The 56,753-nt window shown below is 68.2% G+C and carries 53 protein-coding genes, 2 tRNA genes and 2 pseudogenes (1 of these 57 cut by a window edge); 34 read left to right on the forward strand and 23 right to left on the reverse strand.

The window, feature by feature from the left end; genetic code table 11:
• Positions 1-40 precede the first annotated feature (40 nt).
• Both FKR81_RS30255 and FKR81_RS30260 read left to right on the forward strand, forming a co-directional pair.
• Positions 41-1,333 (forward strand): MFS transporter, encoded by a 1,293-nt coding sequence (locus tag FKR81_RS30255; protein ID WP_146357023.1) that lies wholly within the window; start codon positions 41-43, stop codon positions 1,331-1,333.
• Positions 1,334-1,380: 47 nt separating this feature from the next.
• The gene (locus FKR81_RS30260; protein WP_146357025.1) at positions 1,381-2,139 is read left to right on the forward strand and encodes a DsbA family protein; all 759 of its coding nucleotides are present in this window, start codon (positions 1,381-1,383) and stop codon (positions 2,137-2,139) included.
• Here FKR81_RS30260 and FKR81_RS30265 read toward each other — a convergent pair.
• Positions 2,129-3,430, reverse strand: a complete 1,302-nt coding sequence (locus FKR81_RS30265) for a phenylacetate--CoA ligase family protein (RefSeq protein WP_235921851.1) — start codon at positions 3,428-3,430, stop codon at positions 2,129-2,131. The two genes, FKR81_RS30260 and FKR81_RS30265, sit on opposite strands and share 11 nt — an antisense overlap.
• Positions 3,431-3,553: 123 nt before the next feature.
• Here FKR81_RS30265 and FKR81_RS30270 point away from each other — a divergent pair.
• A tRNA-Ala gene (locus tag FKR81_RS30270) sits at positions 3,554-3,626 on the forward strand.
• A 205-nt stretch (positions 3,627-3,831) separates the two neighbouring features.
• Here the strand turns inward: FKR81_RS30270 and FKR81_RS30275 are convergent.
• Positions 3,832-5,130 carry a tyrosine-type recombinase/integrase gene (locus FKR81_RS30275; protein ID WP_328593171.1) on the reverse strand — a complete coding sequence of 433 codons (1,299 nt, stop codon included), beginning with the start codon at positions 5,128-5,130 and terminating at the stop codon, positions 3,832-3,834.
• 568 nt (positions 5,131-5,698) lie between these two features.
• On the reverse strand, positions 5,699-6,130 hold the full coding sequence (locus FKR81_RS30280) for a hypothetical protein (protein WP_146357029.1): 432 nt from the start codon (positions 6,128-6,130) through the stop codon (positions 5,699-5,701).
• A gap of 314 nt (positions 6,131-6,444) precedes the next feature.
• Between FKR81_RS30280 and FKR81_RS46060 the strand changes: the two are divergent.
• The 3 genes and pseudogenes from FKR81_RS46060 to FKR81_RS30290 all read left to right on the forward strand — a co-directional run.
• A pseudogene (locus FKR81_RS46060) lies at positions 6,445-6,963 on the forward strand (helix-turn-helix domain-containing protein); the annotation flags it as partial.
• Between the two features lie 234 nt (positions 6,964-7,197).
• Entirely contained in the window at positions 7,198-8,334 is a 1,137-nt protein-coding gene (locus tag FKR81_RS44465) for a beta-galactosidase (RefSeq protein WP_222598449.1), read from the forward strand.
• 174 nt (positions 8,335-8,508) lie between these two features.
• Positions 8,509-9,132 carry a CHAP domain-containing protein gene (locus FKR81_RS30290; protein WP_146357033.1) on the forward strand — a complete coding sequence of 208 codons (624 nt, stop codon included), beginning with the start codon at positions 8,509-8,511 and terminating at the stop codon, positions 9,130-9,132.
• 776 nt (positions 9,133-9,908) lie between these two features.
• On the opposite strand, the gene FKR81_RS30295 is transcribed toward FKR81_RS30290, so the two are convergent.
• On the reverse strand, positions 9,909-10,304 hold the full coding sequence (locus tag FKR81_RS30295; protein WP_146357035.1) for a hypothetical protein: 396 nt from the start codon (positions 10,302-10,304) through the stop codon (positions 9,909-9,911).
• A 127-nt stretch (positions 10,305-10,431) separates the two neighbouring features.
• Positions 10,432-10,923, reverse strand: a complete 492-nt coding sequence (locus FKR81_RS30300; RefSeq protein ID WP_146357037.1) for a DUF6326 family protein — start codon at positions 10,921-10,923, stop codon at positions 10,432-10,434.
• 162 nt (positions 10,924-11,085) lie between these two features.
• Here FKR81_RS30300 and FKR81_RS30305 point away from each other — a divergent pair, with 162 nt between their 5' ends.
• Together FKR81_RS30305 and FKR81_RS30310 are read left to right on the forward strand one after the other, a co-directional pair.
• A complete protein-coding gene (locus FKR81_RS30305; RefSeq protein ID WP_146357039.1) occupies positions 11,086-12,225 on the forward strand; it encodes a sensor histidine kinase in 1,140 nt (379 codons plus the stop codon).
• Positions 12,222-12,878, forward strand: coding sequence for a response regulator (locus tag FKR81_RS30310; RefSeq protein WP_146357041.1), 657 nt, complete (start codon positions 12,222-12,224; stop codon positions 12,876-12,878). The genes FKR81_RS30305 and FKR81_RS30310 overlap by 4 nt, the downstream gene beginning before the upstream one ends.
• A gap of 34 nt (positions 12,879-12,912) precedes the next feature.
• Here the strand turns inward: FKR81_RS30310 and FKR81_RS30315 are convergent.
• Positions 12,913-13,412, reverse strand: a pseudogene (locus FKR81_RS30315) (transposase); the annotation flags it as partial.
• 103 nt (positions 13,413-13,515) lie between these two features.
• Between FKR81_RS30315 and FKR81_RS43810 the strand changes: the two are divergent.
• Positions 13,516-13,610 (forward strand) — tRNA-OTHER (locus tag FKR81_RS43810).
• A gap of 664 nt (positions 13,611-14,274) precedes the next feature.
• On the opposite strand, the gene FKR81_RS30320 is transcribed toward FKR81_RS43810, so the two are convergent.
• Positions 14,275-14,982 (reverse strand): DUF4386 domain-containing protein, encoded by a 708-nt coding sequence (locus FKR81_RS30320; protein ID WP_146357043.1) that lies wholly within the window; start codon positions 14,980-14,982, stop codon positions 14,275-14,277.
• Between the two features lie 154 nt (positions 14,983-15,136).
• Between FKR81_RS30320 and FKR81_RS30325 the strand changes: the two genes are divergently transcribed.
• Positions 15,137-15,772: a TetR/AcrR family transcriptional regulator gene (locus tag FKR81_RS30325; RefSeq protein ID WP_268891589.1), complete on the forward strand. Its 636-nt coding sequence runs from the start codon at positions 15,137-15,139 to the stop codon at positions 15,770-15,772.
• 559 nt (positions 15,773-16,331) lie between these two features.
• On the opposite strand, the gene FKR81_RS30330 is transcribed toward FKR81_RS30325, so the two are convergent.
• Positions 16,332-17,426: a tyrosine-type recombinase/integrase gene (locus FKR81_RS30330; RefSeq protein WP_235921852.1), complete on the reverse strand. Its 1,095-nt coding sequence runs from the start codon at positions 17,424-17,426 to the stop codon at positions 16,332-16,334.
• On the opposite strand from FKR81_RS30330, the gene FKR81_RS30335 reads away from it, so the two are divergent.
• Positions 17,419-18,675 (forward strand): MFS transporter, encoded by a 1,257-nt coding sequence (locus FKR81_RS30335; RefSeq protein ID WP_235921853.1) that lies wholly within the window; start codon positions 17,419-17,421, stop codon positions 18,673-18,675. The genes FKR81_RS30330 and FKR81_RS30335 overlap by 8 nt on opposite strands.
• 269 nt (positions 18,676-18,944) lie before the next feature.
• Here FKR81_RS30335 and FKR81_RS30340 read toward each other — a convergent pair whose 3' ends face one another.
• On the reverse strand, positions 18,945-19,472 hold the full coding sequence (locus FKR81_RS30340) for an NUDIX domain-containing protein (protein WP_186763248.1): 528 nt from the start codon (positions 19,470-19,472) through the stop codon (positions 18,945-18,947).
• A gap of 758 nt (positions 19,473-20,230) precedes the next feature.
• Between FKR81_RS30340 and FKR81_RS30350 the strand changes: the two genes are divergently transcribed.
• The 3 genes from FKR81_RS30350 (at position 20,231) to FKR81_RS30360 (ending at position 24,415) form a co-directional block, all read left to right on the forward strand.
• A complete protein-coding gene (locus tag FKR81_RS30350; RefSeq protein ID WP_186763249.1) occupies positions 20,231-22,372 on the forward strand; it encodes a DEAD/DEAH box helicase in 2,142 nt (713 codons plus the stop codon).
• 21 nt (positions 22,373-22,393) lie between these two features.
• Positions 22,394-22,834, forward strand: a complete 441-nt coding sequence (locus FKR81_RS30355; RefSeq protein WP_146357055.1) for a hypothetical protein — start codon at positions 22,394-22,396, stop codon at positions 22,832-22,834.
• Positions 22,835-23,179: 345 nt separating this feature from the next.
• A complete protein-coding gene (locus FKR81_RS30360; protein WP_146357057.1) occupies positions 23,180-24,415 on the forward strand; it encodes a chymotrypsin family serine protease in 1,236 nt (411 codons plus the stop codon).
• Between the two features lie 187 nt (positions 24,416-24,602).
• Here the strand turns inward: FKR81_RS30360 and FKR81_RS30365 are convergent, their stop codons facing one another.
• From FKR81_RS30365 to FKR81_RS30375, 3 genes are all read right to left on the reverse strand, one after another.
• The gene (locus tag FKR81_RS30365; protein ID WP_146357059.1) at positions 24,603-25,871 is read right to left on the reverse strand and encodes a vanadium-dependent haloperoxidase; all 1,269 of its coding nucleotides are present in this window, start codon (positions 25,869-25,871) and stop codon (positions 24,603-24,605) included.
• 354 nt (positions 25,872-26,225) lie between these two features.
• Entirely contained in the window at positions 26,226-26,876 is a 651-nt protein-coding gene (locus FKR81_RS30370) for a VOC family protein (protein ID WP_146357061.1), read from the reverse strand.
• Positions 26,877-26,974: 98 nt separating this feature from the next.
• On the reverse strand, positions 26,975-27,445 hold the full coding sequence (locus tag FKR81_RS30375; protein WP_146357063.1) for a YdeI/OmpD-associated family protein: 471 nt from the start codon (positions 27,443-27,445) through the stop codon (positions 26,975-26,977).
• Positions 27,446-27,555: 110 nt separating this feature from the next.
• On the opposite strand from FKR81_RS30375, the gene FKR81_RS30380 reads away from it, so the two are divergent.
• Entirely contained in the window at positions 27,556-28,344 is a 789-nt protein-coding gene (locus FKR81_RS30380) for a tetratricopeptide repeat protein (RefSeq protein ID WP_146357065.1), read from the forward strand.
• Positions 28,345-28,419: 75 nt separating this feature from the next.
• On the opposite strand, the gene FKR81_RS30385 is transcribed toward FKR81_RS30380, so the two are convergent.
• Positions 28,420-29,445, reverse strand: a complete 1,026-nt coding sequence (locus FKR81_RS30385) for an aldose 1-epimerase family protein (protein ID WP_222598450.1) — start codon at positions 29,443-29,445, stop codon at positions 28,420-28,422.
• 257 nt (positions 29,446-29,702) lie between these two features.
• Here FKR81_RS30385 and FKR81_RS30390 point away from each other — a divergent pair, with 257 nt between their 5' ends.
• Positions 29,703-30,815, forward strand: a complete 1,113-nt coding sequence (locus FKR81_RS30390) for a hypothetical protein (protein WP_222598451.1) — start codon at positions 29,703-29,705, stop codon at positions 30,813-30,815.
• Positions 30,816-30,932: 117 nt separating this feature from the next.
• On the opposite strand, the gene FKR81_RS30395 is transcribed toward FKR81_RS30390, so the two are convergent.
• A complete protein-coding gene (locus FKR81_RS30395) occupies positions 30,933-31,721 on the reverse strand; it encodes a phosphotransferase family protein (protein WP_222598452.1) in 789 nt (262 codons plus the stop codon).
• A gap of 62 nt (positions 31,722-31,783) precedes the next feature.
• Here FKR81_RS30395 and FKR81_RS43815 point away from each other — a divergent pair, with 62 nt between their 5' ends.
• Positions 31,784-31,921, forward strand: a complete 138-nt coding sequence (locus FKR81_RS43815) for a hypothetical protein (protein WP_186763250.1) — start codon at positions 31,784-31,786, stop codon at positions 31,919-31,921.
• Between the two features lie 24 nt (positions 31,922-31,945).
• On the opposite strand, the gene FKR81_RS43820 is transcribed toward FKR81_RS43815, so the two are convergent.
• Positions 31,946-32,473, reverse strand: a complete 528-nt coding sequence (locus FKR81_RS43820; protein ID WP_186763251.1) for a GNAT family N-acetyltransferase — start codon at positions 32,471-32,473, stop codon at positions 31,946-31,948.
• A gap of 73 nt (positions 32,474-32,546) precedes the next feature.
• Between FKR81_RS43820 and FKR81_RS30405 the strand changes: the two genes are divergently transcribed.
• The 11 genes from FKR81_RS30405 to FKR81_RS30455 all read left to right on the forward strand — a co-directional run bounded on the left by FKR81_RS30405 (position 32,547) and on the right by FKR81_RS30455 (position 43,384).
• On the forward strand, positions 32,547-33,803 hold the full coding sequence (locus tag FKR81_RS30405; protein WP_186763252.1) for an FAD-dependent oxidoreductase: 1,257 nt from the start codon (positions 32,547-32,549) through the stop codon (positions 33,801-33,803).
• Positions 33,804-33,968: 165 nt separating this feature from the next.
• Positions 33,969-35,807: a discoidin domain-containing protein gene (locus FKR81_RS43825; RefSeq protein WP_222598453.1), complete on the forward strand. Its 1,839-nt coding sequence runs from the start codon at positions 33,969-33,971 to the stop codon at positions 35,805-35,807.
• Between the two features lie 185 nt (positions 35,808-35,992).
• Complete coding sequence (locus FKR81_RS44470) at positions 35,993-36,868, forward strand: peptidase inhibitor family I36 protein (RefSeq protein ID WP_222598454.1); 876 nt, start codon at positions 35,993-35,995, stop codon at positions 36,866-36,868.
• A gap of 121 nt (positions 36,869-36,989) precedes the next feature.
• Entirely contained in the window at positions 36,990-37,343 is a 354-nt protein-coding gene (locus FKR81_RS30420) for a hypothetical protein (RefSeq protein ID WP_146357076.1), read from the forward strand.
• 42 nt (positions 37,344-37,385) lie between these two features.
• Positions 37,386-38,120 (forward strand): phosphatase PAP2 family protein, encoded by a 735-nt coding sequence (locus tag FKR81_RS30425; RefSeq protein WP_146357078.1) that lies wholly within the window; start codon positions 37,386-37,388, stop codon positions 38,118-38,120.
• 99 nt (positions 38,121-38,219) lie between these two features.
• Complete coding sequence (locus FKR81_RS30430) at positions 38,220-38,732, forward strand: Arc family DNA-binding protein (protein ID WP_146357080.1); 513 nt, start codon at positions 38,220-38,222, stop codon at positions 38,730-38,732.
• Between the two features lie 82 nt (positions 38,733-38,814).
• Positions 38,815-39,657 (forward strand): DUF4097 family beta strand repeat-containing protein, encoded by an 843-nt coding sequence (locus FKR81_RS30435; RefSeq protein ID WP_146357082.1) that lies wholly within the window; start codon positions 38,815-38,817, stop codon positions 39,655-39,657.
• 19 nt (positions 39,658-39,676) lie between these two features.
• Positions 39,677-40,618, forward strand: a complete 942-nt coding sequence (locus FKR81_RS30440) for an ATP-binding cassette domain-containing protein (RefSeq protein WP_146357084.1) — start codon at positions 39,677-39,679, stop codon at positions 40,616-40,618.
• A complete protein-coding gene (locus FKR81_RS30445) occupies positions 40,615-41,406 on the forward strand; it encodes an ABC transporter permease (protein ID WP_146357086.1) in 792 nt (263 codons plus the stop codon). Before FKR81_RS30440 ends, FKR81_RS30445 begins: the two co-directional genes overlap by 4 nt.
• A 24-nt stretch (positions 41,407-41,430) precedes the next feature.
• A complete protein-coding gene (locus FKR81_RS30450; RefSeq protein WP_146357088.1) occupies positions 41,431-42,651 on the forward strand; it encodes a cytochrome P450 in 1,221 nt (406 codons plus the stop codon).
• Positions 42,652-42,712: 61 nt separating this feature from the next.
• Entirely contained in the window at positions 42,713-43,384 is a 672-nt protein-coding gene (locus FKR81_RS30455; protein WP_146357090.1) for a polysaccharide lyase family 7 protein, read from the forward strand.
• Between the two features lie 70 nt (positions 43,385-43,454).
• Here the strand turns inward: FKR81_RS30455 and FKR81_RS30460 are convergent, their stop codons facing one another.
• From FKR81_RS30460 to FKR81_RS30475, 4 genes are all read right to left on the reverse strand, one after another.
• Complete coding sequence (locus FKR81_RS30460; protein ID WP_146357092.1) at positions 43,455-45,566, reverse strand: M6 family metalloprotease domain-containing protein; 2,112 nt, start codon at positions 45,564-45,566, stop codon at positions 43,455-43,457.
• Between the two features lie 184 nt (positions 45,567-45,750).
• Positions 45,751-45,954 carry a cold-shock protein gene (locus tag FKR81_RS30465; protein ID WP_146357094.1) on the reverse strand — a complete coding sequence of 68 codons (204 nt, stop codon included), beginning with the start codon at positions 45,952-45,954 and terminating at the stop codon, positions 45,751-45,753.
• A gap of 181 nt (positions 45,955-46,135) precedes the next feature.
• The gene (locus FKR81_RS30470; RefSeq protein ID WP_146357096.1) at positions 46,136-46,960 is read right to left on the reverse strand and encodes an alpha/beta fold hydrolase; all 825 of its coding nucleotides are present in this window, start codon (positions 46,958-46,960) and stop codon (positions 46,136-46,138) included.
• 28 nt (positions 46,961-46,988) lie between these two features.
• On the reverse strand, positions 46,989-47,444 hold the full coding sequence (locus FKR81_RS30475; RefSeq protein WP_146357098.1) for a hypothetical protein: 456 nt from the start codon (positions 47,442-47,444) through the stop codon (positions 46,989-46,991).
• A gap of 55 nt (positions 47,445-47,499) precedes the next feature.
• On the opposite strand from FKR81_RS30475, the gene FKR81_RS30480 reads away from it, so the two are divergent.
• Both FKR81_RS30480 and FKR81_RS30485 read left to right on the forward strand, forming a co-directional pair.
• Complete coding sequence (locus FKR81_RS30480) at positions 47,500-48,225, forward strand: hypothetical protein (RefSeq protein ID WP_146357100.1); 726 nt, start codon at positions 47,500-47,502, stop codon at positions 48,223-48,225.
• A gap of 60 nt (positions 48,226-48,285) precedes the next feature.
• Positions 48,286-49,632, forward strand: coding sequence for a cytochrome P450 (locus FKR81_RS30485; RefSeq protein WP_146357102.1), 1,347 nt, complete (start codon positions 48,286-48,288; stop codon positions 49,630-49,632).
• Here the strand turns inward: FKR81_RS30485 and FKR81_RS46065 are convergent.
• Positions 49,629-49,820 carry a GNAT family N-acetyltransferase gene (locus FKR81_RS46065; protein WP_146357104.1) on the reverse strand — a complete coding sequence of 64 codons (192 nt, stop codon included), beginning with the start codon at positions 49,818-49,820 and terminating at the stop codon, positions 49,629-49,631. The genes FKR81_RS30485 and FKR81_RS46065 overlap by 4 nt on opposite strands.
• Positions 49,745-50,101: a GNAT family N-acetyltransferase gene (locus tag FKR81_RS30495; RefSeq protein WP_186763262.1), complete on the reverse strand. Its 357-nt coding sequence runs from the start codon at positions 50,099-50,101 to the stop codon at positions 49,745-49,747. Before FKR81_RS30495 ends, FKR81_RS46065 begins: the two co-directional genes overlap by 76 nt.
• Before the next feature lie 97 nt (positions 50,102-50,198).
• On the opposite strand from FKR81_RS30495, the gene FKR81_RS30500 reads away from it, so the two are divergent.
• Together FKR81_RS30500 and FKR81_RS30505 are read left to right on the forward strand one after the other, a co-directional pair.
• A complete protein-coding gene (locus FKR81_RS30500) occupies positions 50,199-50,573 on the forward strand; it encodes a PadR family transcriptional regulator (protein ID WP_146357106.1) in 375 nt (124 codons plus the stop codon).
• Positions 50,570-51,934: a permease prefix domain 1-containing protein gene (locus FKR81_RS30505; protein ID WP_146357108.1), complete on the forward strand. Its 1,365-nt coding sequence runs from the start codon at positions 50,570-50,572 to the stop codon at positions 51,932-51,934. The genes FKR81_RS30500 and FKR81_RS30505 overlap by 4 nt, the downstream gene beginning before the upstream one ends.
• A 100-nt stretch (positions 51,935-52,034) precedes the next feature.
• On the opposite strand, the gene FKR81_RS43830 is transcribed toward FKR81_RS30505, so the two are convergent.
• Complete coding sequence (locus FKR81_RS43830; RefSeq protein WP_186763254.1) at positions 52,035-52,190, reverse strand: hypothetical protein; 156 nt, start codon at positions 52,188-52,190, stop codon at positions 52,035-52,037.
• Between the two features lie 246 nt (positions 52,191-52,436).
• Here FKR81_RS43830 and FKR81_RS30510 point away from each other — a divergent pair, with 246 nt between their 5' ends.
• Together FKR81_RS30510 and FKR81_RS30515 are read left to right on the forward strand one after the other, a co-directional pair.
• Entirely contained in the window at positions 52,437-53,288 is an 852-nt protein-coding gene (locus FKR81_RS30510; RefSeq protein WP_146357110.1) for a hypothetical protein, read from the forward strand.
• 109 nt (positions 53,289-53,397) lie between these two features.
• The gene (locus FKR81_RS30515; RefSeq protein WP_146357112.1) at positions 53,398-54,582 is read left to right on the forward strand and encodes an MFS transporter; all 1,185 of its coding nucleotides are present in this window, start codon (positions 53,398-53,400) and stop codon (positions 54,580-54,582) included.
• Positions 54,583-54,646: 64 nt separating this feature from the next.
• Here the strand turns inward: FKR81_RS30515 and katG are convergent, their stop codons facing one another.
• Positions 54,647-56,753: the 3' portion of a catalase/peroxidase HPI gene (gene katG / locus FKR81_RS30520; RefSeq protein WP_146357114.1), read on the reverse strand. Its footprint extends 113 nt past the window's final position; only the last 2,107 of its 2,220 coding nucleotides appear in the window; its start codon lies off the right edge, out of view — the gene reads right to left on this strand; the stop codon is at positions 54,647-54,649.

The following is a 56,753-nucleotide window of genomic DNA, read 5'->3' on the forward strand; positions in this document are numbered from 1 at the left end:
CCGCGTGACATATCCTTAGCAGGGCTAAAGGAGGGCACGCGTGCGGCGGACCGAGGTGCGGTTACCGAGTGAAGTCTGGGTCCTGGTCGCCGCGAGCTTCATCATCGCGGTCGGCTTCGGCATCGTCGCGCCGGTTCTGCCGGCCTACGCATCGGCGTTCAACGTCGGCACCACCGCGGTCGCGGCGCTGATCAGCGCCTTCTCGTTCGTCAGACTCGCGTTCGCCCCGGTCAGCGGCCGGTTGGTCAGCCGGTTCGGCGAGCCCAACGTCTACATCGTCGGCATCCTCATCGTCGCCGCCGGCACCACCGCGTGCGGCTTCGCCGCCAGCTACACCGAGATGCTGATCTGGCGGTCGATGGCCGGTGTCGGCTCGACCATGTTCACCGTCGCCGCGCTCGGCCTGCTCATCCGCATCACGCCGGCGCCGATGCGCGGCCGCGCGTCCGGGCTGTGGGCGACCGGCTTCCTCCTCGGCAACATCGCGGGCCCGATCATCGGTGCCGGCCTCGCGTCGTTCTCGGTGCGCGTGCCGTTCGTCGCGTACGGCGTGATGCTGTGCGTCGCGGCGGCCGTCGTGTGGTTCTTCCTGCGCCGGTCGACGCTCACCGCGCTGGACAAGTCCGATGCCCCGACGATGACGCTGCGCACGGCTCTGCGCTCGGCCGCCTACCGCGCGGCGCTCGCGTCCGGGTTCGCCAACGGCTGGGCCGTGTTCGGCGTGCGGATCTCGCTGATCCCGCTGTTCGTCGTGAAGGGGCTGCACCACTCGCCCGCCGTGGCGGGCATCTCGCTGTCGGTGTTCGCGGCGGGCAACGCCGCGGTGCTGATGGTGTCCGGCAAGGTCGCGGACACCTACGGCAGGCGCCCGATGGCGATCGCCGGACTCGTCACCGCCGCGATCGGCACGATCTGGATCGGCTTCACGAGCACCGTGCCGCTGTTCATGGCCGCGTCGCTCGTCGCGGGCATCGGCGCCGGCCTGCTGAACCCGCCGCAGAACGCCGTGGTCGCCGACGTCATCGGCGCGAAGGGCAAGGGCGGTCCGGTGCTCGCCGGGTTCCAGATGGTCACCGACCTCGGCGCCATCATCGGCCCGCTGCTCGCGGGCTTCCTCGCCGACCAGTTCTCCTACCAGGTCGCGTTCACCGCGACCGGCGCCGCGATGCTGGTCGCGCTGGGCTTCTGGCTGGTCTCGCCGGAGACGCTGCCGCAGCACGTCGACGAGCACACGGCCGAGAGCGTGGCGAGCGAGTGCGGCTGTCTCGACGAAGGGGCGGAAGTCCCCACCGGCGAGCGCGTCGGCGGCAGGCCACGTCACCCGGAGGCGTGACCCGCGCACTCAGGTTCCACTCAGTTTGACTGGGTACGCTCGCCGCCGTGGGTGGTGCAGAGCGCAGTGCGCGGAAGAAGAAGCAAGCCGCGCGTGCGGTGTCCCAGGCCCGAGGTGGCAACGACCGCACGAAGATCATCGTCGGCGTCGTGGTCGTGGTGGTGCTCGCTGTCGCCGTGATCGGCGGCGTGCTGTGGAGCCGGTCCACTTCGGACCTCGCCGCACCGAAGCCGGACAACGTGACGTCCGCGCCGTCGGCGCGCGACGGTGCCGTTGTCGTGGTGGGCAAGGACACCGCGAAGGTGACCGTCGACATGTACGAGGACTTCCTGTGCCCCGCGTGCGGCGCGTTCGAGAAGGAGTACGGCGAGCAGATCCGCAAGGAGCTCGACGCCGGCAACCTCAAGGTGCGCTACCACATGCTGCCGATGCTCAACCGCGCGTCCAACCCCGAGGGCTACTCGCAGGAGTCCGCGAACGCGGCCCTGTGCGCGGCGGACGCGGGCAAGTTCCCGTCCTACTTCGAGGGCCTGTTCGCCGCGCAGCCGCGTGAAGGAACCGCGGGCCACGACAAGACCAAGCTCGTGAAGTTGGGCAAGGACCTCGGCATCACCGACGCGGCGTTCGAGCCGTGCGTGCAGAACGGCACCTACAACCAGATCCTCGACGACGAGATGGCCAGGGTGGGCAAGGAACCGTCGTTGCAGCGCGACGGCGCCTTCCGCGGCACGCCCACCGTCGTCGCCAACGGTCAACCCGTCGACTGGCAGAACTCCAGCTGGCTGAGCGACCTCCTCAAGAGCTGATTCCGGGAACCGGCGCCTGGCCCTGACTCCATCGGGCCAGGCGTTGTGCTTTCCCGGTCTCGGTGCGCGGCACCGTGCCGGGCGCGAGGACGTGGACGTCGCAGGTGATGCCGAGCCGCTCCCGCAGCTTCACGACGAGCTCGGCGCGCAGTTGTTCGCTGTCAACACCTTCCGCCTCGATCGCGATCTTCAACTCGGGCCGCGCCGTGCGCCGGTCCTCCACGATGAGGTAGTGCGGGCTGACCCGTTCGTCGGCGAGCAGCACGGACTCGATCTCCGTCGGGAACACGTTGACGCCGCGGATGACCAGCATGTCGTCCTTGCGCCCCAACAACTTGCTCATCCGCCTGAGCGTGCGCGGCGCACCGGGCACCGCGTCCTTCACGGTCGCGATGTCACCGGTCCGGTACCGCAACAACGGCATGCCCGTCTTCGTCAGCGTCGTGACCACCAGCTCGCCCGTCTCCGCTGGCCTGCCGTCCTCGTCGATCGCCTCGACGTAGAAGTGGTCCTCCGCGACGTTCAACATCCCTTGCGAGTCAAGGGACTCACACGCCACACCGGGCCCGATGATCTCCGACAGCCCGTAGATGTCGAGCGCCCGGATGCCCAGCAGGTCCTGGATCTGCTGCCGCATCTCCTCGGTCCACGGCTCGGCGCCGAAGACGCCGACCTTCAGCGTGGTCCCGGCCTTCAGCGCCTCACCGAGGTGGATCGCGTAGCTAGGTGTGCAGCACAACACGTCCGGCCGCAGGTCCTGGATGAGCCTGACCTGCCGTTCCGTCATCCCGCCCGAGATGGGTACAACCGTTGCGCCCAAACGCATTCCGCCGTGGTGCACCCCGAGCCCGCCGGTGAACAACCCGTACCCGTACGCGTTGTGGATGACGCTCCTGCGGGTCGCACCGGCCCCACCCAGTGCCCGCGCCATGACCTGCCCCCAGATCCGGATGTCGTGCGCCGTGTACGGCACGAGCGTCGGCCGCCCACCCGTGCCCGACGACCCGTGCACGCACACGACCTGCTCCGGCCGCGCCATCCGCAGCCCGTCCGGGTAGTGGTCCCACAGGTCCTGCTTGCTGACGGTGGGCAGCAGGTGCAGCTCGTCGAGGCCGACATCCGTGCCCGACGTCACGCCCGCCTGCTTGAGCCGTTCCGCCTGCAGCCCACCCGCCTTCAGCAGCCGGTCGACCAGGGTGCGGAGACGTCGTTGCTGCAGCTCTCGGCGCCGCTCGGGGTGCATGCCCTCGGCGTCGGGCTCGACCAGCTGCACGGCGGTGTGGGTGGTCATCACCCGGTCCTACCAGCCCAGATGCTTGTTGGGTACCCCCTGATTTTTATCTGTTCGGCCCGATGTTGTACGGTATGAGCACGCGAGAACGGCAGGGAAACCGCCGGGAACGTGGACCTTCAAGGGGCTGTGGCGCAGCTGGTAGCGCATCACACTGGCAGTGTGAGGGTCAGGGGTTCGAGTCCCCTCAGCTCCACAAGTTGTAGAACCCGTCTGGTCTAGCGGTCACCGCTGGTCAGGCGGGTTCTTTGCGTTTCACCGGCGATCACCTCTTGATCGTCTTGCTCTGCTGTGGTGGAGAGGTTCTGGAGCGGGTTTCTCCAGGAAGATCGTTCCCTGGGTCGTTGGTCTGCGTGGATGGGGTGTCCCTCTTACCAACGGGGTGAGGGTCGCTGTGTTGGTTAAGCGGCAACGGGCCCGGAGAGTCGTCGTGCGGCTGGTTCCGGTGGCTGCGGGTGTGCTTTGACTTCTGCGGTGGCGGCGCGCCACCGGCGTTGCAGATTGTTGAGGAGTCGTTGTTCGACTTCGGGTGCGACGTGGGAGTAGACCTCGGTGACGCGGTTGGGTAGGTGGTGGCCGAGTCGTCGGGCTTGGGCGATCTCGGGTGCGCCGTCGGCGATGAGCCAGGTCTTGTGACTATGCCGCAGTCCATGAAACGTCAGACCGGGCCGGATAGCTACGGTGCGGGCGCGATTGCGTGGCCTGTCTTCGTTGCCGTTGACGGCCGGTTTGAGGATCCGTTGGGTGAAGGTGCTGCGCCACAACCAGTTTCCACCGTCCGCTGTGAACACGAACTCGTTGTCGTGCCGTTTGAGGTAGTCGCGCAGGAGCTTGATCAGGAACGGTGGCAGGGTGACGACGCGGGCCGAGGATGTGGTCTTCGGATTGCCGAGCCACTGCTTGTGGGCGCTCTCGTGCAGGGCGCCGAAGCCCGGGTGGACGATCAGGATGCCGCGGTCGAGGCCGAGGTTGTCGCGGTGGAGTCCGGTGAGTTCGCCCCATCTGCAACCTGTCCAGGCGGCGGTGATGATCAGCAGTCTGGCGGTGTCGCCGCCGAGTGCTTCGGCTTGGTCGGCGATGCGGAGGACTTCGTCGGGTGTGGCCCAGACGCGTTCGCGTTGGATGCGGTGGCTGCGTCGTCCGCGGCGTCTGCGTCGGTGGACGGGGTTGGCGGGGATGAGTCCTTCGTCGGCGGCGTCGGTGAGGATCATCGACAGGAGTTTGACGATGCCGGCGATGGTGGAGTTGGCGTAGCCGAGCGCGTGGAGGTCGGCGACCCATTTGTTGACGCCGAGCGCGGTGATCGCGTTGAGCGGGATGGAGCCCCACCGCAGCAGAATGTGGCAGCGGAGCATGCTGTGGTAGTTGTCGATGGTGCGTGGGTCGAGGTCGAGCGCGGTGAACCAGATGTTGACCCATTCGGCGAGGGTGGTCTTGCCGCGGGCGGGGTCGAGCCAGGTGTTGCGGCGTTGGTCGGACTCGATGTCGTTGGCGTAGTTTGTCGGCGGCCAGTTTGGTGGTGAAGCCGGAGATGGAGGCGGTGTGTCCGTCGCCGGTGTGGTAGCGGACGCGCCAGGATTGCTTGCCGATCTGTTCTGTCCAGGCCATGACGAACTCCAGGATGGCGGGGATGTGACACAGCAGTTGTGCGCCTCGATGTCCTTGACCGCAAGCCGGCTGTGGGACCCGAATACGTTGATCGAGAGCTGTCAGCTGTTGTCAGCAGCGCGTGGACTCCGCCTCTTCGCGCGTCTGTTGGTTACGTGATGGCCGACGATCGCCGTACGGCGATGGTTTGCTGCTGTTGCGCTGCGCCCTGGGAAACCGTGTTTGTCGTCCTGATCTTGGCGGCAGCGTTTATGGCGCTGGCCGTCATGCATGCCGTTGCACCTTCGCGTTGTTCGGCGTGCACGGCAGCCTCGACCACGTGCGTGCTAGCAGTTGCTCATGGCGGCCTCGTTGGTGCCTGTGTAGACCGCCACACCTTATACAGCAGTGACACGATCATCCCAGCATGCTCCCAGCCTGGGAAAGATTCGCTGCCGCGCTGCGGCGATGACTTTTCGAGCGGCACACGGTCGGAGCGCGCATGAGGCGCCACGCGCAAATTCGCTGCTTCGTTTGAGGATCGTTCGCGCGATGGGCTGGTGCGGCAGGGGTTGAGTAACCCTCTCATCGGGTGTCGACCTCCGCGTGCAAGGCCTGTGCGCCGGTCTTTCGCTCTCTGATCGGTGTCGCGCTGCTCGTCGTTCACGAGGCAGGCGCTAATTAGACACAGAGCCAGGACGGCACCCGAGCCTGCCCGAGGATGTCTGCCCGCTGACCGTTGTGGATACGTACCCACTTGTGGCCGTACTTGCGGTAGGGGATGTTTGGCGGCGTCAGGAAGTACGAGTAACACCAGCCGGAGTCGATGCGGAACGCGTCCCAGTCCTCCAGCAGCGGGGTCGACTGCCCGGGGTAGAGCCACATCTCGTCCGAGCCTGGGCACGGTGCGCCGTCTTTAGGGCACCAACTTTTGGAGACGCGAACCCGGAAAACGGACAGATTCGTCGTGGCCGAGCAGATGACCCCGACGGTGCACTTGTCGTCGGCGGACGCGGGTGAGGCAGTTGCCGCCTGGAGCAATGACGCGGAGACGGCGAGGGTGCAGGCGATCGCGGCCACGCGCCGCCAGGTGTTCTTCAATGATACGTTCATGTGTCGGACCTTTCGGTGAGCGATCTGGTTCGTTCGAGTCTTCGGCGGGGTCGGCGGCCCCAGCAAGGCCCCGAGATGGCTCCGGGACGGGTGGGACGCCGCAACCGGCGCACGCTGCGACGATGTACCGATTCCGGGACGACCGGCCTGTCCCGGAACACGTCCGAAGGCAGACCGTCCCGGCATGAACCGGTGGACGTATCGGCGGCGGATGCGTTCAGGGGTGTCGTCACGATCGTGCCGAGGATGGCAAGTGCGGCCTACACGGCCCGCGTTTGCTTCTTCATGTGGTGTCTCTCCGTCGTTGTGGGGTGATGCTCACACCGTCGCGCCTGGACCGGTGGGGGACAACGCATTCGGCGTCCCGTTCTGCCGCGGGATGCCCACCACGTGCTGACTTCCCGTTTCGCCACACGGCTGGGACGGCTGCGGGATGCTCGTGTTGGGCGAGGCCCGGACTTCGTCGCGAGCCAGGATTCTTTTTCGTATGGCATAACCCTGCGTGGCACCCAAATGTGCACGATCGCGCATCCGTTGGTGTGAATGGTGTGGTGCGGCTGAACTCGCGGTCCTCGGGGGCCGTCTGTCTCACATGGCGTGTGTCGGGGAGCGGGACACGAGGAGCTGTGGTGGGGAATTTGCGAACTGCACCGGAACTGTCTAGAACGCTGTACGAGCTGAAGGTCCGGAGCCGGCTCAGCTACGCAGGTCTGGCGCGCAAGGTGTTCATCAGTACTTCGGCGCTGCACCGGTATTGCACTGGCGCCGCGGTCCCTTCCGATTACGACCTGGTGATGCGCATCGCCAAGGAATGCGGGGCCTCCGATGTGGAGCTCACTGAGCTTCTCGGGCTGTGGACGGCTCTGACCGCACCAGAGGAGCTGGACGAGGACCTGACTGAACGTATTCCACGCGGCCGCCGGCGCAGGTGGTGGAGTCTCGTGTTGGCGGCAGTGTGCCTTGCCGCGTTGTTCGTCGCGTTGCGCCCAGGCACGCCTCAGTCGGCGAAGCAAACCGTGTCCTCATGGGAAACGGCCCCTCAGTCTCTTCCTCGTGAGCTGTTCGGCGTGACGATGAACAGCTCGACCGGGAAGATGCCGTCGTTCCGGGTCGGCAGCGTGCGGTTGTGGGACAGCCAGACGCGGTGGGCGAACCTCGAGCCGCGGCAGGCGCAGTTCGACTGGACCATTCTCGATCGGCTGGTCGCGGGCGCCAACCAGGCAGGGTTGCCGGTGTTGTTCGTGATCGGCGGGACGCCGCAATGGGCAGCACCTGATGCGCCGAGGATGGCGTACGACGACGGTTCACGCGCCGCGTTGCCCGACGACCTCGCGCACTGGGACGCGTTCGTGAACGCGTTGGCACGTCGGTACCGAGGCCGCATCGAGGCGTACGAACTGTGGGTCATGGGCAACGACTCGCGCTACTACAACGGCGGTGTGGAGCGCCTTGTCGACGCGAGCAGCCGTGCCAGCCGGATCATCAAGGGCATTGATCCGAAGGCACGGATCGTGTGCCCGGGTATGGGGCAGTTGTGGAAGGACGAAGCGCTCCAGGGCATGCGCAGGTTCGCCGAACTGCACGGCTACGACCACTGCGACGCCGCCAGCGTGAAGCTCCACCAGCGCAGCGCGGCGGAACCACCGGAGACCATGCTCGATCTGCTCGAGCGCATCGACCGCACGTTCCACCAGGCCAACGTGCACCCGTCGGTGTGGAGCACCGGCACGACCTACGAGATCCTGCTCGAGAACCCACTAGATGCCGAACGAGCACGGGCCTACGCGGTCCGGTACTTCCTCGTCGGCCTGTACGGCCGCCGTCTGAACCTGCGCCGCATGTACTTCTACAACTGGGGCGGGTCCAGGATTCCCCTCGTGCTGCAGCCGGAAGGGGGAGCGCCGACCGCGGCGGCTCTCGCCGTCGAGCAGCTCCAGAACTGGCTCGACCACGCCGAGCTGAGCGCGTGCGGCCACGGCCTGGCCGTCAACCGGCCGGAGAACGTCTGGCAGTGCCAGTTCTCGATGATCGACGCCTCGGGGCGTCACGACGCGACCCTCATCTGGACAGACAAGGGAACGGCCGACGTGGTGACCGGGCCGGGGCAGATCACGGTGCACCAGCTCGACGGTGCTACGACACAGGCCGATCCCGGCGGCACGACGCGGGTGAGTGAGCTTCCCGTACTTCTCGAACACCGGTAACGCCATCCCGCGACGTCTCGGCATTGGAGGGAAAGCCCAGGTCATCTCGAAGACGACGTCCCGGGGTATCAGAGGACGTCTCAGCCATTGCCGTGGATCGCCCTGCCGATCCACGGTGGTTTTGCGCCGGTACCGACTTTCGAATTCAGCGGCGCGAAACCAAAGGAGCACGGCATGAACCACACAACCAAACTGGCTGTCTTCCTCTCCGCGGCGATGGCGTTGCCGCTGCTGCAACCGGGAACGGCTGCTGCCGGGCCGTTGCCACCGGACTGCGTCACATTGCGCAGCTGCATCACCGATGCGGCCAAGGGCGAGCTCAACGACAGCAGGACCAACCGGGAAGCCGGTCCCAACAACTGCAACTTCTACAGCGGTTACTGGGGCACGAGCGGTGATGACAAATGCGGTGTGATCAACGGCTACAAATTCCGCTCGAACCAGTGGTGCTCCGACTTCGCCCGGTTCGTCTGGAAGGTCGGCGGCGCACGGGTCACCGGCCTGGATCCGTGGGCAGGATCCTTCTACCGCGCCTATCGGGGCCGCTTCCACGCGAATGGCGGCGGGTATGTGCCCGCACCCGGTGACGCTGTTCTCTACGACTGGGACGGGAGCCGACCGAGCCTCGGCCGAGACGGCTGGGACGTCGACCACGTCGGCATCGTGACCGGGTACGCCAACGGGCGGCTCAGCACGATCGAGGGCAACGTGTCCGGCGGCGCGTCCCGCGACGGCGTTTTCGCCAAGAACCGCGACACCAAGCGGGTCGTGGGATACGTCTCGCCGCTTCGCAGGTGACTGTGTCCTGACGACGAGTGCTGGGGGCGAGCGATCGCCCCCAGCACCCTGTTGATCAGCACCGTCTGCTCTGGCCTACAGAAAGTGTCGACGCGGTAGCGCCGAGATGTCGGCGGGAGCACCCTTATGCAGTGAAGTGTCCACGTTGGTGTCGACGCTGTGTAACCCTTGTGTTGCAGGCACTTCGTGACGCTTCTGGTGAGTCTCACGCTGAACGTGGTGGAGCAAAACTGGAGCACAGCAACGAGCTGAACATCACCGAACGGCGTTGAACGGCAGTCAATGGTACTGGATGTCCTGGGGTTCTTGGGTTCCCGCTGGTCAAAGTCCTTTGTGGATTTTACCGGCAGTGTGAGGGTCAGGGGTTCGAGTCCCCTCAGCTCCACTATTTGATACAGCATACGAATCGCCCGCTGACCTGTGTAAACAGGTTCGGTGGGCGATCTTCGTTTGCTGTCCACTGTGGACGGTGTTGCACTAACTGGAGCACGGCCCGCAGCACCGCGAAATAGGGTCACAGTTTGCTCCAGAAGCGTGCCGCCCGTCTGGGTGATGTTTGGTCGGGACCTTCGGGATCGTCGTAGACCACGCCTGGGCGATGCAGGCGGCTGCAACGCCACAGGGCACTGGTTCTTGGCGCAGCGGGCGTTTGGGGGCGGCCATCCGGGCGTTGTCCGGTCACGATGGTGCCGGATTGGGCGTATGGAGTCGGGTCAATGCAATGAGCGACAAGGACATCTACCTCTGCGGCTGACCTCGCACCCCGGCGGTCGGGGTCACGGCAGGTACGGTTCGACCGGCCACGCTCGCACATCCTGAGGAGTCGCATGCTGCGCACCGACTGGTACCAACTTCCACTCGGCGCCCGGTCCGCAATCGAGGCGCAGGCAGGCACGGTGCTGAACGCGACGACAGCCTCCTCCGAAGGACTCAACTCCGAAGTCGCGGTAGCCCTCCAACTGGAGAACGGGAAGAAAATCGTCCTCAAGGGTCTGCGAGTCGATCATCCCGGCGTGGTAACCCAACACCGCGAAGCGATGATCGCCCCCTTCGTCGGCGACGTCACCCCACGGCTGCTGTGGCAGATCGAAGTCGAAGGCTGGAACTTCCTTACCTACTTCCTCAACCGGAGCCTGACCCGGTTTCCCGGACACGGTTGGTGTGGTGATCATGACCGGGGACCTCCTGGGTGTCCGGTAGGGACTGGTGGACCTGAGTGGTTGGTGTCCCACCGCCATGAGGCCCACACCGCGGCACCGAGGCAGATGGCTCCGAACAGGACGGGGACCGCTCTTGGGTTCACGCTTGCTGTTGGGCGCGAACGGTTTCACGGTCCGGGCTAGTCGCCACGGTCGCCGACGGTGCGGTGCGGGGCCAGGTCCAGGCATGTCGCACGATGAGGGCGAGAAGGATCAGTTCCAGCACGATGCCGAGGCCGTAGAAGTACAGCCAGGACTCGCCCACCGCGTTGAACGCCGTGACGGGGACGTAGAGCGAGGCGACGGTGAGGTTGGTGACGCGGTTCGCCCTGGCGGGCAGCGTCATCGACAGCACGACCATGAGGATCGGGATGGCCACGAGGGTCAGCGCCGTGGTCGAAAAGGTCTGGGAGAGGTCGAACTCGAAGACCTTGCCGTTGAGGATGTCTTTGATGACGCCGGGCGTGAAGAAGTTGAGAATGTCCACATAGGCGTAGAGGAACATGAAGCTTGTCCACGTTGCGGCGAGCTTGGCTCTCACCGGGATCCGCTGGTCTTCCAGAGTGGCGGCGGTGGGTTGACGTGTTGTCATCATGGGCTCCGTTGTTGTGGTGAGGATCGGTAGGCCCACGATCGCTGAACCCGGCGGCGGGCGCCCCGGCCCGGAGGCTGGGGTTTGCCTGGCCGATGGCATGGTCTCTCTCCTGTTCTTTCGGCTGGTACGCCTGGGCACGCCGAGCCCTAGGCTGGAGCCGTGGTCACTGTCCGGCGTTCCATCTGGCGTGAGCCGCGGCCTGCTGACGCCCCACCCATCGGTCGGCTCGACTGGCTGCTGGTGGGCGTGGTCGCGGCCGCGGCCCTGGTCGAGGGCATCGCTCGGCCGGGCTTGGCCTGGCAACCCCTTGTGACGGTGCTCGCCCTGGCGCTGACGCCTGCCCTGCTCTGGCGGCGGGGCCACCCCCTGATGGCCGCCCTGGTCGGATGGGGCGTCGCCGGGCTGCTCTCGGTCCTCCAGCTGACTGCGCACGCCGGGGACGTCGGCCTCTACTCCACGATGGCCGTCCTGATCCTGCTCTATTCCCTGGTGCGGTGGGGCTCGGGACGGGAGATGGTCCTGGGGACGGCGTTCGTGACAGTCGTCGTCGCGCTGGGGATGTACGCCTCCGCTGCGGGCTTGGCCGACGTTTTCGGCGGGAGCGTCCTCTTGCTGTTGTTCGTCGCCCTCGCGGCGGTCTTCCGCTACCGCGCGGACCTCTGGCATCGCCAACAGCGCGAGATCCGCAATCAGGAGCGGGTGGCGCTGGCGCGCGAGCTGCACGACACAGTGGCCCACCACGTCTCGGCCATCGCGGTGCAGGCGCAGGCCGGTGGTGTGGTCGCCGGCATCCAGCCTGAGAAGGCTGCCGAGTTCCTGGCCGTGATCGAGTCTGAAGCGTCGCGAACCCTGGCGGAGATGAGATCCATGGTGCGGGTGCTGCGGGAGGAGGAAGCCGTCGCCTACGCACCGCAGCGGGGTGTGGCGGACCTGCCTGCTCTGGCGCGCGCCGACGCGACGCCCACCATCGAGGTCTCGCTGGACGGTTCGTTGACTCGGCTGGCACGACCTGTGGACACCGCGCTCTATCGGCTCGCGCAGGAGTCGCTGACCAACGCCGTACGGCACGCCCGGAGCGCGACCCGCGTCGGGATCGACGTACGCCGGGAGGGCGACGCCGTCAGACTGCGTGTCAGCGACGATGGACAGACCGAACCGGGGCCAGCCCCGGAGCCTGGGTTCGGCCTGCTGGGCATGGCCGAACGCGCCCAGCTCCTCGGCGGATCGCTCTCCGCGGGGCCGGGGCCCGAGGGTGGCTGGGTGGTCGAGGCCGTGCTGCCGGTGGAGGCGTTGGGATGAGCATCCGTGTTGTCGTAGCCGACGACCAGGACTTGATCCGGACCGGGCTGGTGACGATCCTCGGCGCGCAACCCGACATCGAGGTCGTGGGGGAGGCAGCAGACGGGCTCGCAGCGCTCGACCTGGCGACCCGGCTGCGTCCCGATGTCCTCCTCGTCGACATCCGGATGCCCGGGCTCGACGGCGTCGAAGTGACGCGGCGCCTGGCCGGGTCGGACGTGACGGACCCGATGGCGGTCGTCGTGATCACTACCTTCGACCTCGATGAGTACGTCCTCGGCGCCCTGCGCGCCGGCGCCCGCGGCTTCCTGCTCAAAGACGCCGGTCCGGCGCTCCTCGTGCAGGCCATCCACGCGGCGGCCAACGGGGACGCGCTGATCGCCCCCAACGTCACCAGTCGGCTGCTGGCGATCTTCGCCGACCAGGCGCCGGTGGTACCGGTCCAGCCCATCGACCCGCTTACCGAGCGCGAGGAGGAGGTGCTCGCGCTGGTGGCACGGGGCCGGACCAACGCAGAGATCGCCACCGAGCTCTTCGTCGGCCTGAGCACGGTCAAGTACCACGTCGCATCGTTGATGACCAAGCTCGGCGCACGCAACCGCGTCGAGATCGCGATGTGGGCATACGACACCAGACGCGTGAGAGCCCATTAGTGGGTACAGAGGACTCGATGAAGGGGTTGTGTCACGGCTCCCTGGGTGGGATGAACAGCATCCCGGTCGTCGGCCAGCCCACTCGGTCAGCGCAGCCGCGATCATCTCCGGCCCGTTGTCCGACCGCAGCACCGCCAGGCCACCCCCACCGCGAGTGGCCGTGATCCGGTTCAGTTCGGTGGCGAGCACTTCGCCGGTGATCGAGCGCTCGACCAGTCCGCCGAGACATTCACGGGTGTGCTCGTCAACCAACGACAGGATCTTGACCGGTCGACCGTCGGTGGTCGAGTCGAACTGGAAGTCGATGGTCCACACCATGTCCGGCCCAGCTGCGGACGGCACTGGCGGCACTGTGGAGGACCCGACCCGCTTGCGGCGACGCTTCACGACCACGCGGAGGCCTTCCTCGCGCCACAGCCGCTGGATCTTCTTGTGGTTGACGGTCCAGCCCTCACCGCGGGCGTCGTGGTAGGCGCGTCGGTGACCCCAGCGGGGATGCTTGCCCGCGTACTCACGCAGCCACGCCCGCAGGGCGTTCATGAGCGAGTCCTTTCACACTGATCGTGCTGCAGCAGAACTGGAGCAGTACCAGGAGCGCAACGGCGCTCAACGGCGCTGAACAGCGGCTAGTTGCGTTGGAGTTGTTGGTGTTCTAGCGTTTGTGCTGACAGAAGTCCTTTGTGGACCAAACTGGCAGTGTGAGGGTCAGGGGTTCGAGTCCCCTCAGCTCCACTCTTTGAAAGAGTCCGTCTGATCGAGCGGTTTTCGCTGGTCAGGCGGGTTTCTTGCTGTTCTGGGTCTGATCTTCGGTGATCGTGTTGTGCTGACCCTGTGGAGCAGTTCTGGAGCGGGATTCTCCAGCCTGATCATCAAGCTGGTCGCTGGACTGGGTGATCGTTATGCCCCTCCCGCCGGCGGTGTAAGGGTCAGCGGGATCCGTTACGTGGCAAGTGGTCCGGACACGTGGCGTTGTGACGGCTCGGGTGCGGCCGGGTGCGCTTTCACATTGAGGTCGGCTTCGTGCCAGCGGCGCTGTAGGTCGTTGAGGAGTCTGAGTTCGACTTCGGGTGCGACGTGCGAGTGGACCTCGGTGACGCGGGTTGGGCAGGTGGTGGCCGAGGGCGTCGGGCTTGGGTGATCTCGGGCGCACCGCCGGCGATGAGCCACGTCTTGTGACTGTGCCGCAGTCCGTGGAATGTGAGGCCTGGGCGGATCGGCACGGTGCGGACGCTGATCGTGGACAGTGTTCGTTGCCGTTGACCGCGGGCTTGAGGACGCGGCGGATGAAAGTGCTGCGCCATAACCAGGTTCCGCCTTCGGTGAACACGAACCCGTTGTCGTGTCGTTCGAGATGCTTGCGGAGCACGCTGATGAGGAACGGCGGCCCTGCGACCGGTCAGCTCGCCGCAGGCGTCGGCGTGCGCGCGGTTGGCGGTGCTTCGTGCAGTGCTTGGCGGCGGACGCCGCGGACGAGCAGGTAGCCGATCATCCAGAACTCGCCGATGGTCGCGGGAAAGACGAGAGCGTCGGCGACCACCGGTACGTCGGGGGCGAGGTATCTGACAAACGTGCTGAGCAGGTATCCGACGCCGCCGCCGACGAGGATCCAGCCGAGGGCGCGCGGCATCCAGCCCGAGCGGAGCACGCACCAGCCCATGGGGATGAGCCACAGGCCGAAGAACAGTCCTCCCACGCCCCACATGTCGCCGCTGACCAGGTACAGCAGTTGGACGGTGGCTGCCGCGTCCCCGACCGGGTCGAGCGCGACTTGGACCGCCGTGGCCAGCAGTGCCGCGCTGACGAGGATCACGACCGCGTTGACAAGGCCGAACACGGCGATGCCGCCGGCGGCGAGCGGGACTGCGGTGCGGAACAGGCGGTAGAACCACACGGCGGCGAGGGCCTGGGTGACGACGATGAGCAGCTCGAAGGCGACGCCGGCGCGGGCGAGCGATTCGTGCTCGACCAGGTTGGCCAGTGTCGCGTCGGGGTTGTCGGCCGCAAAGAGTTGCGACCGGATGAGCAGGAAACCGACTAGGCCTGTGATGGCGAGGCCGAGGTAGAGCAGCCCGGTCGTGCGTGCGGTACGGATCAGCGCGTGCATCGTGGCTCCTTCGGAGGCCGTGCCGGCTCGTGATGGTGATCGGATCCGACTACCATTCTTACGTCGTAAGGTGACCATACGTTGTAAGGTGAGCGCAAGAGTTGGGAGCCCGGTGGCAGCGAAGGCGTCTCGGAAGCCGCTCAGTCGCGAGCGCGTGCTGGCTGCGGCGATCGCTCTGGCCGATGCGCAGGGGATTCAAGCGTTGACGATGCGTCGCCTCGCCAGCGATCTCAACGTTGAGGCCATGTCGCTCTACTACCACCTGCCCGACAAAGAGGCCCTGCTCGACGGCGTCGTCGAGACTGTGATCGCCGAGGTCGGCCGCCTTGACCCGAATGGCGGTGACGAAGACTGGCGGACGCGGCTGCGGCAACAGTTCCTCGCGGCGCGTCAGGTCATGGTGCGTCACCCGTGGGTCCCTGGGCTGCTGGGCTCGCGCCGGACCATCCCAGCCAGCGTGTACGGCTACTACGACGGGATCGTGGGCACCCTCGTCGGTGCTGGGTTCTCCTACCACCTCGCGCACCGGGCGCTGCACGCGTTCGGCAGCATGCCGCTCGGGTTCGCGCAGGAGATCTTCAGCCCGGAGTCAGCCGGCGGGAGCATGGAGGTCGATGCCGCGGAGGCGGACCTGGCCGTGATGGCCGCGGCCCTGCCGCACCTGACCGCCATGGTGGCAGCCGAGGTCCACGACAGCACCGACCCCGCGCTCGGGTGGTGCGACAGCCAGATCGAGTTCGAGTTCACCCTCGACCTGCTCCTGAACGGACTCGAACGCCTCCGCGGTTAGCTCCCTACCGGCCCGCCTCACGCCCGATCGATGGCCGCCGCATCGCGACCATGAGCGGACGGGTGCCCGGCTGATGTCGCATTCAGGAAGTGGGGCGTGTTCAACTCCCATGCCTCCGAAGGCAAGGACGACATCGTTCGCCCGCTTGCCCACGCGCTTCAGGAACCTGGAGCTGCGGGTTTGGTGGTGACGAACTCGAACTGAAGTCGGCGACAGCCTCCGCCGCAAGATCGACCAGGCATCTCCAACAGCGCGTTCGGGTCGTTGTGCTCTCCGGGTAGCCCTTCGTCAAGGGTGGGCGCAGTACGAGTTGGACTGTCTGACCACCCGAACCGTCCGGCTATCTGTCCTACGCGGAGTGAGCGAGAGATGCTTGTGTCGTAGGCACTTGTGTGCGTCCTGCGGTTCTTTCTGTTCTGGGGTTGATCTTCGGTGATCGTGTCGTACTGCCCCTGCCGAGCAGTTCTGGAGCAGCAATCTCCGGCTTGATCTGTCTGCTGGTCGCTGGACTGGGTGATTGTCGCGCCCCTCTACTAACGGTGTGAGGGCAGTGGATTGCTTACGCCGCAAGCGGACCCGAAACATGGCGTTCTGCAGGCTCCGGTGCGGTCGGGTGCGCTCGGACATTCAGGTCTGCTTCGTGCCAGCGTCGCTGCAAGTCGTTGAGGAGTCGGAGTTCGACTTCGGGTGCGACGTGGGAGTAGACCTCGGTGACGCGGTTGGGCACGTGGTGGCCGAGTCGTCGTGCCTGGGCGATCTCGGGTGCGCCGCCGGCGATCAGCCAGGTCTTGTGGCTGTGCCGCAGTCCGTGGAAGGTCAGGCCGGGGCGGATTGGCACGGTGCGGACGCCCGACAGCGGGCGTCCTTCGTTGCCGTTGACCGCGGGTTGAGTACACGGCGGATGAAAGTGCTGCGCCACCACCATGTTCCGGCTTCGGCGGTGAACACGAACTCGTTGTCGTGTTGCTCGAGGTGCTTGCGCAGCATGGTGATGAGGAACGGTGGCAGAGTGATCGTCCGGGCCGATGAGGGGGTCTTGGGCGAGCCGAGCCAGCGCGTGTGCGCGCTTCGTGCGGTGACCGGTGCGTGGGTCGATGATCAGGACGCCTCGGTCGAGGTCGACGTTGTCGCGGTGCAGGCCGGTGAGTTCGCCCCAGCGGCATCCGGTCCAGCCGGCGGTGATGATCAGCAGTCCGGCGGTCTCACCACCGAGCGCGGCGGCCTGCTCGGCGATGCGAAGCACCTCGGTCGGTGTTGCCCAGACGCGTTCGCGTTCGATGCGGTGGCTGCGTCGTCCTCGGCGTCGGTAGCGGCGGATGGGATTGGTGGAGATGAGACCCTGATCAGCGGCGTCGGTGAGGATCATCGAGAGCACTTTGACGATGGTGGCGATGGTGGTGTTGGTGTAGTCGAGTTGCCGCAGGTCGCTGATCCACTTGTTCACGCCGAGCGCGATGATGGCGTTGAGTGGTGTGGCGCCCCAGCGGAGCTGGATGTGGCAGCGCAACACGCTGCGGTAGTTGTCGACCGTGCGCGGGTCGAGATCGAGTGCGGCGAACCAGGTCGCGACCCATTCGGAGCGGTTCAGCGCGGTAATCAGCGCTGGAGTCTTCTGTTTTGAAAGTCTGGCCGGAGGAATTATCGAAGTGCCCACGAAGGAATCTCACGACGCCAAGGTGAAACTGGGCAGCCGCTTTCACCGGCTCTTCGGCGCCACGCTCGTGTCGGCCATCGGCACCGGCATGCACGCTGCCGCGTTGCCCCTGCTGGCCCTGCAGAGCACCAACAGCCCGATGGCGTTGAGCCTCGTCGTCGTGGCCGCCGAGATTCCTTGGGTGCTGGTCTCGCTGCACGCCGGTGTCTTGGTGGACCGAGTGGACCGCCGGCGGGTGATGGTGTGGGCCGACCTGGGCCGTTTCGCCGTCCTGGTCGCTCTCGCGGTGCTCATCCTGACTGCGCAGGTGAACCTGGTGTGGCTGGTGCTCGCGGCGTTCCTGCTGGGCATCGGCCAGGTCTTCTTCGACGTCGCCGCCCAGTCGGCCATTCCCGATTTCGTGTCGCGGGATCCGCGGAAACTGGCAACGGCGAACGGGCGGATCGCCGCAGCGGAGAGCAACGGTGAGGACTTCGTGGGGCCCCCGCTCGGCTCCGCCCTGTTCGGTGTGTGGAACTTCCTGCCGTTCGCCGGCAACGCTCTCTCGTTCGCCGCCAGCGGCCTGTTGATCCTCTCGATCCGGACGGATGTCAAGCCGAAGGAGACGTCCGACGCTCCACGCAAGAGCGTGCGGAGCGAAATCGTCGAGGGCATTCGGTGGTTGTTCGGGAACCGGACCCTGCGGGCGCTGGCCACGGTTTCCTGCCTCGGCAACGTTGCCGCCACCGCTCAGTTCGCGATGCTCGCGCTGCTGGCGAAGGAGGTCCTCGGACTTCCGGATTTCGGTTTCGGCCTGCTGCTGACGGCCACCGCGGTGGGCGCAACGATCGGGGGACTGGCGGCCGCGGCTGTCAGCAAGCGGTTCGGCTCCGGCACCGTGCTGCTCGCGGGCAAAGTCGGCGTGGGCGCGGCCATTCTGGTTCTGGGACTGGCCACCAGTTCGTGGGTTGCGGCCGCGATGATGATGGTGACCGGTGCGCTGATGACTGCGGAGAAAGTCGTAGTGAGCACATTGCGCCAGCAGATCGTGCCTAATGAACTCTTGGGGAGGGTGCTCTCGTCGAGCAGAGTGGTGGTAATGACTGGGGGGCCGGTCGGAGCGGCACTCGGCGGCGTTCTCGCCAGCGTGTTCGCCGTCCAGGTCTCGTATGTCGCCGCTGGTGTTTTTCTCATCCTGGTGGCGCTGGTCTTCTATCCCGTGCTGAACAACCGCGCCCTGGCAAGCGCTGCGGACGAATCAGCCGGGTAAGCGCGAGAATCCGCAGCCGCGCGGGAGAGGCCGCTCCGCACTAAGGCCCAGGTGTTCGGGTGAGGAGCAGATCGACACCGAGGTGGACGACTGGGCACGCCGATCTCCACCTCGGCAACCTCACCGCGCCTGGAGCATGCCAAGAGGGAAGCTGCGAGGGTGCTGCACGCTCTCCGTGATGCGGCCTGACAGTCATCCGGAGCCCAGCCGACCGAGTCGGCTGGGGGCTGGCCGGAACGGCACCAATCAGGCAATGTTTGCCCTGCGTGTCAAGCCTCTACGTCACGTTCGCCGGGGCGATGACCGTCTTCGAGATCGACCGGGATCCCGGTTTGACGGGCTGCGAGGGCAGTCTGGACGCGGCGCAGCAGCCGCCCGCCGATGTAGTCAGGAAGATCGGTGGGCTGGACGAAGCAGTAGTCGGTGAGCTCGTCCGCGGGAAGTCTGATGGCGGCTTCGTCGGCGGTGCTCAGCAGACCGCCGTCGAACAAGTACATGACCCCTGGCTTAGGTCGCTTCGCTGTGGCGAGGACGAAGTCCACACAGAGCAAGGTCCCCAGGTCGCGGTCCAGAGCGAGCTCCTCTCGGATCTCGCGTCGTGCCGTCTGACGCGGTGTCTCCTCCGGCTCCATCGCGCCACCAGGGATCACCCACCGGGGCTCGTAGGTGGGCTTCACCAGCAAAATGTCCCCTGAGTCGTTGAGCAGCACTGCTCCGGCGCCGACGAACACCGGTGGGCGGGAGGCGTAGTACTGCTCCGGGCTCAAAGGGTGCGGCCTGGTGGCGTCCGATGGCATGGGGCCCGAGCGTAGTTCCGCGTCGCCACAACAGGGCGAAGGTTGCCTGATGAGGCGTTGGCTCTGGCCACCCCCTCGGTGCATCGAAACGACCTGGCGCCGATGAGTTCTTGCTGCAGGCGTGGTCTGTCCCAGCAACAGCACAACCACTTCCTTGGAGAGCAGCGCGATGGCAACGGTGCACACAGGCATGGCCATGTCGTTGGACGGCTCGTCGCTGACCGCAGGGGCAGCACGGCGCGGCTGTCCGACCCGGCGGCCTCTGGCGGCAGCCACTACATGACCGCGCTGATCCAGGCAACCGGCGCGGTTGTCATGGGCAGGCGGACTTTTGCGATGGCCGAGGATCCGGACTGGTTCGTCGGCAACTACGAGTTCCAGGTCCCCATTTTCGTGCTCACCCACACGCCGCCGCCGGTCATGCCCGAACAGGACGAGCGGTTGACCTTCACGTTCGTGACCGACGGGGTCGCCTCGGCGATCGCCAAGGCGAAGGCGGCCGCCGGGCAACGGGTGGTCCAGGTGGTCGGCGCCAGCGTGGTCCAGCAGGCACCTCGCTCCGTTTCCAGGTCGTCAAGTAGATCTGGTTCGACGTGGCGGCAAGTGGTCCGGAGCTCGGCGCCGTGTCGAAGCCCACGACGACCTTCTACCCTCTCGAAGCAGTTGGCGCAGAACGATCTCGGCATGCTGCTCGGTTCTTCGGGACCACCGGCAGGTCTGGTTTCGGTACTCTCTGACCGCCTGACGAAAGGACACGGGTGGACGACTCGTCGAAGGTCGGTAGGCATGCTCGCGCGGTGCTGGCCGCCGCGAAGGCCTTCCGCGCCGAAGCAGCAGGGGTGCGCGCGGAACCGGATCGGCTGCTCGCGCTCGCCGCCGCGAGGTACCAGGAGGTCCGGGACTCGCTGGTGGCCGACCAGCTCCGTGCCATGCCGGTGGACAAGCTCCGGGACACGAAGGCGAACCTGCGGCTGAGCAAGCTGAAGGCCGCCGGGTACCGGACCGTCGCCGACGTCGCCAAGGCGCGCCCGGAACAGCTCGACGGCGTGCCCGGAGTCGGCAGGCAGTCCGCCGAGCAGATCGTGCGGGTCGCCCGCGCCGTCGTCGACGGCGTCGCGCGCGACACGACTGTCCGGCTGAACCCCGACCGCGCTGACCGCGCCCAGACCGAGCTGCTGCAGCTGATGTCCAAGCTGCGCAGGGCGAACCAGCTCGTCGGTCCGCTGCGCGAGCCGCTCGGAGACGTGCTGGGCAAGGTTGACGCCGACGTGCGCGCCGCATCCCGTGCCTGGAGCCGGGTGCGGATGTTCTTCTCGTTGCGGAAGAACCGACAGGCGGCCATCGATTCGCTCGACCGGCTCGAGGCCATGCTGGCCAGTCGCGACGTGGCGGCGTTGCGCGCGGTGGGCACGCAGCTGCGCGTGCCGGACCTGGATCACCGCGCGCTGTGGCGCGACTACGAGCTCGACGCGGCCGCCTACAACACGCTCCTCGCCGACCTCGCTGGTGCGGACGCGATGCCGGATCGCAGTGCCGCCAAGGGTTTCGTCCCGGCCGACATCGAGCACGAGGTCGACGCGACCACACTGGACACCAGCCTGCTGAAGGTGTCGCTGCGCGGCTACCAGGTGTTCGGAGCCAAGTTCGCGCTGGCCCGCAAACGCGTCATCATCGGCGACGAGATGGGACTGGGCAAGACGATCGAGGCCATCGCGGTGATGGCCAGCCTCGCCGCCGGTGGACGGCGTGGGTTCCTGGTGGTCTGCCCGGCGAGCGTCGTCGTCAACTGGGTCAACGAGATCGCCAGGCACAGCGACCTCGTGCCGCACCGGATGCACGGCGCGGGCCGCGACGGCGCGGTCGGCAAGTGGCTGGCGCAGGGCGGCGTCGGCGTGACGACGTTCGGCACGTTGCCGAAACTGGTGCTGCCGAAGAGGTTCCGCCCGGCGCTGGTCGTGGTCGACGAGGCGCACTACGTGAAGAACCCGGACACGCAGCGCTCACAGGCGATCAACAAGATCGTGCAGCGCGCGGAGCGGGCAGTGCTCCTCACCGGCACGCCGATGGAGAACCGCGTCGAGGAGTTCCGCAACCTGGTCGCCTATCTCCAGCCGAGCGTCGCGGCCCGCACGGGCGCCACCGACGCCGTGGTGGGAGCGAAGGCTTTCCGCCGCGTTGTCGCACCGGTGTACCTGCGGCGCAACCAGGAGGACGTGCTGGGGGAGTTGCCGGAGCTGCTGGAGATGGAGGACTGGGTCGAGTTCGGCAAGCAGGACCGAGGTGCGTACCTCGACGCGGTGCGCGAGGGGAACCTGATGGCGATGCGCCGCGCCGCGTACGCGCCGGGCACGCCCCGCGGCTCGGCGAAGCTGGAGCGGCTGCTGGAGATCATCGAGGAGTCGAGGGACAACGGCTGGAAGGTCGTGGTGTTCTCGTACTTCCACGACGTGCTGGACGCGGTCGCGGACCAGCTCGAAGTCTTCGGTCCCCTGACCGGCGCGACGTCGGCGCAGGACCGTCAACGACTGGTGGACGCGTTCACGGCGTGCGAGGACCACGCGGTGCTGGTGGCCCAGATCGAGGCGGGCGGCGTGGGCCTCAACATCCAGGCCGCGTCCGTGGTGATCATCGCCGAGCCGCAGTGGAAGCCGAGCACGGAGGACCAGGCGATCGCCCGTTGCCACCGGATGGGCCAGGTCCGCAAGGTCCACGTGCACCGGTTGCTGGTCAAGGACAGCGTGGACGCGCGGGTGCAGGAGGTCCGCGACCACAAGACCCTGCTGTTCGACCACTACGCGCGCGAAAGCGACACGAAGCACTCGCACGCGAGCGCGCTGGACTCAGCGGTGTCGGTGGAGCAGCGAGTGGTGCAGGCCGAGCAGCAGCGCCTTGGTCTCTAGGATCTGAGCTAGGTTGCTCGGGTGAGTCTCCTCGATGACGTGGCCGAGCGCGACGGCTGGCGGTGCTGGGTGTGCGACGAACCGGTCGACCCCGACATGTCGGTGAACGACCCGCGGGGGCCCAGCGTCGACAGCCGGACCGCCGACCGGAAGGCCAAGGTCGCCGAGCGGCTCGCGCACCGCGGGTGCAACACCCGCAAGGGCGCGGTCAAGGTGGTCATCGCTTGGCCGGATCGCCTGCACGTGGTCGAACCCGCGCCGCTGATCACCGTTGCCGGTCGGCTGGAGCGCAAGGGGGGCCGCGAGATGGTGGCCCGTTGTCCGACCAGGCAGGACGCCCAGGAAGCTGCGGATTGGCTGCTGGACCGGTTCTCCCGACTGTCACCAGAGCTGCCGGTGACCGCCAACATCGAGGCGGGCGGCGGCCAGTTCCTCGTCATCCTGGCCACCAGCCGCCGCTGACCGGGATCACCAAGCACGCACTTGCGTCGAGCCGGGGCAAGTCCCACAGCTCGGCCGGGCTCGCACTCGACTTGCGCTGCGCAACAGGGCTGAAGATCGAACTGCGCTGTTGAGTGGGCAGCCTCGCTCTTTGCAGCTTGGCGCCGCCCTGTCGTGAGGGCACCCGGCGGAAGGCCCACTTGCCGGGCACCACGTACCGGCCGGGCGTTCACCTGGCTTTCCAACATTTTTCCAACAGCAGCCCGCTTCACTGCACGGCGGAAGGCAGGACGGACCCGCCAGTCGAGGTCCGCGGCCCCACGAACAGCGGCCAGCGCCGCCACCCCACTCCTTCAGGGGGCAACCGTGAACGTGAAACGACTCCGCCGGGCAGCCATCTTCGCAGCCTGCGCCGTCCTGGCCCTGGTGCCGATGACACCGTCGGCCACGGCCGCCACAAGGGAACCCGCCGCACCGCCGCCAACGGGATCCGTTGCGGCCACGCCCGCCGGGTTCGCTTCGTGGGCCGATGTGTTCGCTGTCCAGGACGAGCTCAACGCCGCGGCCCGACACATCGTCGCCGCACGCGATTCCGAGTACGCCGGCGTGGTCGCCGACCCCGCGAACGGCGATCTGCGCGTGTACTGGAAGGGAGACGTACCGCGATCTGTCCGCCGGATCGCCGACGGGCTCGGCGTACCGGTCGTGTTCCTGCCAGCCAGATTCAGCGAGCGCGAGATGCTCGCCGAAGCGCGGCGCCTCACCACCGACCCGCGGGTGTTGTCGGTGGGACCGGAGGCTGACGGCAGCGGCCTCACGATCGCCGTGACCGAGGCGGGCGCGCGGGAACTCCGCGTCGGCGCCACCGGCGTGCTGGGCACCACGACGATGGCGCTGCACCTGCAGTCCGGCCCCGCGCCGCAGCCCCTCAGCCGCCAGAACGACTACTCCCCGCGCCTGGGCGGGTCGAAGTACCGGATCGGTCGGGGTGAATGCACGACCGGGTTCTCGATCACCTGGAACCGTGAGGCGCGGATGCTCACCGCCGGTCACTGCGGCAACAACACCAACGTCGCCTACGACGGCGGTGGCGACCTGATCGGCGACGTCTTCAACGACGTTCCCGGTCGCGACACCATGATGATCAACACGCGCGTGCAGGGCGAGACGTTCGGCCCCAGCATCTACATCGGCCCCTGGGACGGCAATGTCGCCAGGAATGTGGCCAGTGCGGAAGCGGACTTCGTCGGCAACTACGTCTGCACCGGCGGTGCCCGCACCGGGGAACACTGTGGCGTTCGGGTGACGCACGTCAACCAGACCGACGAGGGGTTCTTCCCACTGATCCGTGGTGAGCTGGACGGCGCGGGTTGCGCGGCGGCCAGGGGCGACAGCGGCGGACCGGTCTACCAACCCAGGCGCGGCACGCTGGACATGTTCGGGCGCGGCACGATCAGCACAGGCAGGCCCGGGACCGGCACGAGCTGCCCGAACGCCCCGCCGTCGGACAGTTCCCGCATCGTGTACTGGGCTCCGCTGCTACGGCCACCAGGTGACGCCACTGTCGGCTCGCTGCAGTTCTACGGTGCCACGCTTCTCTAGCTGTTCCTGCAATCCGTTCATTGCGGGCGGCGCGGACCGCGACCCCGGCGACGAGGCTGACCAGCCGAATATCGACATGTCGCCGGGGTCAGGCCGAGCCCGGTGCCCGACAGCAGATTGCCCTTGACGTTGGTGCACCCAGAACTACGAATACAACCACCGTGTCCGTGAGGCCAGGTCAACCTGTCTACAATGGACAATGTCCGTGGTGCGTGGGACCGGTTCGCTTCAGCAGTCGGTTGGCGAGCACTTCGGTTGCGACGTTGCGGCCGATGGCAAGACCCGCCTGGTTGCTGAATTCGAAGTGCTGTCCGCCGAACACCCGCGACCTGCCGGCCTCGGCAGCGGCGGCGGAGAAACCGGGGTAGCTGCGCGCCTGGCCGCCCGGTGCGGTGTCTGTGGTGTGCGTGAAGCGAACGTTGTCCGCGCAGAAGAACCCGGCCAGCACGGTGGCAGCCGCGCCGCTGTAGGAGCTGTGTCCGGACGGGTATTCCGGCGTTCCGCCTGTGCTGCCAGCTCGGGGAGCCCAGCTCGGGTTCGGCTGCGTCAAGGGGTTTCCGTCGGTTTCCGCCTCGCGGATCGCCGTGGCCGGACGCCAATGACGGTGGTTGAACTTGGTGCCGACGGTGGGAACCGTGCTGTCGGCCAGCGTCATCGTCAGCAACGCCATGAGGCGCGCCGAGGTGGGCAACGGTTGGCCGCGAGACACAGTCAGTGCGATCTTGACCCACTCGCCGGCGGGTTGGCCGGTGCCGGCTGGCACGGACCAGAACTGGAAGGTGGCGAGCTTGTCGGGGGCGGGTATTCCGGCGTCGCCGAGGAGCGCGACTTCGGCGAACGCGGCGGCGTAGTCCAGGCTGTCCAGGGCAGGTGGCGGACCCGGCACGTACGCGGCGGGGTTGGCGACGGCGAACGGACGAACGTTGCGGTACTGCACGCCGGACCATTCGGCTCGGAACGCGCCGGGGCCCGAGCCGGCGGGCTGACTTTGCACCGGAGTTGAGCCGTCGTCGGCGCGGGAGGCCACCACGCGTTGGCCGACCTCACCTCCCCAGCGCACGCCAGCGTCGCGCCGATGGCCGGGACGCAGGCCGGCCAGGTCGGCTCGCAGTTGCGTGTCGTAGGTGGCGGTTCGGTCGGGGTCCAACCGGACAAGGATGGCGTGTGCCGCCGCGACGGCTGCGGCGTGGGGATCAGCGCCGCGTGGGCCAGGACCAGGTATCAGCGCATGGGCGCGTGCCGGGCCGGCGAGTCCGTTGACCGCGTCGTAGATGGCCACGTTGAGCATCGCGTAGGTGCGGGCCGCGTCGGCGTCAGTGGCGCGGGTGGCCCGCACCGCGACCAACCCGAGTTCGTTCCACACTCGCACACTGTCCAACCGTGGCTCGGCGTCCGCGGGTGCGCTCAACCCAGCGCCGACCAAACTGAGCACCAGGGCCAGGACGATCTTCCTCACGGACCTCGCCTCCAAAGACGCCCAAGAGAATCGCAGCCACGACGGTCATATCGTGTCCTGGTTCCGGCGGCCCTGCGACGGCTACTTGAAGGTCACCTCGCTGGTACGAACGGCTGCCTGGGAAAGCAGCCTTTGATCGACCGAGGCCGCCACGTGCTCTCGTTCGCGGCGGTGCCACGCGAGGGCGCCAGCCCGGAGCATCGCCAGTGCGATCACGCCGAGCGCCGGACCCCAGCGCTCCCGATCGTTTCGCCGAGCAGAGGCGAGACTGGTCGAAATACACGCATGTCAGCAGGGCCAGACGCCGGTGCGAGCGTTCGGTCAACGGCATGAGCGTGCATGCGATGTCGCGGTTTACTCGCGTCCCATCCAGGTGGCCACGTCAATCTCGTTGCCCTCGGGATCGGCCAGCAGCCACCCCGCGGGCGCGTTCCGGTCGCTCACGAGGCGCCCGCCGGCGGCGATCGCCGCCGCGATCCGCGCCTCTGCCTGGTCATGCGGCACCGAGATGTCGATGTGGATCCGGTTGCGCTGCGGGCGGGGAGCATCCATCTGCTGGAACCACACCGCCGGCCCTCGGCTCTGCGGGTCGAGCAGGTCTTCGTCACCAACTTGCTCGTAGCCGAGCACAGCCCGCCAGAACGGCATCACCGTCTCGATGGCGAGCGCGTCGATCGAGATCTGAACGGCCTGCACAGCGGACGGCTCGGCGGGCACGTTCAACTCGCGCGCAGCGGCCGAGATCTGCCGGGCCAGAGCGACATCACCCGCACGCTGGCGACCAAAGCCTTCCGGCGGCAGGCACACCGTCACAGCCGACGGCCGCAGGTCGACATTCGGGTGGCGGCCCGCGGCGTCGGCCAGCCTGCCGATCGCGGCCGCCAGGGCGACGCTCGCCGTGAACGTTTCGGTACGAAAGTGCGCGCACGCCCCGGAAAACAGCACCCGCCAGTCTTCAACGCCCTCGGCCTCGTGAAAGCTTCGCGGCGAGATCGGTTCGCTCATCCACCTGATCTAATCGGATCGAGTGAGGCGACGTCCGCTCTTCGGCATGAGCGGATGTTCGATCGCAGCGGGGCGGTCGGCTGGGCCGGCGGACCGGGTCAGGTCTTGGGGCGCTGCTTGATCTCGGCGGTCAGGAGTTCGACCATTTCGGCGATCCGTGCCGCGCGCAGTTCCGGGCGGCGTTTGGTGCCGTCGATCCAGCGCACGTAGGCGCGGCGGTAGAACTGGGCGAGGGAGTCGAAGAACGCGGCAGCCGTTGGCGCGGCGTCGAGCGCGGCCGCGATGTCCTCGGCGAGGTCGGCGCGTTGCGGGCCTTCCGGGGACAGCACGACCTCGACGCGGTCGCCGGGCGCCAGGCTGTTGTCGCGCAGCCAGGCCGAGGTGAGGACGATCCGGCGGTCGGCACCGGAAGTCTCGATGACGCCGCGGATGCGCACCTGGTTGACGGTGCCGGTGATGTGGTGCCGGGACTTGACGCCCCAGACCTCGTCGGGGTCGAACGGAACGGGCACGACCACGCGGCCGCGCCCCTCCGCGCGGACCGTGCCGGTGAAACGGCGCGCCGTCATGGCAGTGATCGTAACGGGCGCTGAAGTGGCGTGAACCTCCACCAGGGGCTCGGGCCTGGTCCGTTCGCACGACTCGATGATCGTCCACAACCATGTGGTACCCACTGCCGATGAGCGAGGAGAGACTCGACCGTTCGGCGTTGCAACGCATCCTGCCCCCAGACCCGACTGGTACCGACCCGTCGGTGCAGGAGGTCTGGCAGCGGATGGACACGGTCGAGGAGTGGCGGGACCAGCCCGTCGGGGCGTGGCCGCACGAGCGGGCGTTGCCGTGGGGACTGCGCTTTCTCGCCGAGGCGCTGGAACACCTGGCCAGGCACGATCTCGCGCGGCTCATCCATCTCGAACGGGTTGCGTTGTGCCGGGAACTGGACGACCTCGAGGCGCTCGGCGGCGCGTTGAGCGATCTGCGTCGCAACCTCGAGCGGCAGGGCAGGCTCGAAGAGGCGGTGCTGATCGCGCACGAGGAGCGCGAGGTGCACCTCCGCCTGGTCGCCATCGACCCGTGGTCGGTCGAGGTGGCGAACCACGCCCGACGGGAGATCACCAGGATGCTGGCCGAGCTCGGCAGGCATGAGGACGCGGCGGAATCCGCCGCCTCAGCGTTGCGCGAACTCCGGGAGCAGCCCGAGAGGTCAAGACGCCCGTCGATCGCCTACGACCTCGCCGACGCGCAGAACGACCTCGCCGCGAGCCTCGTGCACCTCGGTCGCCTCGAGGAGGCGTACGAGCCGACGGCTGCCGCGGTGGAGTTCTGGCGTACCCACACCGATGAACAACGGCCACGTTGCATCAGCACTCTGAACGAGCTGGGACGGCGACTCGTCAGTATCGGGCGAGTCGAGGAAGGAAACGCGGCGTGTGCCGAGGCCGCGCGGATTTCCGGCATGCGCACCTAGGGCGAGTCTGCCGGGGTTGGTGATCGGCGAGCTGTCCAAGCGGGCGCGGTTCGGGCCCTCGCCCGGCACTGTCCTTCACCCTGTGGACGCCCTGATCCCCCAGCTGCCGGCCCAACGGGCACCGGGCTGGAGGACGACCACACCTTCGCCGGAGTTGAAGGCGTCCGCCGGGCAGGTCATCGGTTCCACTGCCAGCGTCCCGCGCGGTCGACCCGACGGGCCGAGACCGTTGAACAGCTGCAGCCAGCCGAACGTGGCCTCCTGCCACAGTTCGACCCAGGGGCCGTTCGGCGCGGACAGCCGAGTCGTGGTCAGCCCGTCGGCGCCGCGCACCAGTCCGGTGAATCCGGTGTCCAGCTGGAGGTCGCCCATCGGACGTGGAGTCGTGAAGTCGTAAGGGGTGCCGGCCACCGGCACTTTGCCGGTGGGCAGCAGCCGGTCGTCCACCGTGATCCGCTCGAGGGCAGGCAGATGCAGGTCGAGGCCGTCGATCAGGGCGTCCCCGACCCTGAGGCCGGGGTGCGTGCCGAGGCCGAACGGCGCGGGCGTGGCGCCGAGGTTCACCGCCACGTGGTCGGCACGAAGACCGTCGTCGGTGAGGCTCCAGTGCGTGGTGAGCCGGAGTGGATGCGGATAGCCCGGCTGCGGCGCGATCACGCAGGCCAAGGTGATCGAGTCACGGCTGCGTCGGATCGGCCGCCACGGCACGAAGCGGGAAAAGCCGTGGATCGCGGAGCGGCGAGGGACGTCGGTGATCGCCAGCTGCTGGGTGACCCCGCCGAAGGTGTAGAGGCCGTCACGGAGCCGATTGGGCCATGGCGCGAGCACCCGCCCGGCGGATTTGACGGGTGAGTCGAGCGGGTACGGGTCCACGAACGGGACTCCGTCCACTGTGTACTCGCGCAGCCCGCCGCCGAGCTCGACCACGGCCGCGCGCTGGCCGCGACGCCGCAGTACCCACTCCGTGCCGGCGAGACTCGGCCAGGGCCGCGCGTCGTCCGTTGCCTCGGCAGCAGAAGCCGGAGTCCCCGCGGCGGCGAGGCCGGCTCCGGCACTGGCGGCCAGCAAGAGTGATCGACGGGAGACACGTCGCAGGTTCACGTCAGCCAGCTCCATCCCAGGCGACTTGCGTTCAGCTACCGCCGTACCGGAATCGTTTCGGCACCAACGTTCGGCGTCAAGGCCTGGACATCCGATGTCAGCGTGTGCTGGGCGAGTAGCTGGTAATGATCAAGATCGGGGGTAGTTGTCGGAGGCTCCGTCGGCCGATGACCGCTCGCCCATCACGTTTCTCGCTTTTCCGGACCGTTTTGTGGTGATCGCGATGAGTGGATCCGCTGTTGGGGGACACTCGGAGCGTGATGGATGCTGCGCGGCGCGAGTTGGAACGGATGCGGGAGTCGTCTGATGTGTGGCAGGAGCTGCGCTACGAGCCTGCCACGGATGCGGATGGCGATGACTGCGACGCGAACGCGGTGCGGCGGGCAAAAGTGTTGTGGGCGTTGCAATACGACCGCCAGCCCGGTGACCTCCCGCTGGTGCGGTGGTTGGCGGAGCAGGAGGCGCTGTGCCGGAGTGAGGCGCCGTCTCAGGGCATGACCGAGCAGACCAGGCTGGCCGGGTTCCTGCTGGCCGAGCATCGGCAGGTGGAGGACGTCTGGCTGCACTGGGAGATCAAGCAGGCCAACTTCGACACCGGGTGCGGTTACGATCTCGAGCACCTGCTCGCCGCTGGAGTGCAGTCCACGATCGCCTATGTGCGCGACAGCGGGCACGCCGAACGAGACGCCGTGCTGAAGAGCCTGCTCGACGAGGACCAGCCGTTCGTGTCCGAGGAGGACATGGGTGAGTGGTTGCAGGCTGAGCGCTCGTGGTTCCCGACTGATCCGGCCGCCGAGGACCCGCTGACCTGGATCGAGCGCGCCGTACTGGCCGGTGACCGTGAGCTGGCCCTCCGGGAGCTGGGCCGGTGGGCCGCCGACCGGCCGCGGGACAAGGACACGCTGCGCCAGCTCAGCTACCAGTTCGCCGATCTGGGGGCGTTCGCCGAGGCTGCTCGGGCGGAGCGGGATGGCCTGGTGTTCGTCGACAACGCGTGGGACTCGGCGTCGGCGTGGCAGCGGCTGGCCGAGCTGGAGCGTCAGGCCGGCGATCATCGTGCCGCCTGGGAGGCGTTGCGCGAATGTCGCCTGGCCCTGGACGACGTGTCCGGCTGGCCGGAGGTGGGCTTGGGTCGCACGTACGTGCACGAGCTGTTCCTGCTGGCCGGTTCCGCGGAGGACGAGTTGGCCGCCGTGGTGTTCGCCGAGGCGGACCGGCAGGCGCGCGACGTGCCCGGCTTGCCCTTCGTGGTGTTGCGGAACGCCGCCGCAGCGGCAGGCCGGGTCGGCGATCAGAGCAGGGCGGAGCACTACCAGGAGTTGCGTGATGCCGAACGGCAGCGCATCGACACCGAGATGGGCCGAGCCTGACCCTGACGCGCTGCTGCGTTCCTTACGTGCAGGTTGGTAGGCGTCGGACGGTTCGTGGCACGTCAAGTTCGACAACGGTGTGGTGTACCAACCGACCTGGCGATACGGCGGCCCGAACTACCGGCCGATCTGACCGCGGGCGAGGGGCGCGTTCACTCCGGTGAGCGCACCTCTCAGCACGTCGAACTCGCAGCCCGGCGAGGACGGGTCGAAGCCGTGCTCGATCAGCCAGCGGGCCGCCCGCAGGCAACGCAGCGACCACCACCCGCGGATCACCTCGAGGTCGACGTCGGAGCCGTAGCCGGCGAGGACGTCGCCGAGGTGCTCCTGGTGTCCGAGCGTCAGGGTGGCGAGGTCGAACAGGGCGTCGCCCTGGGCCGCCTCGGTCCAGTCGATCACGCCGGTGATCTCGTCACCGTCGACGAACACGTGGCTGACCTGCAGGTCGCCGTGCGTGAACACCGGTGTCCACGGCCGGAGCGCGGCCTCGGCGACCTGGCGGTTGCGCGTGACCAGGTCGGCGGGAAGTACGCCACTCGTGATGAGCCACTCGCATTCGCCGTCGAGGTGCGCCGCGATCTCGTCGAGGCTCCGGCCGGGCCGTGGCGGCAGTGGCGCGTCGTGGAGCATCCGCACGGCGGCACCTGCCGCGGCCCATGCCGCCGGCGACGCGGTCGACGGCTCGCCGAGGCGGCCGAGTGCCCTGCCGGGGAGGGCGGAGAGCGCGAGCACGGGCGGCTTTCGCCACAGGACCTGCGGAGTCGGGATCGGCGCCATGGCCATCGCCTCGACCTCGACGTCGGTCCGCGTCTGATCAGCGTCGATCTTCAGGAACACGTCGCCGACGCGCAGGGTCGCGCAGTCGTGATGGGCGACGACGACCTCGACTTCCTCCACGTCCGTCATTGTCGCGGGATCACCACCGACGGATAGGGCATTGCAGTTCGTACCGGTTGACGATTGGCCACGTGGGCGTCCGGTGCAAGTCGACCCGTGGTGACTGGCAGACCTTCTTCAGCGACTGGAAGCAGCCGGGCAACCGGGGGACCGCTTTCTGTCCGGCCACTTGGGAGTCCGTCAGCGCCGACTACGACCTGCCCGACTGAGCCACCACTGACTGTCCACAATGGTCAGTCGCTCAGGTCGCGGCGGAGTCGTCGTTCGTGCAGCTCGACGCCGCCGGGTCCGCGGTCGAGCTGGGAACGTCCGGTGTCGGTCCAGCCCCGGCGGAGGTAGAACCGCAGGGCGCGTTCGTTGGTGTCGAGAACCCACAGGCCTGCGCGGGTGAAGCCGCAGGATCGGAGCCGGTCGAGTGCGGCGGCGTGGAGCTGGGTGCCGATGCCGCGGCGCCAGACGTCGGGGGCGAGGTAGAGCGCGTAGAGGTCACCGAGATCAGGGTCGGCGCGGTCCGCCTGCACCAGCGGCGGACCGGTCGCGGCGAAGCCGACGACGGTGCCTTCGATCGTGGCGACGACCGCGCGGGTGTGCGGTGGGCGGGTGGTGAGGACGTCCGACCAGAACTGTTCCCGGTCGGGGACGGACAGGCCGTCTAGCACGTCGTCGGGGAGCAGGCCTCGGTAGGCGGCGCGCCAGGACCGCACCAGCACGATGGCGATGGCGTGGGCGTCGGCCTGCGTCGCGTCTCGGAGCTCGACCATGTGGCCGATGCTGCCATTCGCGAACCTCCGGACTCCCTCAGGGGTGAACCGTTCGGCCGGGTTCAATGGCCCCATGAGAGCCGTGGTGATCGGTGGGGGAGTCTCTGGCCTGCTGGCCGCTCGCGTGCTGACCGAGTCGTGCGACGACGTGGTGGTGCTGGAACGCGACAGGTTGTCCGACCAGCCCGAGTACCGGGCGGGGGTACCGCAGGGCAGGCACGTGCACGGGCTGCTCGTGCGCGGCGGCCAGATCATGGAGGAGCTGTTCCCCGGTCTCCGCGAGGAACTGGTGGACGCCGGTGCCAGCCTGACCGACGCGGGCGAGGCGCGGCTGCTCAACCGGCACGGCTGGCTGGCATCGGCGAAGACGGGCCTGCCGCTGCTGACCGCCAGCAGGCCACTGCTGGAGACCTCCATCCGGCTTCGCGTCACCGCCAAGATCATGGACGGCGTGCACGTCACCGGCCTGTCGTTCCGCGGGTCCGAAGTGGACGGTGTGCTCACGCGGGACGGCCGCGTCGACGCCGACCTCGTGGTCGATGCGTCCGGTCGGTCTTCGAAGCTGGCCAGGTGGCTCGCCGACGCCGGGATCGCCACGCCGGAACCCACCGTGGTCGACTCGTGCACCGGCTACGCCACCCGGCTCTACACGGCGCCGGAGGGCTTCCCGGCCCTGATCGCGGAGTTGCTGGCCGCGCCGGACCACGCGCGCGGCTGCGCCGTGATGCGCGTCGAGGGTGACCGGTTGATGGTCACCGCGCAGGGCGCCGGTGGTGATCACCCACCCCACGACCCCGACGAGTACCAGGAGTTCCTGGACTCGTTGCGCGGCCCCGTCGCGGACATGCTGCGGGCCGCGTCACCGCTCACCGGTGTCCACCGGTTCGCGCGGACGGCCAGCCGCCGCAACGCTTTCGAGGACGCGGGCGGGTGGCCGGGCGGCCTCGTGGCGGTGGGCGACGCGGTGTGCGCGTTCAACCCCGTGTACGGCCAGGGCATGACGGTGGCCGCGATGGAGGCGCTGCTGTTCCGCGGGCTCTCCGACTTCAGCGCCAAGGGATGCCGCGGCTTTCAGCGCGAGGTCGCGAAAACCGCACGGGCCGCGTGGTTGTTGTCCAGCGGCGCGGACCAGGGATGGACCGGTGACCACCGGCCAGGACTGGGAGAGCGCGCGTTCGCCTGGTACATGGAGCAATGGCAGATCGCGATCACTCGCGACCCCCGCGTGTTCCTCCGCTTCATCCGCGTCATCAACATGGTCGACGGTCCCGCCTCGCTGATGAAGCCGGTGGTGTTCCCCAGGCTGTACCGGGCGGTCCGCCGCGGTTGACGCTCACCTCTGCTGCTCACCCGTTGAGCGCCTGCCCTGTTTCAACGAGGAGCAGTAGGCTGTTCATACCGCCGCCTTGACAACGTTGTCATGACGGATGGAGTGCTAGCCATGCGGAGATCACCACATCGTCGTCGGATTTCGCGGTTCACGGTGGGTCTGTTGATGATCACGGGGATGGCGGTCGTCAGCGCGCCGACCGCGGCGGCGGCGACCAACGTGGCACTGAACAAGCCGGCGACCGGGTCGGCGTCGTGCGCGCCGGACGAGTCACCGGCGAAGGCGGTCAACGGGAGCGTTTCCGGTGGCAACGCCGACAAGTGGTGTTCCTCGGCGGGCACCAAGTTCCTGCAGGTCGACCTCGGCTCAGCGATCAACATCGGTCAGTTCGTGGTCCGGCACGCGGGTGCGGGCGGTGAGTCGGCCGACATGAACACCCGCGCGTTCACCATCCAGGTGAGCACGAACGGCACGACCTTCACCACCGCGGTGACCGTCACGGCGAACGCCGCCAACGTGTCCACCCATGACATCGCTGCCATCAGCGCTCGCCACGTGCGGCTGTCCGTCACGCAGCCGGAGCAAGGTGGCGGCGGAGCGGCCCGGATCTACGAGTTAGAGGTGTACGACACCGGCGGTGGGCAGCCGCCGGGCAACCTCGCGCTGAACCGCCCGGCCACCGGCAGCGCCCCGTGCGCCGCGGCCGAGGGACCGGAGAAGGCCGTCAACGGCAGCGTTTCCGGTGGTAACGGCGACAAGTGGTGCTCGTCGGCGGACGGAACCAAGTTCCTGCAGGTCGACCTGCAGTCCACCCTGAACGTCGGTGGCGCGATCATTCGCCACGCCGGCGCGGGCGGGGAGTCGGCCGACTTCAACACCAGTGGGTTCACCGTTCAGGTGTCCACCAACGGCACCACCTTCACGACGGTGGCGACGGTCAGCGGCAACACCGCGAACGTCACCCGGCACACGTGGACCCAGCGCGGCGTGCGCTTCGTGCGGTTGAACGTGACCGCCCCGACCGCAGGCGGCGGTGGCGCGGCGCGGATCTACGAGTTCGAGGTGTACCTCGACCCGCCGCCCGTCGGCGGCGATCCCGGCACCTGTCACCCCGACGCGCCGCCGACGCTGAACGACTACATCTCCGATCACGCCACGGCGATGACCAGGGTGTCGTGCAACGCCGACGCGGCCGTGTACTTCGACGCCGCGCTGCTCGCGCTGCCCCCGGCGCAGACGGCGTGGGCACCGCCGTTCGTGGCCGAGGTGTGGCGCCACTACCGGGACACCTACGGGAGTTGCGCGGTCAACCGGCCGCTTCCGGCGCCGATCGGGCCGAACTGCGTCCGGTTCGGGCATCCGAAGCCGCTGATCGCGTTCTTCCACCAGGACCGCTTCCACGGTGGCACGGTGGCGAACCGGTTCGACGGGTTCTCCGGGTTCCGCAACACCATCGACGTCGGTGACAACGGGTGGAGCATCAACAACGCGACGCTGCGCGACGTGATCACCCACGAGGAATGCCACATCGTCGAGGGTGCGAGCCAGGGCGTGCACGAGTCTCCGGCGTTCGGCGAGATCTGGGGCGACAGCAAGTGGGCTGAGATCTGCCAGTACGACTTCTACCGCCGCAGCGGCAGGACGGCCGACGCGACCAGGGTGTTCGACCAGTACATGAACAACCGGGACGACCTCCCGCAGGGCGCCAACGACGTCGCCTGGTTCCGCGACTGGTTCCACCCGTTGTACGTGGAGACCGGCAGCAACATGGCGTTCATGGACCGCTTCTACGGATTGCTGAACCAGCACTTCCCGAAGCGGCAGGAGAACGACAACCGCAACCTGATCTACACCAGGCGGATGAACGCCGGTGAGTTCGTCCACTTCATGAGCGGCGCCGTGGGCAGAGACCTCAGCAACGTGGCCCAGCAGGCGTTCAACAGCGGGTTCAGTCGCGCCCAGTTCGACCAGGCCCGGACAGCCTTCCCTGGCATCACGTACTGACCGCTTCTCCGGGAGCTCCTGGTGCGGCAGTCGAATCGCTGCCGCCCCAGGAGCTCCCTCGACGCTGACAAGCGGGGACCGCCGGTGTCAGCGAAGTGTCAGGGCTCGTCGCGATGCTTCTGGCCATGAGGAAGTCAGCACTGATCGACGCGGGGACCGGATCCCGCGGAAAACAAGAAGGGCTCATGGTGTTGAAGAGATTCACTTTCGTGGCGTTGGTCGGTGCGCTGATCGGCGTGGTCCTCGGTACGGCTCCCGCCTCCGCGGCGACCGACCGCAACGGCGTTTGCGAGCAGGGCGAGTTCTGCCTGTACTTCAACAGCGACCAGGCGGGTTCGCTGTCCGACTTCGACGCGTCGATCTCCGACTACGGTGACAGCCAGCCGAGCTGCTACGACTTCAAGAGCGCGGGCAACGGCAAGGGCGTGTGCGTGAAGAACAACGCCGCCTCGGTCAAGAACCTCACCAGCAAGCCGGTCACGGTGTACTACAACAGCGGCTACGCCGGTGCCAACCAGACGATCGCGGCCGGCGGCAAGGCCAACCTCAAGGCGGAGCTCAAGAACGAGAACGCCTCGCACCGGATCGGCGCGGGCAGCGGCGACCCGGACCCGGACCCCGGTACGGGCACCTACCCGGCGCCGGCGACCAACCCGCACCCGTCGGCGACCGCCCGCGCACCGCAGGCCACGGCCCGCACCCAGTTCGTCGACGACCAGATCGCCTCGAAGACCGGCGAGAAGAACTGCTGGGTGGGCGACTACCGCAGCTACGAGTCGTCGACGAGCAACCACAACACCGGCAACGCGCTCGACTGCACGATCTCGAACGCGATCGGCACCTACCCCACCGCGGCGCAGAAGGCGCAGGGCTGGAAGCTGGCCTACTGGCTGCAGAAGCACGCCAGCAAGCTCGACGTCCGGTACGTGATCTGGCAGGGCAAGATCTGGAGCGTCGCCCGCGCGTCCGAGGGCTGGCGCAACTACACCGCCGGGTCCGGTGTGACCGGTGGCCATTACGACCACGTCCACGTCTCGGTGCAGAACCCTTACGGCGACTGACCGACACGCGTCGTCGCACGAACACCTGAGGTGGGAACCGGCATGCCGGTTCCCACCTCAGGTGTTGTCTTGCCGGAGTAAGTGTTTGCCGTGTCCGCGGCACGACGGGCATCATCGTGCGATGGCGCCACGACGGCGGAGGACACCGCAGGAACGCAAGCACCTGTCGCTCGAGCGCGACACCGTCGATCACGGCGAGTACCCCAAGGCCTTTCGTCGCAAGCATCCCGTGCAACAAGCCGAGGCGGAACGCGCGGCACGGCGTGAGGTGCGCCGACGTCTGGCGAACGGGCTCGACGACGTCGACGCGGTGCGCCGGCGTGAGGTGCGCAAGTGGCCACCGGCCAGACTTCGCGAGCTGATCCAGGCGAAGCTGGCGCGACGCGTGCACCTGCAGGAGAACCCGCGCAAGTCCCCGGAGGCGCGGGCGCGCCGCCACCGCGGACACGAAGATGGCGCAACCGGGGACAGCTGAAACGCCTACGTCCACTCCGGAGCGCGCGTACGCTCATGGCGCATGTCGGCCTTACCCTTGCAGCACAAGCGGTCCAAGTGGTACCTCGAAGTGCTGTTGCTGGTTGCCGGGTACTTCGTGTTCGGCCTGGTGCGGGCGGCGGTCGACCGCGGCGACCCGGCGGCGACGAGCAACGCCCTGCAAGTCCAGCGCCTGGAGCAGATCCTTCACATCGCGATCGAGCTCCCGCTCAACCAGGCGATGCTCGCGCACCCGGCCGCGATCCATCTGACCGGCTACTTCTACCGCCTGAGCGTCCTGGCCGTGCCGGTCGTCCTGGTCTGGCTCTACCTCACCCGCCGACCGCACTACAGCCGGCTGCGCACCGTCCTGATCGTGATGATGCTCCTGGACCTCCTGCTCGTGTGGCTCTACCCGGAGGCCCCGCCGCGGTTCGCCCTGCCCGGCGTCGTCGACTACATGGCGACCTACGACATCCTCGGCGGAGCCGCGTCCCGCGTTCCCCGGCCAGGCGTGAACCTGCTGGCGGCGATGCCGAGCATGCACGTCGCCTGGACGACGTGGTGCGCCTGCGCCGTGTGGTCGGCCCTGCGCCAGCGCGCTCCCCGAGCCGCTTGGCTGGCCTGGCTGTTCCCGTTCCTCGTCGCGGTCGTCGTCCTCGTCACCGGACACCACTACGTGCTGGACATCCTGGCCGGTGTCGCCCTCGTGGCGATCTCGATCGGCCTGACCAGGTGGGCAACTCACCGCTCCGAGGTGCGTGAGAGCACGCAGTGATGCGCAGGCGGCCACTGGTGGCACCAGCTTGGCGTCAATCTGAGCCAAAGTGAGCCAAGGTGGCTTGCTGGTGGTGCCACTGTGTGCCATAGTGGTGCCATGGACCTGACGCCGTATGTGGACTCCCTTGGCCGCGAGCTGTTGACGGCCGCGGAAGCCGGTGGTGCCGACGGCGCCGCGTTGATCGAGCGGTTGACCGTGGGCATGGAGTCGGCGATCCGGCTCGCCCTGCTCGAAGCGCTGTCGGCGGCCGCCGACGAGATCACCCGCGATCTGGCCCCCGGCTCGGTCCAGGTGCGCCTGCGGGGACGTGACCCGCAGTTCGTGGTGGCGGTTCCGCAGGTGGAGCAGCCGGTCGCGGACGCAGCCGACCGGGTCGCGGCGCCCGCCGCCGATGCCGGCTTCGAGGACGGTCCCGCGGTGCGGATCAACGTCCGTCTTCCCGAGCAGCTGAAGGCCGCCATCGAAGAGGCGGCAGGCGAGGAAGGCCGGTCGGTCAACGCCTGGCTGGTCCGGGCCGCCTCGGCCGCGCTGCGTGCGCCGGACCGGGAGCCCGAGGCCGACCGGCGCGGCACGTTCGGCGCCCAGCGCTTCACGGGGTGGGTGCGCTAGCTGGCGCGCCACCCGCACCTCATTTCACTTCGCCCCGCTGACCTGCGGGGATGTTCTTCCGACTCATTCTGAGGGGACAGCCATGCCTGTTTTCGACACTCCGGAACCGATTTCCGTCACGATCGACCTCTACGCCGGATACGTGCAGCTCATCGCGAGCGACCGCACCGACACCGTCGTCGAAGTGCGGCCTGCCAACGCGTCCGACGAGTCCGACGTGGAGGCGGCCGCGGCCACCCGCGTCGACTGCACCGACGGCGTGCTGACGGTGCGCGGGCCGAAGCGGACGTTCGACTTCTCCAAGAAGTCCAAGACCGTCGACGTCGTGGTCGAGCTGCCCGCAGGCTCCCAGGCGCACGTCGACGTGACGGCAGGAGGCATCCGAGGCACCGGGCTGCTGGGCGAGTGCCGGGTGAAGACCTCGATGGGGCGGATCCACCTCGACCGGACCGGTGCGCTGCGCGCCGACACGTCCGCCGGCGACATCACCGTCGGCGAAACCGGCGGCGACACCGAGATCCACACCGGCACCGGGCAGATCCGCCTCGGTGACATCGGTGGTGCCGCTGTCGTCAAGAACTCCAACGGCCACACCGAACTCGGCGCGGTCGCCGGTGACCTGAAGGTGCGCGCGGCCAACGGCAACATCACCGTCGCAAGGGCAGGCCGCAACGTGGAGGCCAAGAGCGCCAACGGACACATCGGCATCGGTGAGGTCGTGCGCGGCGAGGTCGGGCTGAACTCCTCGATGGGCACCCTGGAGATCGGCATCGCCGCGGGCACCGCCGCGTGGCTCGACGTCAAGACCGCGTTCGGCCGGGTGAACAACGAGCTGGACGCCAGCCAGGGGCCGGAGCAGGCCGACAACACCGTCAAGGTCACCGCGCACACCAGCACCGGTGACATCACCATCCGCCGCGCCTGACATCCCGAGGAGACCTGCCATGACAACGCAAGCGATCGCGGTGACCGGGCTGCGCAAGTCCTTCGGCGACCACGTCGTGCTCGACGGAATCGACCTGAACGTCCCGCGAGGAACCGTCTTCTCGTTGCTCGGTGCCAACGGTGCCGGCAAGACCACCACGGTCAAGATCCTGTCCACCCTGATCAAGGCCGGCGGCGGCAGCGCGTCGGTCGCCGGCCGTGACATCGACGCCGATCCCGACGGTGTTCGCGCGGCGATCGGCGTCACGGGCCAGTTCTCCGCGGTCGACAACCTGTTGACCGGTCAGGAGAACCTGAGGCTGATGGCCGATCTGCACCACCTCGGCCGGGCCGCGGGCAGGCGCAGGGCCGCCGAGCTGCTCGAACGGTTCGACCTGGTCGAAGCGGCCGGGAAACCGGCGTCGACGTACTCCGGCGGCATGCGGCGCAGGCTCGACCTCGCGATGACCCTCGTCGGCTCACCGCAGGTGATCTTCCTCGACGAGCCGACCACCGGGCTGGATCCGCGCAGCCGCCGCGCCATGTGGCAGATCGTGCGCGAGCTCGTCGCGGGCAGCGTCACCATCTTCCTGACCACGCAGTACCTGGAGGAGGCCGACGAGCTCGCCGACCGGATCGCGGTGCTGGACCACGGCAAGATCGTGGCCGAGGGCACCGCGGACGAGCTCAAGCGGCGCATCCCCGGCGGCCACGTCCTGTTGCGGTTCAACAACTCCCGCGATCTCGAGTCCGCCGTCCGCGCCGTGGGCCAGGCGACTCGCGACGGCGACGCACTCGAACTGCGCGTGCCGAACGACGGCAGCCTCTCCTCGCTCAAGGCCCTGCTGGACCGGCTCGACGAGAGCACGGTCGAGGTCGACTCCCTGAGCATGCACACCCCGGACCTCGACGACGTCTTCCTCGCCCTCACGGGCAACACCGAGAAGGTGACCACGCGATGAGCGCCATGACCCTGGCACTGACCGACTCCGCGACGATGCTTCGCCGCAACCTCAAGCGAATGCTGCGCTACCCGTCGATGACGGTGATGCTCATCGGAATGCCGATCATCTTCCTGCTGCTGTTCGTCTACGTCTTCGGCGGCACGCTCGGCGCCGGGATCGGCGGCCCGTCCGGCGGCCGCGCGGAGTACATCAACTACGTCACCCCCGCGATCATCCTGATGGCGATCACCTTCGCGGTCCAGGGCACCTCCATCTCGGTCGCCATGGACATGACCGAGGGCATCGTCGACCGGTTCCGCACCATGGCGATCGCCCGCGTGTCCGTCCTGACGGGACACGTGGTCGGCAGCGTCGTCCAGGCGATGCTCGCCACCACGACCGTTCTCGTGGTCGCGCTGCTCATCGGCTTCCGTCCGTCGGCGAGCCTCGGCGACTGGTTCGCTCTCGCCGGCGTGCTGGCGCTCATGTCCTTCGCCTTCGTGTGGCTGTCCGTCGCTCTCGGCCTGGCGAGCGGCAGCGTCGAGGCATCGAGCAACGTCGGCACGCCGCTGGTCCTGCTTCCTTTCCTCGGCAGTGGTTTCGTGCCCACCGACTCGATGCCCACCGTGCTGCGCTGGTTCGCCGAGTACCAGCCGTTCACCCCGTTCATCGAGACCATCCGCGGCCTGCTGATGGGCACGCCGATCGGCAACAACGCCGTCATCGCGCTCGGCTGGGGCGTGTTCATCACGCTGGTCGGCTACCTCTGGTCGAAGAAGCTGTTCAACCGCGAATCCGCCCGCTGAAGACTTGTGAGAAGAGGAAATCCGATGACTCAGACGGTCCCACAAGGACTCCCCATGGAGCGCGACGCGGGCCCGTTCGACCCGCCCAGCCGGATCACCGCGCTGCGCGAGGCCCGCCCGGTCAGTCCGCTGCTCTTCCCCGACGGTCACGAAGGCTGGCTCGTCACCGGCTACGACGCGGTCCGCCAGCTCATGGCGGACACCCGGTTCAGCTCCCGCCAGGACATCGGCATCATCCACGTGCCGTACGAGACCCCCGGCATGCCCGTGCAGACCGAACCGTCGCCGCAGACGCCGGGACTGTTCATCAGCATGGACCCGCCGGACCACACCCGACTGCGGCGCAAGCTCACCGGCGCCTTCACCGTCAAACGCATGAAGCAGCTCGAAGAACAGATCATCGAGGTCACCGAGCGCCAGCTGGACGAGCTGGCGCGCCTGACTCCGCCGGTCGACCTGGTCAAGGAGTTCGCGCTGCCGGTGCCCTCGCTGGTGATCTGCGAACTGCTCGGCGTCCCCTACGCGGACCGGGAGACCTTCCAGGTCCACTCCGCCAAGTTCATGGAGAGGGACGTGAACCTCGAGGACAAGATGGCGGCGTTCGGCGCGATGTTCGGGTACCTGGCCGAACTGGTCACGAGCAAACGTGCCGCCCCCGGCGAGGACATCCTGTCCGACCTGGCCCGCGATGACGATCTGACCATCGAGGAGCTGGCCGGCATCGGCTTCCTGCTGCTGCTCGCCGGCCACGAGACCACCGCCAACATGCTGGCACTGGGCACCTTCGCGCTGCTGGAGCACCCCGAGCAGCTGGCCGAACTGCGCGCGAACCCGGATCTGATGCCCGGTGCGGTCGAGGAGCTCATGCGCTACCTGTCCGTCGCCGACATCTTCCTCCGCTACGCCGCGGAGGACATCGAGCTCGGCGGCGAGACCATCCCCGAGGGATCGACCGTCATCATCTCGCTGCTGGCGGCCAACCGTGACCCGAAGCGCTTCGACGACCCCGACGCACTGGACATCCACCGCACGGCCCGCGGTCACACGTCGTTCGGGCACGGCATCCACCAGTGCCTCGGCCAGCAGCTGGCCCGCATCGAGATGCGCGCCGGTTTCGACGGGCTGCTGCGGCGCTTCCCGACCCTCGAGCTCGCCATTCCCGCAGGTGAGGTGAAGCTCAGGACCGACATGAACATCTACGGCGTCCACGAACTGCCGGTCACCTGGACGGACGCGGCCATTTAGGCCAGACTCCACTGCTGGCTGCCGCCTGTGTGTATCCCTGCAACGTCACACAAGGAGCACCATGCGTCTGACACGACGATTGGCCGTGATCGCCGGCACCGCTGTTCTGACCGCGGCCGGAGTCGTCCTGATCCAGCCGAGCGCCTACGCCGGTCCGGTGGGCAGTGGTTGGCAGGAACACCAACCCAAGTGGAACCTGCAGATCCAGAGCCGCGGCGAGATCACGAGCTACCCGAGCAGCACCACCAGCGCGTCCGGGCCTGGGGGCTCCTACCTGCGGTCCGGTGGGGTGCAGACCTTCAAGCTCTTCAACAACGGGTCCAACCGGGTCGAGGCTCGGATTCAGGACAACTACCGAACCGGCCAGCGGCAGTTCGAGGGCGAGCTCAAGGTCACCGCGGGGACCGACGACGAAAGCGCCATGCAGATCTTCGGCAACGACGGCAGTGGCGCCACCACGTTGATGATCAGGTCGTTCTCGAAGAACGGCGGCACCCTCCGCGGCGGGGGCAAGGACCTGATCAGCGGCATCAACGGCAAGTGGGTGCGCATCAACGTCACCCACAACGCGACCGCCAGCGGCGGCACGTACTCCATCTACATCAACGGGAAGCTCGTGCACACCAACAGCGGGCCCAAGGGCGACCACTACTTCAAGTACGGCGTGTACGGCACGTTGCAGAACTCGGGTGCCGAGCACCAGTGGCGCAACGTGCACTTCTACCGGAAGTAGCCTGCTCGCTCTCGAAACCGGAAACCCCTGTTCGCGTACTGCGCGAACAGGGGTTTCCCGTTGGTTGCGACTAGCGCCCGGACACGGTGCAGGAGGCGGTCGCGGTCCTGGCCGGGTTGCTCTCCGACGTGGCCGTGAGGGTCACCTTCGACACCATCGCGCCGCCGTCGCGCTTCGCGTGCACCGGCACGTCCACGCGGCCGCCGAATTTCGCCGTCGCGAGCACGTTGGGCACCGAGACGGACCAGCCGCTGCCCTCCGCCTTCGCGGACACGCGGTACACGTCACCGTCGATGTACTGGGTGACGTCCTCCGGGTGCTGTGCCGTCGGGGTGGCGGCACGGCCGGTGTTGAGCAACGGGAACCGGCACGTCGCCACGCCGTCCGAGCCGGTGTTGCCGGTGGTCGGCATGACACGCACACCCCGCTGTTGCGGGCCCGCGCCGTCCAGCGACCGGATGGCCACCGTGTACGACAGCACGCCCTGCTGGTCCCGTTTGACGTCCAGCACGTAGAAGTGCAGCCGGTTGGCCCGGTCGACGTACTCGTACTCGCTGCCCGAGTTCGTGCCCGCGTGGAACAGGGCGTCCGACAGCTGCCGGTAGTCGCCGACCGTGATGGGCACCTTGGTGCCGTCCGGCAGCACGTAGTCGGTCATGCCGATGTCCTGCGGGTTGGCGTCGGCCACCCACACGAACGGCGCGCTGTCCTGGTTCTTGGTCTTGGCCAGCAGCACACCCGCGTCCGGTGTGAACGAGTCCGACCCCATCCGGTCCACGACCTCGACCGTGTAGTTGTTGTACCCGCCGCCGTCGCAGAACGGGTTGGTCTGGACGTTGCAGGCGGGCGACTTGTCACCGGTGCCGAGTGCGATGTTGACGCCCGACAGGCCGTTCGGCCCCGCCTGGACGGCGCGGGCGGTGACCTTCGCGATGACCAGCCCGGAGCCTGGGAGCGCTTCCCTGGACAGGCGCAGCACGTTGCGCTCGTCGACGATGCCGAGCTTGATCTTGTTGCGGAGCATGTGCTGCGAGCCCATCGACGCGCCCGCGGTCGCCGGGATGACCCAGCGGGCGTGCGGGCCACCGGGACCGTTGAACGCGCCGCGCGACATCATGTCCCAGATGCCGTTGTAGTCGCGCCGCGGCGGGTTGCCGAACGGGTTGCCGTAGTTGTCGCCGATGCCGAGGATGTGGCTCAGCTCGTGCGCGTACACACCCGAGCCGGAGCTCTCCGCCTGCGTGGACGAGCCGCCACCCGCGTTGGGCCAGATGCTGGAGCCCGCCGCCCACGACGTCCAGTCGACGTAGCGGGTGCGCGACCAGTTCGGCAGGGCGGGGTCGGGCGGGCCGAACGCGTCGGTCACGTCCTCCTTGGTCCGGAACTTCATCATCCCGAACTCCTGCCACGTCCCGGACTCGTCCTGACCGGCGGACAGGTAGTAGACGAAGTCGTACCCCTTGGGCACCTCCGTGCCGACGTCGGTCACCCATGCGGCCCGGCCGTCGGTGCGGACGTCGCGGTTGCACCTGTCACCCGCGGGGCAGCCGGTGCCGCCCTGGAACTCCATGGCGTACTCGTGGTCCTTGCCCGGCATGGTGTAGGGACCGAACGCCTTCAGGTCGACGCCGTAGCGCCCGCCCGAGTCCTCCATCCAGTACTCGTGCACCGTGTGGCCGTGGTTGATGCCGTTCGGCTTGTTGAGGAAGTCCTGGTAGAACTGGGCGACCCGGTCGCGCGGGACGCCGTTGGCCTCCGCGCTGGGGTTGCCGAACACCGTCGAGTTCTTCGGTTGCGTCACGACGAACGGCTGGTTCGGGTAGTCCAGCAGGACCAGCGCGCCCTTGAAGTTGCGCACCGACCCCCTGGCCGACGGGTCGGCCCAGTTGGTGCCGGGGATCTTCTTGTAGTCCCGTTCCCACGTCATGTGGTCGGGGTTGACCCAGTTCTGCGGGTCGACGGGGCCGGGGAACCCGGCTTGCGCCGCCACGCGGGCGGAGTCGCGGGTCTGCTGCCACGGCTGCTGCTGCGGCCAGTGGTCGTACTGCCAGTGATGCGTTGGCTCGTCAGGGGGAGCGGCGATCGCGCTGGAGTTGCCGGCGGTGAGCGCGGCGACGGAGAACAGCGCGGTGATCAGCAGGACAGGGCGCCGATGCCCACGACGGACATGTGTGTGGTCCATGCCACCTCCGTGGTGTAGAACCACACGCTAGCCACCGTCATTCGTCCGGCACGGTCGCGCGGACCCGTTGCCAGTTAACGGAAATCTTGGTCGAGAGACGACAAGAGCCCGGCCGGTTGAATCAACCGGCCGGGCTCTCGCGTCGCCTTGCGCACCGCTGACGGATCAGCGGCTGACGCGAGGACTAGACGGGGACGACGTTCTCCGCCTGCGGGCCCTTCTGGCCCTGGGTGATCTCGAACGAGACCTTCTGGCTCTCCTGGAGCTCGCGGAAGCCCTGGGCGGCGATGTTCGAGTAGTGGACGAAGACGTCGGGGCCGCCGCCGTCCTGCTCGATGAAGCCGAAGCCCTTTTCAGCGTTGAACCACTTGACGGTTCCGGTGGCCATGGTGTGCTCCAAATGTGAGTCGGCACCCGCACGATGCGGGGTCCGGAGTGATCCGCCATGGCCGCGGAGACGCTGAACAGCAAAACGCCCGTGACACGTGATCACGGGCGACCGGGACTTCGGAACCATGACTGATGCTGACACGCTACACGGGCGGGCCAGCCGGCACCGGCCGCATGCGTCACACCGCCTCCCGCAGGAACCTCAGCACGAGGTCGAGCACCGGGCCGGGTGCGTCGAGCTGCACGAGGTGCCCGGCGCCGGGCACCAGGTGGAAGTCGGACCGCGGGAGGAGGGCGGCCAGCTCCGCGCCCTTGGCGGGCGGGATCCACTCGTCGTCCGCACCCCAGTGGACGCTGACCGGGATCTCGATCTCGCCGTACCGGTGCTGGACCTCGTCGGTGTACCGCTGGTCGGCCTGCGCGATCTGGCGGTAGAACGCCGGCTGCCCCTCCACGCCGGTCCACGGGGCCACCAGCTCGTCGAGCACGCCGGGGGCGAGTCCGGGACTGCTGGCGGAGAGCACGTACTCGCGCACCAACGCCGCGTGCAGGTTGCCCGGCAGCCGCTCGAAGACGGCGAAGTGCTCCTGCACCAGCCGGAAGAACGGCGAGCCCCACGGGGACAGGGCGACCGGGTCGAACAGCGCGAGCGCGGCGTACTCGGCGCCGTGCAGCAGGTGTGCGCGCAGCGCGACCGCGCCGCCGAAGTCGTGGGCCACCACGTGCGGCCTGCGCAGGCCCCACTCGGCCAGCAGATCGGTGAAGATCCGGCCCTGGGCGCGCAACGAGACGTCCTGCCCCGGCCGCATCTCGGAGCGGCCGTAGCCGAGCATGTCCCACACGAACACCTGGTGGTCGCCTGCCAGCTCCTCCGCGACAGCGCGCCACACGAATGAGCTGAACGGCGTGCCGTGCAGGAGCACCACCGGTCGTCCCGCACCGAGTCTCGCCCAGCGCACCACACCGTCCGGGGTGACGAACTCCTCGGGAAGGTTCCAGTCCACTGCCGCTCCTCGGTCTGAGTGACGTTCGTCAGCTGACGCCGGCCGCCAGCTGGACGCGGGCGCGCTGGACCCAGCGAGCCGCCTGCCAGAGCTGGCGTGCGTTGTTCATGGCGTCGAAGTACTCCTGCCCGTCGCCGTGCCGGTTGACCACTCGCTGAAGCGCGTCGAGCGCATCGACCACCACGAGGATCCCGGCCTGGTCGCCCGGCGCGATCACGCCGACGTCGCGTGGCTCCGGGAGCGGTTCGGGATCGGTGCGGAGCCACGGGTCGAAAGCGACCAGCCGGCAGGCGATGACGAGCTCGCACAGGGCCGCGTCGACGGTCGGCCGTGCCGTCAGCCGATCGACGGAGTCGCGCAGCGCCACCAGCTGGGTGAGCACCCGCAGCACCTCGCCGCTCAGCTGGTCGGTGTCGACGCGCCGCTGCAGCAGTTCTCCGGCTCTGGCCAGATCCTTCTCGTCGGTGACACCGTCAGCCCGCATGGGATCATGATGGCGCACGCGACAGGCCGGCCTGGTGGAAACCCGAGGTGCCCCCGTGACGATCGTGGTTCCCGGACCGGACGGCCGGCCGCTGGCAGTCGTGGTCCACGGGCACGAGGGCAACCGCTCCAGCCTCGTGCGGATGTCGGACGAGGCCGACGTGCGGCGGGTGCTGACCGCGGTGCGGCCGCGCGACTGCGACTTCGTCTGCTACGACGTGACCGACCCCGAGATCGCCCGGCCGGTGTTGCCGGAACTGCCTGCGAGCCGGCGGTTGCTGATCGGCGGGGTGGCCGGTCCGTCCCTGCTGACCGCTCTGCGCGCCTGCTGGCGCGACGAGCCGGGGGCGCCGGAGCTGGCGGCCTACCTCGCCGACTTCTTCCCGCCTGCGCAACCTGTGCCGGTGCTCGCCCCGCGCTGGGTGGAGCCGCTCCGGGAGATCGCTCTCGGCGACCCCGGCCAGCCGGTCGCACACGGGCTCTTCCCCAGCACGCCGACGAAGCTGGCCCGGCTGGCACTGGCCCGCACGGCCGTCTACCCGGCGGACCTGGTGCGGGACGCCGCCGCGGAGGCGTACGGGGCGCATCGCTCCAAGTACCAGCGGTCGTACTCCGGGCACGACGCGTTCGCCTGTGCGCTCGTGCATCCCGAGGTCGACGCCGGTCCGCTGGTCGAGCGGTACACCCGGTTCACCCGGCACCAGCACGGCTGGCGCACCCGGCACAAGATCCACGCGCTTGTCAGATGGGCAGCGGGTCGGCCGTCGCAATTAAACTGTTGACGACTACATAAGCCGTGGTCCCTCTCGTACGGTCGAAACCTGTCCACCACAGGAGACCGCATGCGAGTCCTCGACCAGGTCCAGGCGATCCCGACCGCTCCCGGACGTGTTCCGCTCCTCGGTCACGGCCTGGCCATGGCGCGGCGCAAGCACGAGTTCCTGCGTGGTCTGTCCGCTCACGGCAACCTCGTGCGCCTCTACCTCGGCCGCGAGGTCGCCTATTACGTGCACGGTCCTGAGCTGCTGCGCCAGATGCTGGTCACCGACTCCCGCAAGGTCGGCAAGGGCTGGGTGTACGACCGGCTCAGGAGTTTCGTCGGGCAGGGACTGGTGACCTCGGAGGGCCCGCTGCACACGTTGCAGCGCAGGCTCGTCCAGCCCGCGTTCCGCAGTGCGCGGATCTCGTCCTACATGGAGGTCATGGGCGAGCTGACGAACACGCTGGCGGACTCGTGGCAGCCGGGACAGCGGGTCGCCGTCGACGACGCCATGGCCGAGCTCAGCGGGACCGTGGTGGCGCGGTGCCTGTGCTCCTCGTCCTCCATGTCCCCGGAGAAGGCCCGCCGCCTCGCGTTCCTGAACACCGCGGTCCTCAAGGTGATGAGCGTCCGTTCCCTGATGCCGGAGGGCCTGTGGGAACGCCTGCCGCTGCCGAGCACCAAGCGCAGCAACGCGCACGTGGCGGAGTTCCACCGCATCATCGACGACCTGATCGCCCAGTACCGCGCCGACCGGTCGGACCACCACGACCTCATGTCCGCGTTGATGACCGCCCGCGACGAGGACACCGGCGAGGTCATGACCGACGAGCAGGTGCACAACGAGATCACGACCCTGTTCGTCGCGGGCATCGAGACGACCTCCGCCGCGTTGTCGGGCGCGCTGTACGAACTGGCCCGCAACCCGGACGTCGAACGCCGCGTCGTCGCTGAGGTCACGGAGGTGCTCGGGGACCGCACGCCCGCGCTCGAGGACATCTCCCGCCTCGACTACACGCGCCGGTTCCTGCGCGAGGTGCTGCGCCGCTACGGCATCTGGTTCCTGATGCGCCGGGCCAACGAGGACATCGCCTGGCAGGACTGGCGCATCCCGGCGGGCACCACCTTGCTGTTCAGCCCCCACGCGCTGCACCACGATCCGGCGCTGTACCCGGATCCGGAACGCATCGACCCGGACCGCTGGTTGCCGGAAACCCTGTCCAGGGGAGCGTTCCTGCCGTTCTCCACCGGCCCGCGCGGGTGCATCGGCGAGTCCTTCGCGTGGGCGGAGCTGACCGTCGTGCTGGCGAACCTCGTCCGCCGCTGGCACTTGCGGCTCGCGCCCGGAGCGAACGTCCAGCAGGTGGCGAGCAGCTCGGTGCACCCCGTGCCGTTGCCCATGATCGTGGAGGAACGTGTTCGCACCTAACGGATGCGTCTGACGAAACGTCGTTCGAGTCGTCCTGAGGACTGTTGCACCTCTTCGGTGCCGACCCAGCCCGACCTCGCGTAGACCCGGATGGCGCGCTCGTTGTCGTTGATCACCCACAGCTCGAGCGTCTCGCGGCCGATCTCCCGCGCGTGGTCCTCCGCACTGAGGAGCAGGTGGCTCCCCACGCCGCTGCCCCACGCGTCGGGGTCGACAGCGAGGTAGAGAGCTCCAGCGTCCGCGGGCGGGGCGCGACGAGCGCGAAGCCGACGGGGCGGCCGTCCAGCCGGGCGAGGAACAGCTCCGCTCCGTCGATGGCGAGGCGCCGCAGGATGCCCGGCGTGGTCTCCTCGACCGAGGCCGGCGCTGGATCCTCGTCGCGGCACGCCTTCGCGCGAGCCCAGATCGCCGCGGCCGCCTTCACCTCGTCCGCTCCGCTGGCCGTTGTCACCTGCGCTGAGCTGTTCACCAGGTCATTCTCTCAAAAAGATCAGCTCGTTGTGCCGCGGCGATACCTAGCAGTACTATGCATCGTACTTCTAGGGTGCTGGATGGAGTGATGCCTCGTGAAGGTCGCCAAGGATCTGGTGGCCGCCTCGGCGACACCGATGGTGCTCGGCATCCTGGCCGAGGAGGAGAGCTACGGCTACGCCATCCTCCGGCGCATCAACGAGATGTCGGGTGGCGAGTTGGACTGGACCGAAGGGCTGCTGTACCCGTTGCTGCACCGGCTGGAGCGACTCGGCCACGTCGAGTCGAGCTGGCAGTCGGTCGCGGGCGAGCGGCGGCGCAAGTACTACCGCATCACCGACCAAGGTCTGGCTGAGCTGGCCGAGCAGCGCCGCCAGTGGGACACGGTCGTGGACGCGCTCAAGGAGATCTGGCTCGGCCTCGGCGAACGCAGGCCGATGATGGCGCTTCCACTGGAGGGCAGGGCATGACGGCGCAGGAGGATCTGGAAGAGCAGTTCGCGCAGTGGCGCCAGTACGTGCAGCGGCGCCGGGAACTGGTGCCGGCCGACGCCGATGAGCTCGAAGACCACCTCCGCGGGTCCGTCGACGAGCTCGTCGCGGTCGGTCTGCGGCCGGACGAGGCGTTCCTGGTGGCCGTCAAGCGGATGGGCAGCCTCGACGAGCTGTCCCGCGAGTTCGCCCAGGAACATTCGGAACGGCTGTGGAAGCAGCTGGTGCTGACCGGTGGCACCGACACCCCGGCTGCGGACACGGGGTCGCGGCGGGACCTGTGGGCGATGGTCATCTGCGCGGCTGGTGCGGCGGTGTCGATCAAGCTGCCGGAGCTGTTCGGGATGAGCCTGGAGCGCGACGGTGCGTTCTACGGGCCGAACATCAGCCTGTTCGCGTTCCCCTGGCTGGCGGCCTTCCTGGCCTGGCGGCGTCAGCCCCAGCCCCGGCTGATCGCGATACTGGTGGGGCTGTTCGTACTCGGTGCCGTGGCGGCCAACGTCTACCCGCTGGCCGAGACGTCGCAATCGGTGGTGATCACCGCCATCCACCTGACCATCGCGCTGTGGATGGTGGTCGGTCTGTCCTATGTGGCCGATGAATGGCGCTCGTCCCGGCGGCGCATGGACTTCATCCGCTTCACCGGCGAGTGCTTCATCTACTTCGTGCTCATCGCACTCGGCGGCGGTGTGCTCATCGCGTTCACGTTCGGCACCTTCAACGCCATCGGGATCAACCCGGAGGTGTTCGCCACGCAGTGGCTCATGCCCTGCGGTGGCGTGGCGGCGATCGTCGTGGCCGGATGGCTCGTCGAGGCGAAGCAGAGCGTGGTCGAGAACATCGCCCCGGTGCTCACCCGGCTGTTCACCCCGCTCTTCACGGCGGTCCTGCTGGGCTTCCTCATCGCGTTCGGCCTGACCAGCGGCGCCATCGACGTCGAGCGCGAGGCGCTGATCCTGTTCGACCTCCTGCTGGTCGTGGTGCTGGGGTTGCTGCTCTACTCGCTCTCGGCCCGCGATCCGCTGGCCCCGCCCCGCCTGTTCGACAAGCTGCAGCTCGCACTCGTGGTCAGCGCGCTGGCCATCGACGTGCTGGTGCTGCTGCAGATCACCGGGCGCATCAGCGAGTACGGCACCACGCCCAACAAGGCCGCCGCGCTCGGCGAGAACGTCATCCTGTTGGCCAACCTCGCCTGGTCGGCGTGGCTGCTGTTCAGGTTCGTCCGCCGGACCACGCCGTTCGTGACGCTCGAGCGGTGGCAGACCGGCTACCTGCCCGTGTACGCCGCGTGGGCCTGGATCGTGGTCCTCGTCTTTCCCCCGTTGTTCAGCTACTTCTGACGAGTCCCTTTGCGCGACATGCGAATCGCCCACCGGCCTGAAGAGGCTCGGTGGGCGATTTCAATTCTGTTCCACTGTGGACAGTGGCGTGGCTGGGGGCCTAGTGCGTGACTCGCCGGCCCGCCAGGTTGATCACCGCGGAGAGGGCGCGCCACAGGCCGGCCCAGATGCGCCAGGACACGTGTGACACGTCCCGGCGCGGGCGTGGCTGCGGTTCGCGAACCACGGCGGTGGTCTTCTTGACGTTCTTCGTCATGCTGTCGTACCTCCGTGCGGGGCTCGTGGGCTCGGGCGTGGCCGAGCGTCCGACGCGAACCCTCCTGGGCGAGGTTGCGGTGCCACTTTCGCACGTGGCGAACCGAAGTGCGAGCACCGCAGGTCAGCTCCGGTCTAGTCCATTCGCCCGCCACCGCGGCTCGAACGTCAGCTGCAACGACCTCACCGCGCGCATCAGGAGCGTCATCGGTTCCTGATCCGCGGCCGCGGGTGCATGATCGGAGGCGTGACCGGGCCGTTCCACGTCGTGCTGCGCGAGGCGATCCAGCAGCGAGGCCTGCCGCTCGACCGGTTGCGCTCTCGGTTGGCGCAGCGGGGAATCCGGGTGGGCCTCGCGACGCTGAGCGACTGGCAGCACGGCAACAGCAGGCCGCAGCGCCCCAACTCGATGCGCGCGGTCGACGCGCTCGAGGAGATACTCGGACTGCCGCACGGGACGTTGACCGGCCTGCTCGCGCCGGGCGGCATCCCGCGGCACGGTGTCGACGAGCACAGCGGACCGCTCGGTGAGCTGCTCGGCTCGTTGCCGCGCGGCCACGCGTGGGACCTGGAGACGATCACCACCGAGACCACCTACGCCATCGGGCCGGACCGGCGCAGGTCGGGGATGAGCATCCGCAAGCTGGTGCGGGCTCGTCGCGACGGCGTCGACCGTGCGCGGGTGTGCTACTTCGGTGCGTCCGAAGGTGTGATCGGCGACGCGGACGTGCGGCCGGTGCGCAACTGCGGTCTCGGCGAGGTGCGCAGGCACGCCGGTGGCAACGTGCTCGTCGCCGAGGTGCTGTTCGGCCAGTCGCTGCGCACGGGGGAGACGTGGCTGTTCGAGTACGCGGTGGACCAGAGCGAGACGACCACGGACGTCGCGCACGCCATCCGCCAGCCGGAGGGCAACTGGGTGCTGGAGGTGCGGTTCCACCCGGACGCACTGCCCGCCGTCGTGCACGGCTACTACCGGGCCGACCTGTACGGCGACCGGCAACGGGTCAGCGAGCTGCCGCTCACCAACCACCACTCCGTGCTGCTGACGTCCGCGGGGATGTCCGCCGGGGTGGTCGGGATCAACTGGCGGTGGCTGTGAGCATCGGCACGTACAGCCCCGCCGGACAGCGCACGTAGAATCGTTTCAGTTGCTAACCATTCGGGTCCTGGTCACTGCCGACGCTGGACGTGTGATCAGGGGTACCTCCATGACGACTTTCGCCGCGCCCGTCGCGACCGCCCGGTCCAGCACACCGGCCATGCTCGCGCTGGGACTGGGCGGGTTCGCGATCGGCACGACCGAGTTCGCGACCATGGGCCTGCTCCCGCAGATCGCGACCACGTTCGGCATCTCCATCCCGGCCGCGGGCCACGCGATCAGCCTCTACGCGCTCGGTGTCGTCGTCGGTGCGCCGCTGATCGCGGGCCTCGCCGCGAAGCTGCCGCGCAAGGGCCTGCTGATCGGCCTGACCATCGCGCTGGCGCTGGGCAACGGACTGTCCGCGATCGCGCCGAACCCGACGTTGCTGGTGATCGCCCGGTTCCTCGCGGGACTGCCGCACGGCGCGTACTTCGGCATCGCCGCCGTGGTCGCCACGACCCTGGTGCCACCGGAGCGGCGCGGCACCGCCGTCGCCCGGATCATGGTCGGGCTGACCGTCGCGAACCTGGTCGGTGTGCCGGTGGTGACGGCCGCCGGGCAGCAGATCGGGTGGCGCGTCGCCTACCTCGCGGTCGCCTTCATCGCACTCGTCACGACGCTCGCGCTGGCCAGGTGGCTGCCGCACGCGCCTGCCCCGCTGGACGCGAGCGTCGCCGCCGAGCTGCGTGCGTTCCGCCGCCCGCAGGTGTGGTTCGCCCTGTTCACCGGCATGATCGGCTTCGGTGGCATGTTCGCCGTCTACTCCTATGTCTCGCCGATCACGACCGAGGTCGCCGGGCTGCCCAGCTCGGCCGTGCCGTGGATGCTCGCCGTGTTCGGCCTGGGCATGACGATCGGCGCGATGGTCGGTGGCCGTTTCGTCGACCGGTCCGTGATGGGCACCGTGTTCGGGATGCTGATCGCGGTCACCGCCGTGCTGACGCTGCTCGGACTGACCGGTACCTCGGCCGTGGCGGCGTTCGCGCTGCTGTTCCTGCTGGGGTTCGTGGCGCAGATCCTCGCCTCCGCCCTGCAGGTGCGGCTGATGGACGCCTCACCGGACGCGCCTTCGCTGGCCTCGTCGTCGAACCACTCGGCGCTCAACGTCGCCAACGGCGCGGGTGCGTGGCTCGGCGGTCTGGCCATCGCCGCCGGGTGGGGTTACCTGTCCACCGCGTGGGTCGGCGTGGTGCTCAGCCTGGCCGGGCTCGCGATCGCCGTGGTGTCCGTGGTCGTCGGGCGCCGTCGCTGACGGACGAACGCGAACATCCCCGGCACCGTCACCGGTGCCGGGGATGTTGGTCTGGCTCAGCGCATCACGCGATGTCGAACCGGTCCAGGTTCATGACCTTGTCCCACGCGGCGATGAAGTCCAGCACGAACTTCTCCTTCGAGTCGTCGCTCGCGTAGACCTCGGCGACGGCGCGCAGCTCGGAGTTCGAGCCGAACAGCAGGTCGACGCGGCTACCGGTCCACTTGACCTCGCCGGTGGCGCGGTCGAGTGCCTCGAAGGTCTCGTCGGACGTCGACTTCCACTCCGTGCCCATGTCGAGCAGGTTGGCGAAGAAGTCGTTGGTCAGCGTCTCCGGCGCCGAGGTGAGGACGCCCACCGCGGACTGCTGGTAGTTCGCACCCAGCACGCGCAGACCACCCACGAGGACGGTCATCTCGGGCGCGCTCAGGGTCAGCAGGTTCGCGCGGTCGACCAGCAGGAACTCCGACGGCAGCCGGTGGCCCTTGCCGCGGTAGTTGCGGAACCCGTCGATGGTCGGCTCGAGCGCCGCGAAGGACTCCGCGTCGGTCTGCTCCTGCGTCGCGTCCGTGCGGCCCGGCGTGAACGGGACCTGGACGTCGTGGCCGGCGTTCTTGGCCGCCTGCTCAACGGCGGCGCAGCCGCCGAGCACGATCAGGTCGGCGAGCGAGATCTTCTTGCCGCCCGCGTTGAACGACTCCTGGATGCCCTCCAGGGTGCGCAGCACCTGCGCCAGCTCGTCCGGGTTGTTGACCTCCCAGCCGCGCTGCGGCTCGAGGCGGATGCGGGCACCGTTCGCGCCGCCGCGCTTGTCGCTGCCGCGGAACGTCGAGGCCGACGCCCACGCGGTGGAGACGAGCTGGGAGACCGACAGGCCGGAGCCGAGGAGCTGGCTCTTGAGCGCCGCGATGTCGTCCGCGTTGACCAGCTCGTGGTCGACGGCGGGGACGCGGTCCTGCCAGAGCAGCTCCTCCTGCGGCACCTGCGGGCCGAGGTAGCGCTGGATCGGGCCCATGTCGCGGTGCGTCAGCTTGAACCACGCCCTGGCGAACGCGTCGGCGAACGCCTCGGGGTTCTCCAGGAAACGGCGCGAGATCGGCTCGTAGATCGGGTCGAACCGCAGCGCGAGGTCCGTCGTCAGCATCATCGGGCGGCGGTTGAGCGTGCCGTCCTCGGGGTCCGGCACCGTGTTGGCCGCCGCGTCGTTCTTCGGCTTCCACTGCTGCGCGCCCGCGGGGCTCCTGGTGAGCTCCCACTCGTGGGCGAACAGGTTCTCGAAGAACTTGTTGCCCCACTGGGTCGGCGTGGAGGTCCAGGTGACCTCGAGGCCACTGGTGATCGCGTCACGGCCCTTGCCGGAGCCGAAGCTGTTCGCCCAGCCGAAGCCCTGCTCCTCGAGCGGAGCGCCTTCGGGCTCGGCGCTGACGTACTTGTCCGGGTCGGCCGCACCGTGCGTCTTGCCGAACGTGTGGCCGCCGGCGATCAGCGCGACGGTCTCCTCGTCGTTCATGGCCATGCGGCCGAACGTGTCGCGGATGTCGCGCGCCGCGGCGAGCGGGTCCGGGTTGCCGTTGGGGCCCTCGGGGTTGACGTAGATGAGTCCCATCTGGACAGCGGCCAGCGGGTTCTCGAGGTCCCGGTCACCGCTGTAGCGCTCGTCGCCCAGCCAGGTGCGCTCCGGGCCCCAGTAGACGTCCTCGTCCGGCTCCCACACGTCCGCGCGGCCACCGGCGAAGCCGAAGGTCTTGAAGCCCATGGTCTCCAGCGCGCGGTTGCCCGCGAAGATCATCAGGTCGGCCCACGAGATCTTGCGGCCGTACTTCTTCTTCACCGGCCAGAGCAGGCGGCGCGCCTTGTCCAGGTTTCCGTTGTCCGGCCAGCTGTTGAGCGGCGCGAAGCGCTGCATGCCCGCACCGGCACCACCGCGGCCGTCGTGGGTGCGGTACGTGCCCGCGCTGTGCCACGCCATCCGGATCATGAACGGCCCGTAGTGGCCGAAGTCGGCCGGCCACCACTCCTGCGAAGTCGTCATCACCTCGTCGACGTCCCTGGCCAGGGCGTCGAGGTCGAGTGAGTTGAACTCCGCGGCGTAGTCGAAGTCCCCACCCATGGGGTTGGCCACGGCGGGGTGCTTCCGGAGGATCTTCAGGTTGAGCTGGTTCGGCCACCAG

The organism is Lentzea tibetensis (assembly GCF_007845675.1).
Taxonomy (GTDB): Bacteria; Actinomycetota; Actinomycetes; order Mycobacteriales; family Pseudonocardiaceae; genus Lentzea; species Lentzea tibetensis.

Excerpts from the sequence above, each read along its gene's own strand:
- FKR81_RS30300 (WP_146357037.1), bottom strand. The coding sequence starts at position 10,923 with ATGACAACACGTCAACCCACCGCCGCCACTCTGGAAGACCAGCGGATC.
- FKR81_RS30405 (WP_186763252.1), top strand. The coding sequence starts at position 32,547 with ATGAGAGCCGTGGTGATCGGTGGGGGAGTCTCTGGCCTGCTGGCCGCT.
- FKR81_RS30265 (WP_235921851.1), bottom strand. The coding sequence starts at position 3,430 with ATGACCACCCACACCGCCGTGCAGCTGGTCGAGCCCGACGCCGAGGGC.
- FKR81_RS30435 (WP_146357082.1), top strand. The coding sequence starts at position 38,815 with ATGCCTGTTTTCGACACTCCGGAACCGATTTCCGTCACGATCGACCTC.
- FKR81_RS30310 (WP_146357041.1), top strand. The coding sequence starts at position 12,222 with ATGAGCATCCGTGTTGTCGTAGCCGACGACCAGGACTTGATCCGGACC.
- FKR81_RS43825 (WP_222598453.1), top strand. The coding sequence starts at position 33,969 with ATGATCACGGGGATGGCGGTCGTCAGCGCGCCGACCGCGGCGGCGGCG.
- FKR81_RS30475 (WP_146357098.1), bottom strand. The coding sequence starts at position 47,444 with ATGCGGGCTGACGGTGTCACCGACGAGAAGGATCTGGCCAGAGCCGGA.
- FKR81_RS30450 (WP_146357088.1), top strand. The coding sequence starts at position 41,431 with ATGACTCAGACGGTCCCACAAGGACTCCCCATGGAGCGCGACGCGGGC.
- FKR81_RS30340 (WP_186763248.1), bottom strand. The coding sequence starts at position 19,472 with ATGCCATCGGACGCCACCAGGCCGCACCCTTTGAGCCCGGAGCAGTAC.
- FKR81_RS30280 (WP_146357029.1), bottom strand. The coding sequence starts at position 6,130 with ATGAACGTATCATTGAAGAACACCTGGCGGCGCGTGGCCGCGATCGCC.
- FKR81_RS30485 (WP_146357102.1), top strand. The coding sequence starts at position 48,286 with ATGCGAGTCCTCGACCAGGTCCAGGCGATCCCGACCGCTCCCGGACGT.
- FKR81_RS30505 (WP_146357108.1), top strand. The coding sequence starts at position 50,570 with ATGACGGCGCAGGAGGATCTGGAAGAGCAGTTCGCGCAGTGGCGCCAG.
- FKR81_RS30425 (WP_146357078.1), top strand. The coding sequence starts at position 37,386 with ATGTCGGCCTTACCCTTGCAGCACAAGCGGTCCAAGTGGTACCTCGAA.
- FKR81_RS30320 (WP_146357043.1), bottom strand. The coding sequence starts at position 14,982 with ATGCACGCGCTGATCCGTACCGCACGCACGACCGGGCTGCTCTACCTC.
- FKR81_RS30430 (WP_146357080.1), top strand. The coding sequence starts at position 38,220 with ATGGACCTGACGCCGTATGTGGACTCCCTTGGCCGCGAGCTGTTGACG.
- FKR81_RS30445 (WP_146357086.1), top strand. The coding sequence starts at position 40,615 with ATGAGCGCCATGACCCTGGCACTGACCGACTCCGCGACGATGCTTCGC.
- FKR81_RS30290 (WP_146357033.1), top strand. The coding sequence starts at position 8,509 with ATGAACCACACAACCAAACTGGCTGTCTTCCTCTCCGCGGCGATGGCG.
- FKR81_RS30295 (WP_146357035.1), bottom strand. The coding sequence starts at position 10,304 with ATGATCACCACACCAACCGTGTCCGGGAAACCGGGTCAGGCTCCGGTT.
- FKR81_RS30440 (WP_146357084.1), top strand. The coding sequence starts at position 39,677 with ATGACAACGCAAGCGATCGCGGTGACCGGGCTGCGCAAGTCCTTCGGC.
- FKR81_RS30370 (WP_146357061.1), bottom strand. The coding sequence starts at position 26,876 with ATGAGCGAACCGATCTCGCCGCGAAGCTTTCACGAGGCCGAGGGCGTT.
- FKR81_RS43830 (WP_186763254.1), bottom strand. The coding sequence starts at position 52,190 with ATGACGAAGAACGTCAAGAAGACCACCGCCGTGGTTCGCGAACCGCAG.
- FKR81_RS44470 (WP_222598454.1), top strand. The coding sequence starts at position 35,993 with ATGGTGTTGAAGAGATTCACTTTCGTGGCGTTGGTCGGTGCGCTGATC.
- FKR81_RS30395 (WP_222598452.1), bottom strand. The coding sequence starts at position 31,721 with ATGACGGACGTGGAGGAAGTCGAGGTCGTCGTCGCCCATCACGACTGC.
- FKR81_RS30515 (WP_146357112.1), top strand. The coding sequence starts at position 53,398 with ATGACGACTTTCGCCGCGCCCGTCGCGACCGCCCGGTCCAGCACACCG.
- FKR81_RS43820 (WP_186763251.1), bottom strand. The coding sequence starts at position 32,473 with ATGGTCGAGCTCCGAGACGCGACGCAGGCCGACGCCCACGCCATCGCC.
- FKR81_RS30375 (WP_146357063.1), bottom strand. The coding sequence starts at position 27,445 with ATGACGGCGCGCCGTTTCACCGGCACGGTCCGCGCGGAGGGGCGCGGC.
- FKR81_RS30455 (WP_146357090.1), top strand. The coding sequence starts at position 42,713 with ATGCGTCTGACACGACGATTGGCCGTGATCGCCGGCACCGCTGTTCTG.
- FKR81_RS30420 (WP_146357076.1), top strand. The coding sequence starts at position 36,990 with ATGGCGCCACGACGGCGGAGGACACCGCAGGAACGCAAGCACCTGTCG.
- FKR81_RS30460 (WP_146357092.1), bottom strand. The coding sequence starts at position 45,566 with ATGGACCACACACATGTCCGTCGTGGGCATCGGCGCCCTGTCCTGCTG.
- FKR81_RS30465 (WP_146357094.1), bottom strand. The coding sequence starts at position 45,954 with ATGGCCACCGGAACCGTCAAGTGGTTCAACGCTGAAAAGGGCTTCGGC.
- FKR81_RS30380 (WP_146357065.1), top strand. The coding sequence starts at position 27,556 with ATGAGCGAGGAGAGACTCGACCGTTCGGCGTTGCAACGCATCCTGCCC.